Raw genomic sequence first — 56713 nt, 5'->3', positions numbered from 1 at the left:
CCATTGCTCATCTATCTGGTCGGGCTGGGTGATCCCAGCGGATCCGGCGAATCGTTTATCACCCGTAGCCGGTTTCTCGGTTTTCCACTTCATTACTGGCTGATCGCCCAAGGCTGCACTGTAGGCTACGTTCTGCTGTGCAAGCTTTACTGCACGCTATGGGACAAGAGAGTAGCCCGCGGGAATCCCCGGAGGAAATCCCTTTGAACAGAACTTCGTTGATTCTCTGCCTGACCCTGGCCGCGATCTGCGGCTTGGCCGTCAACCTCTTTGCTGCGGCGGGAGAAGAAATCTACCAAGTCGAGCAGGGATTCAAGCTGATTCCGGCGGTCATAATGATCACCATGCTCTGCGTTTACGTCGGCGTCGGTTTTCTTTCAAAAGTGTCCGACACCTCGGGGTACTGGGTTGCCAGCCAAGAGATCGGCAAATTCGGCAACGGCGCCGCCATCGCCTCGGACTGGATGTCCGCCGCCTCGTTCATGGGGGTAGCCGGGCTGCTCTACCTCAAGGGGTGGTTCGGCCTCGGCTACATCATCGGCTGGACCGGCGGCTACGTGCTGCTGCTCTGCCTGATCACCGCCCAGCTGCGGCGTTTCGGCAAATACACCATCCCCGAATTTCTCGGCGACCGTTTCGACTGCCATGTGGTACGGCTCCTCGCCGCCTCGGTCACGGTCATCATCACCATCACCTACGCCGCCGCCCAGTTCAAGGGCATCGGACTGATCTGCGGCTGGATCTTCGGCATGAGCTACACCGCCAGCGTCTTCTTCGCCGCCGGAGTCGTCACCGCCTACATGCTTGTCTCGGGGATGGCCGGGGTCACCCGCAATCAGCAGCTTCAGTACGTGGTGCTGATCTCGGCCTTCATGATCCCCCTCTGGGTGCTCATCAAAAAGGCTGGCGGCGCCGGTATCCTGCCTCAACTGGAATACGGCCCGATCCTTTCCGGACTCATGGAGGGTAGCGTCGCCGGTCCTCCGCTGAGTCCCGAGGAAGCCCTGGAGTTGCGCCGGACCTTTCTCCCTTGGGGGATGGGCAACTTCTACCAGTTTATCGCCCTAGTCTTTACCCTGATGGTCGGCACCGCCGGATTGCCGCACATCATGATCCGCTTCTACACCGTAAAGAACGAGGACATCGCCCGCAAATCCGTGCTCTGGGGGCTATTCTTCATCGGCCTGCTCTACTGGTCGTCGCCGGTCTACGCAGTGCTCGGCAAATTCTGGAATCCGAACGGCGGACCGACCGTCGCCGACGTCATCATCCTTTCCGCTCCGGAGCGGGCCAATCTCGGCATCGCCTACATCGGCTACCTCGCCTCAGGAGCCATGGCCGCTGGCCTTTCCACCCTCGCCGGGCTGCTCATGACCGGCGCCTCAGCCATCGCCCACGACTGGTACGCCACGGTACTGCGTCCCGAATGCACCGACAAGCAGGCGCTGATGGTAGGACGTATCTTCACCGCCATTATCTGCATCATCGTCATCGTCATCGCCCTCAAGCCGCCGGCCCTCATCGCCCAAATCGTCGCCATGGCCTTCGCCATCGCCGGCAACACAATCTTTCCCGTGGTCGTCCTCGGCATCTGGTACTCAAAATCCAATAAATACGGCGCGATGGCCAGCATGATCTGGGGGTTCGGCATGACCCTCATGGCCATGGTCGGTTGGATTCTCGGCATTGAGTTCTTCGGACCCGAGGGGCTGATGCCGGCCACCTCGTCGGCGCTCATCGTTTGCCCGATCGCCTTCTTACTCAACATCATCGTTTCCAACGTCATGGCGGAGAAGGTAACGGAAGAGACGGCGGACAGAAGCGACAACATTCTGCGTAAGCTTCACAATCTCCCGGGAAATGCCGCCGAACCAAGAAATAAAAACGTCGCGTTTTTCCACTAGAGCTTTTCCGCTGCCCGCTCCCGGCGCCCAAAAGCAAGTCCGTCATGTTCAAGTTGCTCAACCGCAAACGTTCGGCCATGCCCTTCGCATGTTGGGCATCACCCTGATGGGGGTCGATCTGATGATGACGCAGAATTTTTTCACCCACATCGGTGAATTGATGGCGGCCAGTTCGTCCTGCTTTTTTCTGGGCCTGGTTTGCGACCGCGACCCGAAGAGCAAGTCCGGCGAAACGAATGATTGACGGTCTTTTTCACGTCGGGCGCCGTCGGAAAACCATTTGCCACGCTAGGCATTCAAGGCTAGGAGTTTTTCGGACTTTCCCGAATTTTAAAAAATCGACATCCACAATTCCTCTGTAACGGGACTTCTTGTTCGGCGAAGGACCCACCGTGTTCATTTTTGACTAATCTGGGCCAAAAACACTTCAAGACCGACAGACTGCTAGGATTAATTGAAGAGTTACCAGCCCAGGCCCGTCCTGACGGCGCCTTCCCGCGGATTGCCGAAACGACTCGGCCATTACCTCTAGGATAGACCGATGCCCCTTATCAAACATCTAAAAGAAACGGAACCGTTCCGCCACCTGCCGGATTCCATCCGCGACGAAATCTGCGCGTCGGCCGTCCTGAAGAAGTTCCCCGGCGGAACCTACATCTTCAAGCAGCACGATCCGTCCACCGGATTTCTTTATGTAATCAAGGAGGGCCTGATCGAAATCACCGTGCTCGCTCCCGGCGGGCAAGAGATGGTGGTCGATTTCCGCAACGAAGGGTCCTTCTTCGGCGGCACCCCGATTTTTACCGAGGAGCCCTATAGCGGCGGAGCGCGCACCGTCAACCCCACGGATTGCTATTTGATCCCCGAAGCCATCCTGAAACGAACCGCGCTCGAGTATCCGCAGATCAGCGACTACTTCACGCGCATTATCCACTCCCGCATCCGCAAACTTTATAAAGATCTTGTCGCGGACCAGACCCAGCAAGCCCTGACCCACGTGGAGGCCTACCCGTTCAAAAAGCGGCTCTCCGAAATAATGACCTCTCCGGTGGAAGCCTGCGCCCCCACAGAAACCGTTCGCGAAGTAGCTAAACACCTAACCAAAAGCCAGATCAGCGCCTTACTGGTGGTCAACCCCAATAACATACCCCTGGGGATCATCACCGAACGCGACTTGGTGGCAAACGCCTTGGCGCTTGATACCGGCAATCCCGACATCCTGACCGCCGCCGATGTCATGAGCCCGCAACCCCTTTCCATGCCCCCTTCGACCTACATGTATGAGGCCATGGCTTACATGCTCAATCACCAGATCCGCCACCTCCCGGTGGTGGACAACGGCAAGGCCGTCGGCATCGTGACCGTGCGTGACCTGATGCGCTTCCGCAGCCAAAAAGCGATGCTGCTGGTCGGCAACATCCGCGAGGAAACCTCGCTGGAAGGACTGGCCGCCATCCGCCGGGAACTCGTAACCGTCGCCCGATCCCTCCTTTCGGAAACCCGCCGGACCCCCGAAGTCATGGAAATCCTCTCCTACCTTCACCACGGCATTATCCGCCGGGGGTATGACATCTGCATGGAGCAGATGCTGGCCGAGGGCTATCTCCCCCCCAATATCCGTTACTGTTTTATGATCATGGGTAGCGGCGGGCGCCGGGAGATGCTGCTCAACCCGGATCAGGACAACGGGTTTATTTACGAGGACTTCCCCGATGACCGATTGCCGGAAGTCGAGGCGTTCTTCATCCCCTTCGCCGAAAAGATCGTCAGTGCACTGCACCGAATCGGCTACCCGCTGTGTCACGGCAAGGTCATGGCCAACAACCCCAGTTGGCGCGGACGGGTGCAAGACTGGGACGCGAGGATCAGCGGCTGGATCAACACCCCGGAGCCGCACAAGGTGCGCTACTCGTCGATCCTCTTCGACTTTGCCCCAATCGCCGGCGATGCTAGCCTGACCAAAAGCCTGCATGATATTATCGATCGGGGAATCAGCGAATTTCAGGTTTTTCTCTACCACATGATGTCTCTCGACCTGCGCTACAAGGTGCCCGTCGGCATGCTTGGCCGTTTTCTACTGGAGAAGAACGGGGATCACAAGGGCGAGTTGTCAATCAAGCAGGGCGGCATTATCTATATCGTCGATTGCATCCGCATGTTCGCTCTCGAAAAGGGGATGCACGAACTGACCACCCTCGACCGCCTCAAGGGCTTGGTCAATCGTAACGTCTTTTCCCCGGAAACCGCCGAGCACATCCAAGCCTCCTTTGAAGCCCTGTCCTTTCTGCGTCTTCGCAATGAAATCGCGTGCATCGACGCGGGCAAGTCGCCGAGTCACTACCTCAACCCGTATCTCCTGTCGAAAAGCGAGCAGGATCTGCTGCGCGAAGCCTTCAACGCCGTGATCAAGCTGCAGGAGGCGACCAAACGCCACTTCGCCCGTACCCCCTTCTGAAAAGCAGGCACCGGCACGGTGCGGACACAAGGTTCGCACGGCGAAAAATCCTTGAACCCCTCCGAGGACCGATGTTAGATTAGTCCGGATAAACTACCGCAAAACACATCCATTCTTGGGAGGAACAATGAAAATCGCCGTACTCGTCTTTACCTTGTTGATGCTGGCCGTGCCTCCGCTTTTCGCCGAGATGGTCACCGTGACCGTCGCCCAGGCCGAACTGCGGGACAAGCCCGCCGTAAGCGGCTCCGAGGTCGTCGCCATCCTGCCCTTCGCCACCCCCCTGGAGGTTCGGAAAACCGAGGACCGTTATCTTGAAGTCCAGGATTTCAAGGGAGCCGTCGGCTGGATTCACAACACCCTGGTCGACAAAACTCCGGCGGTGGTCATCAAAAAGGATAACGTCAACGTCCGCAAGGGTCCGGGGACCGAGCATCCTGTCGCCTTCCGGGGCATGGGCGGCGAAAGTTACCAGGTTCTTGAAGAGCAGGGGGACTGGGTACGAATCGGCGGGCAGGAGGAAGAACGTAGCGGCTGGATCGCCAAGAGCTTGGTCTGGGGGCTCTGATCCCCGATCGCGGGTAAGGAATTTACGGCGGGCCGCTTTCGGTAAAGCGGCCCGCCGACGTTTTGTGCAGTTTCGAATCAGGGGTTCGACGGTTTCCTTCCCGGGCAAACTCTGCTAAAGATAGAAAAATAAAAACCGGCCGCCCGCGAGACCTTCATCGTCGTCTACTCCCTCGCCACAAAGGTTCTTCCATCCATGAAAAAAACCATCGCCCTGATTCTTGTCCTCGGTGCCCTGGCCGGCGCCTTCTGGTGGTGGAAAGCCACTCACAAAAAAGAAGAAATCCGGATCCTGGCCACGGAAAAGGTCGAGCGGGGAACGGTCCGCAAGGTGTTGGAAGAGACCGGCATCATCAAGTCCCAGGTCGGCGGTATCGTCAAAATCGGCGCCCGCGCCACCGGGGTCATCGACCGCATGCTGGTCAAGGTCGGCGACCGGGTCGAAGCCGGGCAACTGGTGGCGAGCATCGACAGCCGCGAACTGGTGGCCCAGGCCGACGAAGCCCGCGCCCGACTCGCCTCTCTGCGCGCCGAGCGGGAGCGTATCGCCCGGGTCTATCCCTTACGCATCGCCGAGGCCGAGGCGGAACTGGAACTGGCCGTTGCCCGCGCCGACTACTCGCAAAACAATTATCGGCGTCAGCAGACTTTGGTCGCGGAGCGAGTCATCTCCCAGGACGAGCTGGAGAGAGCCCGGCAACAGGCGGAGATCGACGCCGGCCAGACGCGCTCGCGGCGAGCGGCCCTCGACCGGGAGCGGCAGGAATTCGACCAGGAGTCGCGCAAGGCGCAGTTGGCGGTAAGCCAGGCCGAAGCGGCGCTGGCGGCGCTGGAGATTCGCATCTCCTACACCGCGGTGGAGAGTTCCCTTTCCGGCGTCGTCAGCCAAGTCACCGCCCAGGAGGGCGAGACTATCGTTGCCGGCTTGCAGGTCGCCAACCTAGTCACGGTCATCGACCCCACCCGTCTGGAGATGTGGGTCTATGTGGATGAAACCGACGTCGGCCAGGCCAAGCCCGGGCAGCGGGTAGAATTCAAGGTCGACGCCTATCCGGACAAAACCTTCGCGGGACAGGTCGCCACCATCTACCCCGAACCGGAAATCCGCGACAATATCGTCTACTACCGGGCGCTGGTGGAAATCGACCGCGAGCAGGCGGAGATGCTGCGTCCGGAGATGACCACCCAGGTACGCATCGTCGTCGAAGAGAAGCAGAACGTACCGCGTCTGCCCAACGCCGCCATCAAGTGGGTGAACGGCGCCCAGGTCGTCTTCATCAAGCAGGCAACGGGCGGAGTGCGCCAGGTCACGCCGAAACTGGGGCTGGCCGGCCTCGGCCACACGGAAATCCTCGAAGGACCCGCCGCTGGGGATGAAGTCGCCACCCGGGTCGAGCTCCCTGATCAAGCGCCAGCCAGAAAGAAAAAACCGTGACCGCCGGGGACACCGTCATCCGCCTCGCGGATATCGGCAAAAGCTTCAGTCAGGGGGGCGCCCCCGTCGAGGTGCTCAAGGGAATCTCTCTGGATATCGCCGTGGGTGAGTTCATCGCCCTGCTCGGCACCTCGGGCTCGGGCAAATCGACCCTCATGCACATCCTCGGCCTGCTCGACCGACCGTCGGCCGGCAGTTACCTGCTCAACGGGCAGGATGTGGCGCAACTGGCCGACGACCACCTGAGCGAACTGCGCAATCGGATGATCGGCTTCATCTTCCAGTCCTTCTATCTCATTCCCTATGTCTCGGCGCGGGAGAATGTCATGCTGCCGGGTCTCTACGGCCACACGGCGGGTCGCAGACTCAGGGCCCGCGCCGAGGAACTGCTGGCCTTGGTCGGCCTCGCCGACCGCATGGATTTCAAACCCAGCCAGCTCTCCGGCGGGCAGCAGCAGCGGGTGGCCATCGCCCGGGCGCTGGTCAACGATCCCCAGGTGCTGCTGGCCGACGAACCGACCGGTCAGCTCGATTCCAAAACCAGCGTCGAGATTCTCGAACTGCTCAGTGACATCAACCGCCAGGGGCGCACGGTGATTCTCGTCACCCACGACCAGCAGACCGCCGCCTACGCCAAACGCCGGATTGTTCTCGATGACGGCCGCATCCGCAATTCTTGATCGCCTGCGCCTAAGCGGGCGCATTCTGCGCATGGCCCTGGTCGCGGTCTGGGCCTATCGGCTGCGCAGCTGTTTCGTTATCCTCGGCGTCGGTCTCGGCATCGCCTCGCTGACCGTCATTGTTGCCGCCATCGACGGCGCCGAGCGCAAAGCCTACGAAATTGTCGACACCTTCGGGCCCGACGCGATCTTCGTCATCGGCGGCGATATCCACAACCGCGCCGTCGGCCAGCGTTTCGACACCCTCACCTACGCCGATGTCGAGGCGCTGCGCCAGTCGCTGCCGGGAGCCTACCTGGTGGTACCGATGCGCTCCGAGCACAACCTGCCGGTCCGTTTCGAACGGAACAAGATCCAGGTTTCCGCCATCGTCGGCGCCACCGAAGGCTACGCCCAGGTCTGGAACTGGCCCCTCGCCGAAGGACGGGACTTCACCGCCGAGGATATCGCCCAGGGGGCCAAGATCTGCCTGATCGGCGACACCCCGGCGCAAGAGCTCTTCGGCGACGACTCCCCCTTGGGACAGACGATCTTCATCGACAAGCTGCCGGTACAGATCGTCGGCCGCCTCATCTATCGCGGCACCCCCACCGGCGGCGGCACTCCCGTCGACGAACGCATCATCCTTCCCCTCTCGACCCTGACCCAGCGTTTCAACCTCGACCGTAAATATTTCCGTGCCCTGCGGGTGAAAGTTTCATCGACGGAGAATATGGCCTTCCAGGTCGAAAACCTGCGTTCCCTGCTGCGCCACCGACATGGCCTCGAAGAGGGAGAACCCGACAATTTCAGCCTGCTGACCGCCGACGAAATCCTCAAGTTTCTCTCCATGTTCAAGGGCGGGCTGCTGGTCTTTCTCGGTCTCACCGCCACCGTCGCCGTCCTGGTCGGCGGCTTCGTCCTCGCCAACCTCTTTTACCTGAGCGTCGACGAACGCAAGGCGGAAATCGGCCTGAAGAAAGCTCTCGGTGCCCGTAACGGCGCGGTGCTGGCGCAGTTTCTGGCCGAAGCGGTGATTCTCACCCTGCTCGGCGCCCTGCTCGGCATGACCCTCGGCATGGGCCTGGCGAAGCTGCTGGAAAAACTGGAAATCCTGGAGATCCTTTTCTCCTGGAAGGTCTTCACCTGGTCGACCCTTTCCGCCGTCGCCATCGGCATCCTCTTCGGCCTGCGCCCGGCCCGCCGGGCGGCGGCGATGGTACCGATCGAGGTGCTGAAAGGATAAATTTTCGTAGGGGCACCCACAAGGGGCCGCCCCTACCGTACCCATAAAAATCCAGGCGAACCCGAGGTTCGCCCCTACACCAATCACTGGTTCCCCATGCCGCTGAGTCTCAAAATCGCCCTCTCTTCCCTGCGCGCCCATCGCCTGCGTACCCTGCTGGCGATGATCGGCGTACTCCTCGGCGCCCTGGCGCTGACCGGTGTGCAGCACGTCTCCAAGGCGATGCTGGAGAAGACCGAGGTAGAAACGGCCAAGCTCGGCAGCAATCTTTTCATCGCCCAGAGCGGCCAGCTCGCCTTTCGTCGGGACGGAACGGCGCGCAGTCGTAACGAGGCCCGCAATTTCACCCTCGCCGACGCCCGGGCGCTGATAGGGGGGATCCCCTCGGTGCGCCGGGGCGTCCCCTTCATCACCCAGACCATGCCGATTCGCCTCGGCGACAACAAGATTCCCTCGCAGGTGGTGGCGACGACCGACACCTATCCCGAGGTGCGCAACTTCCGCCCTGAGCACGGCCGCTTCTTCAGCACCGCCGAACAAGAGGCGCGGGCGCGGGTGGTGGTGCTCGGCGCCAAGATCGCCGAACGCCTCTTCGGCTCGGCGGAGAAGGCCCTCGGCGAGCAGGTCTTCTTCTTCCGCGCCGGCGTCCGGGTGATCGGGGTGATGGAGAGCAAGGGGGCGGACATTTCCGGCACCGACCAGGATGAACAGGTCTTCGTTCCCTTGAGCACCTTCATGCGACGCATGGCCAACCAGAACTGGATCAGCGGTGTCTATCTGCAACTCGACCACCCCGATGCCCATGTCACGGCGCGTCCGGCGGCGGAGGCGATCCTGCGGGCACGCCACAGTATCGGCCCAGGCAAAGAGGACGACTTCTCGCTGCTGACCGCCAAGGACACCATGAAGGTGCAGCAGCAAGCCCTCGATCTGGTCGGCACCCTCGGCCTGATCAGCTCGTCGATCTCCTTCGCCGTCGGCGGCCTCGGTATCCTCTCGATCATGGTCCTGCTGGTGCGCACCCGCCGCCTGGAGATCGGCGTACGCCGGGCGGTCGGGGCGCAGCGGCTCGACATCGTCCGCCAGTTCATGCTGGAAGCGGCGCTGATGTCGGGGAGCGGTGGCGGGGTCGGCGTGCTGCTGGCGCTGGTCTTGGTGGTGGTCGTCTGCCGCCTCGGCAACATGCCCCTGGTGATCGATCCCCTGCTCATCGCCGGCTCCCTCGGCGGCTCAGTGCTGCTGGGGCTGGCCGCTGGCGCCTACCCGGCCTGGCAGGCGGCGCATATCGAAATCCTCGACGTACTGAAAAATCAGGAGTGACCCGGAACGGAACAATCCCCCGAAGAAGGAAGTCGCGAATGAAAAGAGTCCTGACTCTATTGCCGATGCTGTTGCTGCTGACAGTTGTTTCCGTAGCCGCAAGTTCCGACGCAACGGAGGAAATTCCCTTGGTTGCCCTGCTGCGCGAACGGGCACTGCCCCTGGCCACGGAGGCCGATCTCGATCCGCTGCTGGAGCGGGCGAAAGAGGCGCAACTGATCCTTCTCGGCGACGGCACCCACGGCACCTACGACTTCTATCGGGTCCGCACCCACATCAGCCGGCGGCTCATCGCCGAACAAAACATTGACTTCATCGTCGTCGAGGGGGATTGGGCGAGTACGGAGGTCGTCGACCGCTATGTCCGGCATCTGCCGGGGGCCGTCGCCAATGCCGCCGAGGCTCTGCGCGCCTTCCACCGCTGGCCGGACTGGGTCTGGAAGAACAGCGAGTTCGAACAGCTGGTGGAGTGGCTGCACCACTTCAACGGCGTCCGCCCGCCCGAGCGGCGGGTCGCCCTCTATGGCATGGATCTGCTCGGCTTCCCCGACTCCCTGCAACGGCTCATGGACCATCCACCCACAGCCGAAACCGGCCGCGCCTTCCGGCAATGCCTGGCTCCCTATCTGGACAATCCCCTGAATTACCCCGTCGCCCTCTCCCAGGGCGCGACGGACTGCACCCCGGAACTCGCCGCCCTGCATGCCCAGGTAGCCGCGAGCGAGGAGCCCGGCGGCGAGGTCACCGCGCATCTGCATGTGGTGGAAAATGCCGAAGCCTACTACCGGGCCATGGCGACCTCCGCCGCCTCGGCCTGGAACCGGCGGGTGGGCCACTTCGCCGAAACCCTGGAGCGTCTGCTCGATCAACACGGTCCCGCTGCCCGAGGAATCGTCTGGGCGCACAACACCCACGTCGGCGACGCCCGCCTCAGCGCCATGGCCGGACAGGGGATGCAGAGCCTCGGCGAACTGCTACGCACCCGTTTCGACAACGCATCGATACTGCTGGTCGGTTCGACCACCTACTCAGGGAGCGTGCTTTCCGGTCGGGAGTGGGGAGCTCCGGTGGCCATCCTTCCCCTTCCCCCTGCTGTGGAGGGCAGCTTCGAAGAGCTCATGCACCGCACCGGGCATGCCGTCGCCTACTGGCTCTTCACGCCCGGCGACCGTCACGATGGACCCCTCGTCGCCCCTTGCGGCCTGCGCGCCGTCGGCGTCGTCTATCAACCCGAGTTCGACGCCCGGGACAACTATCTGGCCACCATCCTGCCGGGACGCTTCGATGCTTTCATCTTCATCGACCGGACGCAGGCCCTAAAGATGCCGTCCGTTGTAAACAAAAAGGCCTCGCCATGACCGCCAATCCTATGCGAGGTTTCCAGCGCGCCATCACTTACGACGTCCGGGCTGCGGACAATGGGCGTATGACTCTGACCGCCCACCTGAATGATCGCTTCCACGACATCGAGGTCGCTATCGTCGTCGACATCTCCGGCCTCGAAATTCTCGACAGCCGCGTCGAGTTCCGCCGCACCCCCACCCCCCTTTGCTCCGAAGCAGCGGGCAAGTGTGCCCAACTACACGGCTTCGTCATCGGCCGGGGGCTGAGCCGCAAACTGACTGAGGTCTTCGGCGGCCCGGAGGGCTGCGGCAACCTGCGGGTCATGCTCGCCGGACTGCTGCCCCTGGCCATCAACCTGCAGGCCTGCGCCGAACTCGACGACGAAGAGGCCGCTCTCGCCGCCATTCATGACAGACTGCTCGGCTCCTGCGCCGGGTATCCGCGACAGGGCCCGTGAGGCGCCCCAGAAAAATGACCGAACACAACGAAAGGAAGGAGTTCCCATGGCAATCCGGCTGACTATCCTCTGTGAAAATTCCGTCCGTGCCCAGGCCAATCTCATCGGCGAACACGGTTTCTCCTGTCATGTGGAGACCCCCGCCGGTGACTATCTCTTCGACACCGGCCAGGGTTTCGGCATCATCCCGAATGCCCTCACCCTGAAAAAGGATCTCTCCCGACTCAAGGCGATTCTCCTCAGCCACGGCCACTACGACCACACCGGCGGCCTGCCCGAGGTGCTGCGCCGCACCGGGCCCATCGACGTACACGGCCATCCCGACCTTTTCCTGGCCCGTTACCGCCAAGACCGCTTCATCGGCATTCACCACCGCCGGGAGTATCTCGAAGCCCAGGGCGCCCGTTTCATCCTCGACCGGGAGATGCGCGAAGTCGCCCCGGGGCTGTGGCTGACGGGTGAAGTTCCGCGCCATACCGACTTCGAACAGGGAGATCCGCTGATGACGAAGGTCTGCTGCGGCACGACGAGCCACGACGACATTCTCGATGACCTCTCGCTGGTGGTGGAAACAGAGAAGGGGTTGATCCTGGTCCTCGGCTGCGCCCACGCCGGACTGGTCAACATTATGGATCACGTCCTGGGAAAACTCGGCCGCGACGGTTTTTACGCCATTCTCGGCGGCACTCATCTCGGTTTCGCCGACGATGCCCAATTCGAGCGCACCTTGCAGGCGCTGGACAACTACAAGGTGGAAAAACTCGGGGTCTCCCACTGCACCGGTCTGCCACATGCCGCCCGCTTGCAGGCGATTCTGGGGGAACGCTTCTTTTTCGGTTCGGTGGGGAGTGTGCTGGAGGTATAGAGAGCAAGCGCAAACGTTGCCGATGTTCTGCTTATTCCGTCATGGAAGGGTGGAATGCTCAACCGTTTGCCGGGTCACGACACCGCGCCGGCACTGATTCTGCGGATGGTTCTGATGGCCGGATGGCGGGGGGAAAGATGAGTTCCCCTTCCCCCCGCCGGAGGCATCGCTCTGCTGCCGCAGCTTTTCACCGCAAAAGGGGCCGAACGCGCGGAATTGCGGACGCACTAAATCTTACGGCCGCTCAATCCCCATCCCAGACATCCCGCAGATAGGTTGATCCAAGATTGCGCATCTGTCGCTCGATGTGTGCCGTCCGTCGCTGGACATAGGCCGAAGGCGCCGCTGCCTTGTACCGGGTGGGATTGGGCAGCACCGCCGCCAACCGCGCCGCTTCCCGCTGGGACAGCTTAGCCGCCGGTTTTCCGAAATAGCGCCGCGCCGCCGCTTCCACCCCGTAGATGCCGTCGCCGAATTCGGCAATGTTCAGATAGACCTCAAGAATCCGCCGCTTCGGCCAAAAACTCTCGATCAGCACCGTGAAGTACACCTCGATCCCCTTGCGGAAAAAACTTTGGCCCTTCCACAGAAAGAGATTTTTGGCCACCTGCTGACTGATAGTGCTGCCTCCCCGGATTCGCCCCCCCTCTTCCAACCGTTCGAAGGCGTCGGCCAGGGCGTCAAAGTCGAAACCGAAATGGTCGGGAAACTTCTGGTCCTCGGCCGCCACCGCCGCCAGCGGCATCTGCGGCGAAATCTTCTTCCAGTTCACCCAGCGGTAATCGATGGCGGTATAGGCGCGGGAACCGAACACCCCTTCGGCATAGCGCGCCGCCATGAAGGCACTGGCCACCGGCGGCACGAAGCGCAAAAGCAGTACCGCCAGCACCGAGAACACGACCAGACCGACGGCCGTCTTCGCAAAAGCGCTCAATAGCCGGTAGTGTAACGATCTACGTTTGCCTTCCATTGGGGACTGGGGATTCATGGGGAACTCGGGGAGGTGGGGTGGCAGACCGAGGAGCGCCGCTCTCCTTGGCCGTGAAGTCTTTTCGCTTGCGACCGGAAGATTGGAGACGTCGTCAGCTCGCCAGGTGGAGCTTCGGAACGGCTTTTTGCGGGCGATTCAGTGCCAGGTCGTGAGCGACTTGCAGATTGAGCCAGAACTCCGGGGTCGCGTCGAGAGCCTGGGCCACCAGCTAAGCCGTTTCCGAGGAGATGCCCCGCTTGCCGCGCACATTCTCGTTGATGCGCTACACGGGGATCTGGATATGCGCGGCGAACGCCACCTGGCTGACGCCGAGTTCGTCGAGAAAGTCTTCCTTGAGGATGGTGTCGGGATGGGATCAGTCGGGGTCATCTGCGGACTCCTCTTTCTTTAGCGATGCTCGGGAAACGCGTAAGGTGGCGTGCGCCGACCGCCCTAAGGACTTACGGTTCCAAATTGGAACTTCAAGTCCTTAAACTCCTGATTTGTCAACTGGAACATGAAATCGGCAGGAAACCGGTCGAGGTTCCTTCGGACCTGATCATTCAACCGTTTGACCTCGACGCCGTACAAACTTGGCCAACTACCCGGCATGGTTCGCTGCCCAATCCATCATCAAAACATGCTCACCAGCAACCGCGTCCCCATGATCAGCACGAAGATGGCGAAAACTTTTTTCAGGCGGGGGACGGGGAGGCTGTGGGCGAGGCGGGCGCCCAAGGGGGCGGTGCAGATACTGGCGAGGGCGATGCCGACGAGGGCGGGCAGGTAGATGAAGCCAACGGTGCCGGCGGGGAGGCCGTCGGCCGACAGTCCGTTAACCAGATAGCCGGCGGCACCGGCGACGGCGATGGGAAAACCGATGGCGGCCGAGGTGCCGACGGCGTGGTGCATGGGCAGGTTGCACCAGATGAGGAAGGGGACCGAGAGGCTGCCGCCGCCGATGCCGACCAGGCTCGACACCCCACCGATGACGTTGCCGACACCGAACATCCCCGCCGCGCCGGGCATCTGCCGGTGCGGTTTGGGACGGATGTCGAGCAGCAGCTGGATGGCCACATAGTAGAGGAAGACGACAAAAAAGCCCTTGAGAAAGCCGCTGGAAAGCTGGGCCGCGACCCAAGAGCCAAGAAAGGTGCCGACCAGAATGCCGGGAGAAATCCCCTTGACTACCGGCCAGTTGACCGCCCCCCGGCAATGATGGGCACGCAGGCTGGAAATGGATGTGAAGATGATACTGGCCAGGGAGGTCCCGAGGGCCAGGTGGAGGATATAGGCCTCGGGCAGATGCTGGGCGGTGAAGGTGAAGACCAGCAAGGGAACAATAACGACGCCGCCACCAACGCCGAGCAACCCGGCGAGAACACCGACGAAAGCGCCGGTGCCGAGATAGAAAAGCCATTCCATCGTAGAAGAACTCCCATCAGCAGAAATTAAAATGATTGTCGTCAATCCTTTAGTCAGGCGGCCAATGAAGAGCCTCCCGTAAAATCCCCCCCAGCCCCCCCCCTTTTCAGGGAGAGGAGCCAACTTTCTACAATTTGACCAGCACCCGCCCCTTGACCTGGCCTTTGAGAATGGCATGAAACTTGGGTTCCAGAGTTTCGAGGGTGGTTTCCTCGACGACCCTTTCCAGATGCGTCGGCTTCCAGTCGCCGGCGAGTTTTCCCCAGACCTTGAGACGCGGCGCCATGGGGCATTGCACCGAATCGACGCCGAGCAGACTGACGCCGCGCAGGATGAAGGGGAAGACATTCATGGACAGCTCCGGCGAGGCGACCAGGCCGCAGCAGGTCACCACCCCTCCGTAGCGGGTCGATTTGATCGCCGCGACCAGGGTTTCGCCACCGGCCACATCGACCACCCCGGCCCAGCGCTCTTTCATCATCGGCCGATCCGATCCGGCCAGCACCTCGTCCCGGGAGATCACTTCCGCCGACCCCAGGGACAGGAGAAAATCTTTTTCCGACGCTTTGCCCGTGGCCGCCGTCACCCGGTAGCCGGCCCGGGTCAGAATCGCTACCGCCAGGCTGCCGACGCCGCCGGTCGCGCCGGTGACGAGGATATCGCCGGCCTCAGGCCCCACTCCGGCTTCGGCCAACTTCCACACCGACAGGGCGGCGGTGAAGCCGGCGGTGCCGAGGATCATGCTCTCGCGGGCGCTCAGTCCGACGGGAAGGCGCACCGCCCAGTCCGCAGGGGCGCGGATGTACTGACCGTAGCCGCCGGCGGTGTTCATCCCCAGATCAAAGCCGGTGACGATCACCAAATCCCCCGGCGCGAAGGCGCCGCCAGCGCATTCCACCACCTCGCCGACGGCGTCGATCCCCGGGGTATGGGGATAGTGCTTGGTGACGCCGGGCTTGCCCAGGGCCGAGAGGGCATCTTTGTAGTTCAGGGAGGAATAGCGCACCCGCACCAGCAGCTCGCCAGAGGGCAGGTCCGCCAACAAACGGTTGACGATGGAACGGCGGTACTCTTTTTCGCCGGTCTTCTCGACCAGCAGGGCGGTAAAGGTCGTCATGCTCATCGGAGTTCTCCTCTTCATTTTCGTTTCGTTTTATTACTCCCCCCGCGCGCGACCTGTCAACCGTCGCGAAACAACTTTGCCCTGGCCTTTCCCACTCTCCACCGCTATGCTGCGAACCGGCGCCCCACGGAAAGGAAATTTTCTCATCATGGCCCTGCCAGCAACCATCTATCGCGTCGCGATCCAACTCGCGGATGTCGACCGCAATCTCTATCTGAAGCTACAAACCACCGTCGCCCGCCATCCCTCGGAAACCGCCGAGCGACTGCTGACGCGAATCCTGGCCTACGCCGTCGCCTACGAGGAGGATCTGGCCTTCACCAAGGGGATCTGCGCCGGGGACGAGCCGGACCTGTGGATCAAGGGCCCGGATGGCCGGGTGCTGACCTGGATCGAGGTCGGTCAGCCCGATCCCGAACGGCTGCTCAAGGCGAGCCGCCACGCTGAACAGATCGTTGTCTTCGCCTATGGCCCGGCCCGCTATCGCTGGGAGAACCAGCACCTGGCCAAACTCGCCGCCATCCCCAACCTGACCGTATGGGGGATCGACTACGATTTCCTACAACAGCTGGTCGCCCGCCTGCAACGCACCATCGAATGGGATCTGACCATCACCGAAGGCAACCTCTACCTGAGCCTCGAAGGCACCACCATGGAAAGCACCCTGACCCTTTTGACCGGGACAAAGTAGCTTCACCGCCTTTACCCGTGGTTGCGCAACTGCAATTCCAGCGGATGGGGATTGAGGTAGACCTGCTGCTTGAGATAGGGCTGGTCGTATTTGCGGGTGAAATGGTTGATCAGGGTCACGGGAACGATGAGCGGCACCAGCCCCTGGTGGTAATGCTCGATGATCTCCAGCATCTCACGCTTTTCGTCGGCACTGAGCTGGTTTTTGAAATAACCGAGCATGTGCTGCAAGACGTTGACGTTCTTCTTGATGGTCGATTGCAGACGCAAGGCCTTCATCAGCAACGGCAAATAGGCGGCGTAGAGCTCGTCCACAGAGAGATCGGCCCGCGCCACCAGCCGCCCCATCTCGCGGTAAATTTCAGTGCCGTGGGCGAGGATCAGCAATTTGTGGCGGGTGTGGAAGTCGACCAGCGCCCCCCGGGTGCGCTGCCTGTCCGCCGTCTCCCGCCAGCGTTTGAGGGTGAAAAGGCTCTCGATAAAGGTCTCCCGCAGCTTGGGATCGTTGAGCGGCCCGTCTTCCTCCACCGGCAGCAGGGGAAAGTGGTCCATGAAGGCGCGAGCGAAGATCCCCACCCCGGTCTTGTGCGCCACGCCCTTGCTGTCGTAGACCTTGACCCGCTCCATGCCGCTGCTCGGCGAGCGGGATTTGAAGATGAAGCCACAGAGGTTCTCCTTCTCCAGTTCGCGCAGACGCCCCGCCGCCCAGGCTTGCATACGCCCGGTGATCTCCTCGCCGCTCCGGGAAAAAACCAGGCGCGGCGCCTCGGCCTCACCGACCAGGCGCAGCGCCTCGCGGGGCGTCGGCAACCCCACCTCCACCTCCGGACAAACCGGCACATACTCCACATAGCGCCCCAACGTCTCGACCAGAAACGGGTCGCGCTTGTGTCCGCCGTCGAAACGCACCTTTTGTCCCAGCAGACAGGCACTGATGCCGATCCGGATTTTCTCTTCCATGGGTTTATCCTCCCGATTGGTTGATGGCGTCGCAAAAACTCGCCAACTGCTGCGTTGCTACAATCGCCTCGCTGCTTCGACGTACATAAGTACGCCTTATTGCTCGACAATTGTGCGCCTTGCATTTGCCGCTTTTTGCTTAGTCATCCACTTGTGATGTTTTTTGCAAAAGCATCAATTGATTGGCAATAATAACGAAAAGTGTATCATTAATCTTGTCGGTAGGAAGCGGCGCGTCCGCTTCGGCCAAAGAAAATCGCTATCCCCCTGGAAATGAAGCCCTTGCAACGCCGGTACTTGTCCGGTAAAGTCGATTTCCCGTAAAAATTCAGCCGTTAAACGAGGATATCCATGCATCCCAACGACTTGAAGAACCTGCTCCAGGCCATCCGCGACGGCGGGCTTTCCGTCGAAGCGGGGATGGAACGGCTGCGCGCCCTCCCCTTCGAGGATGTGGGCGTCGCGATGATCGACCACCACCGCGAATTGCGCCAAGGCGCGCCGGAAGTGATTTTCGGCGAGGGCAAGAGTGCCGCCCAGATCTTTACCATCGTCGAGAAGATGGCGGAAAAGGGGAGCAACGTCCTCGTCACCCGCATTGCACCGGAAAAAGTCGAATCGTTGCTGGCGCACTTTCCCGACGCGACTTACGACACCGACGCCCGTGCCTTCTGCCTGACCCAACGGCCGCTGGAAATTGCCACCCGCGGCCCGGTGCTGGTGATCTGCGCCGGAACGTCCGACCTTCCCGTCGCCCGGGAAGCGGTCGTCACGGCCCGCATGCTCGGAAATCCGGTAGAAGAACTGGTCGACGTCGGCGTCGCCGGCCTTCACCGTCTCTTCGCCAGCGCCAAAAAGTTGCGAAAAGCGGCGGTGGTCATCGTCGTCGCCGGCATGGAGGGGGCGCTCCCCTCGGTGATCGGCGGCCTGGTTTCCGTGCCGGTCATCGCCGTGCCGACCTCGGTCGGTTACGGAGCCGCCTTCGGCGGCGTTGCCGCCCTCCTCGGCATGCTCAATTCCTGCGCCGGCGGCGTTACCGTGGTCAACATCGACAACGGCTTCGGCGCCGCCTATGCCGCCACCCGCATCAATCGGATCATCTCATGAAAACCCTCTACCTCGACCCCGTCTCCGGCATTTCCGGCGACATGATGCTCGGTCTGCTCGTCGACCTTGGCGTCGACCTGCCGGCCATTGAAATCGAACTGCGTAAACTTCCGGTTTCCGGCTACGCCCTCACCGCACGGCACGAAGCGCGGCGAGGCATCAGCGGCTGCCGGGTGCTGGTCGCCATCGACGAAGGCCATCACCACCGCACCTGGGCCGGCATCGACCGCATGCTGGCCGACTCTACCCTGCCCGAAACGGCCCGGGAACTCGCCCGGCGCATCTTCCGCCGGGTCGGTGAAGCCGAGGCCAAAGTCCACGGCGTACCCTTGGAGACGGTGCATTTCCACGAAGTCGGGGCGGTCGACTCCATCGTCGATATCGTCGGCGCCGCCGTCGGCCTGACCCTGCTCAATGTCGAGCGCGTCGTCTGCGGGCCGTTGCCCATGTCCCAGGGCACGGTCATGTGCGCCCACGGCGCCATCCCCCTGCCGGCCCCGGCGACCCTGGAAATCCTTAAAGGGTTGCCAATCGTCGACGGCCGCTGCGACCAGGAACTGGTCACCCCCACCGGTGCCGCTATCGCCGCCGAAATTGCCGAATTCGGCTCGCTACCGGCCATGACGCTGGAACGAACCGGCTACGGCGTCGGCGGCCGCGACCTCCCCGATCGTCCCAACCTGCTGCGGGGGTTGCTCGGCGAAACGGCGGAGAACGGTGAGATCGACCGGGTCGCCGTACTGGAAACCCACCTCGACGACACCACGCCGGAAGTCCTCGGTTTTCTCATGGAACGCCTGCTCGCCGCCGGCGCCTTCGACGTCGGTTACAGCCCCTTGCAGATGAAGAAGAACCGCCCCGGCCTGCACGTCACGGTTGTCGCCCCGCCCCCCCTGGCGGAGCGCCTCGCCCGACTGTTGCTCAAGGAAAGCAGCGCCATCGGGGTGCGCCGTTACGAAACTGAACGCCTCAAGCTGCGCCGCGACAACGCCACCGTCGCCACCGAACTCGGCGAAGCGGCGGTCAAGCTCATTTACGAGGGCGAAAAACTGCTGCGCGTCAGCGCCGAATACGCCAGCTGCCGCGCCCTCGCCGAAGCCTCGGGCCGTCCCCTACCGGAAGTCTACCGGCTGGTGGAACGGGCGGCGGAAGCGATTTTTGAGCGGCCTACCAATCATCAATAACCAATCACGAATCACAGGCCTTCATGAACCGTTTCATCCTCTTCCTCTCCAGCAACGCCGGGCTCGGCTACGCGCCGGTGGCGTCGGGCACTTTCGGCACCCTGGCGGGAATTCCCGTCTTCTATCTGCTCAGCGGCTTTCCGCCTCTGCTCTATCTGCTGACCTGGCTGGCCCTGCTCTTCCTTTCCTTCTGGGCGGCGGGGGCGGCCGGTAAAATCTACGGGGTAGCGGATGACGGGCGCATCGTCATCGACGAGCTGGTCGGCTATCTGGTCACGGTGGCCTTTCTGTCCTTTTCGTGGAACGCGGCGCTCCTCGGCTTCCTGCTCTTCCGCGTCTTCGACATCCTCAAACCGCCGCCGGCCTCCTGGTTTGACCAAAGGCTGAAAAACGGTTACGGCGTGGTGCTGGACGATGTGGTGGCGGGACTCTATGGCGCCGTCGCTCTACGTCTGCTGCTGCCTCTACTGAACGGATTCTTGGGAGGATGAAATGGGCGTCAGTCTTTCGGTTCTGACCATCGGCGACGAACTGCTTAACGGCGAGATGGCCGACACCAACACCGCCGCCATCGCCCGCATCCTCGCTTCGCGGGGGTTCGCCGTGCGCGATTCGTTGAGCGTGCGGGACGAGATGGACGGTATCGTCGCCGCCCTGCAAGGGCTGGCCGACCGGCGGGCGGTGCTGATCGTCACCGGCGGACTCGGGCCGACGGCGGACGATCTGACCGCCGAGGCGGCGGCCCGGGCCTTCGCCCGCCCCCTGGAGGAGAACCCGGCAGCGTTGGAGGAGATCCGCGCCTATTTTCTGCGCCACAACCTGACCATGCACCCGCGCAACGACAAACAGGCGCTCCTTCCCGCGGGGGTAGAGATTCTCGCCAACAAGCGGGGAACCGCACCGGGCTTTCACCTTGAAACGGGGCACTGCAGCTGCTTCTTTCTGCCCGGGGTACCGGCGGAGATGACCGCCATGCTCGAAGAAGCGGTCCTGCCCCGCCTGGAGCGGGACTACGGCGAAGAGACGCCAACCCGGGAACGGGTGCTCAAGGTCTTCGGTCTTTCCGAGCCGAAATGCGAGGCACTGCTCGCCGCCGCCGGACTTCCGGAAGGCGTGCAAGTAGCTTTCGGAGTTGACTTTCCTTTTGTCCATGTCAAGCTTAGAACTTCGGGTGCAGCGGCCGCACTTCTGCTCGATCGGGCCGAGCCCCTGGCCCGCCGGACACTGGGAGATTTCGTCATCGCCGTCGGCGATGCATCCCTGCCCCAAACCGTGGCGCGGTTACTGACGGAAAAAGGGAAAACCCTGGCTTTAGCCGAGTCCTGCACCGGCGGCTGGATCGCCAAGCAGCTCACCGACCTGCCGGGGGCCTCGGCCTTTCTCGAACGGGGGGCAGTGACTTACGCCAACAGCGCCAAACACGACTGGCTGAAGGTGCCGGAAAGCGTACTCGAAACGCAGGGCGCGGTCAGCGCCGAATGCGCGCGCGCCATGGCAAAAGGCATCCGCGAAGCGGCGCGGGTCGACCTTGCCCTGTCGGTCACCGGCATCGCCGGACCGGACGGCGGCACCCCGGGGAAACCGGTGGGAACCGTTTTCATCGGCCTGGCAAGCGAGTCCGGAGAAGAGGTCAAAGGCTACCGCTTCTCCGGCAACCGCGACACCGTCCGCCGCCTGAGCGCCTGCATGGCCCTCGACCGGCTGCGCCGACATCTGGAGAAAGCCTGACGCGGAGAACCCGCAGACCTGCAATCACGCCATGGCTACAAACAGCAATCACTCTTCCGAGAAATCCACCCCTACGCTGTTGCGGCGCACCTGGCTCCCCACAAAACATCCGGGATTGATGGCGACAGCGCTGGTCGTGCTACTGTTGGCTGTCCTGATGGGACGGGAATTTTTCGCCCCGAGCTTCGCCGAAGGCGCCTTGGTGCTACTGACCGGTCTGGCTTTGCTGATTCCTGGGCTTTCTCTGATCCGCCGCCACGGCCTGCCTGGGCGTGAACGGCAACGCCTCGTGGCTGAGAATACCCAGCTGCGCCATTCGGCAGAAGAGGCGAACCTGCGTTTCCAACATCTCTTCGACAATGCCGGCGACGCCATCTTCTTCATCCATCCCGAAACCGGGACTTTTCTCGACATCAACCGCCGCGGGGAGCAACTTCTTGGCTACCCGGGGCGAACGCTCACCGACCTCCCCCTTGGCGAACTTTTCCCCGGCGAACAGCGCCGCCGCTATCTGCGCCTGGTCAAAAAGGTCCAGCGGAACGGCTACGGCGAGGTGCCGGACCTGCTCATCCGCTGCCGAGACGGCCGACTCATGCATGGCGAACTCCACGCCCGTCTCGGCGATCTCGGCAAACACAAGGTCGTTCACTGCGTACTCCGGGATGTCAGCGAGATGCGCCGTATCGAAGCGGAGCTCCGCCAGAAAAACCGCGACCTCGCCCTGGTCAACGATATCGCCCATCAGGCCGCCGGCAGCCGGGATGCCGAACGCATGCTCGATAGCGTTCTCGGTCGGGTGCTGGAAACCTTTTCCGCCGACGGCGGCGGCATCTTCCTGCTGCGCCATCAGGGGAGCGAACTGCACCTGCTGGTGCATCGGGGAATCGAGGAACCGGCTCTTTCCGACTTGCGGTATCTGGTGGTGGGACAGGGGCTGGCGGGCCGGGTGGCGGCCAATGGCAAGCCCCGCTCTTCCCCGGATTTGCGCCACGACAGCCGGGTTTCCCTGGAGTCGTTGCGGCAGGCGGGCTGGCGCGGCTATCAGGCAGTGCCCCTGGTTTCCGACCAACGCACCGTCGGTGTTCTCTTCTTTTTTACCTTTAAAGAGCGCATCTTCGGCCGGGAAGAGGTCAGGTTGCTGCTGGCTATCGGTAAGCAGCTGGGGGGAGCGGTGGACAGCGTCGAGCTTTACGATGCTTTGCAGTGGCAGCACCGGTTGACTGAAGCGAGTATGCGGGAGCTTGAGCAGTCCCGCCTGCAACTGCGCGACAGCCTGCGCCGGATGGAACTGGCCAACCGGACGCTGGAACAGACCGAGCGCCTGAAGAGCAACTTCATCACTCTCGCTTCCCATGAGCTGCGCACCCCCCTGACCTACATCCTCTCCGGCTCCCAACTCCTCTCCGACACCCTGCGCGGCCGCCTCAACGACGAGGAACGTAACGTCCTGCGCGCCATCCACGATGGCGGTCAACGACTTCACGAAATCGTCCAGGATCTGCTCGACATGGCCCACATCGAGGCCAACGCCTGCCCGATCACCCGGGGCAAAGTCCACCTGCCGACCCTGCTGGCGGAAGTTGAACAGAAATTCCAGGAGTTTTTCCGGCAACGAGGCCTCAGCTTCAGCGTCGCTCCCTTGCCGACCGAGGAGCTTCACGGCGATGCCCGGCAACTGGGCAAAACCTTCCATCGCCTGATAGAGAACGCCGTCAAGTTCACCCCCGCGGGGGGGGCGATCGAAATCAGCGGGAATCTTCTGCATAATCGGGAACTGCGCCTTCGGGAGGAGCAACTGCGGAACTTCTCCACCGTTTTTTTCACCCGGCCCATGCCCCCTCGGTTTTTGCAGCTCAGCGTCCGCGACACCGGCGTCGGTATCGATCCATCAGAGCAGATGCGGATTTTCGACAAATTCTATGAGGTCGGCTCGCCCGAAGGCCACTTCACCTCCCGCACCTCTTTTGGCGGCAAGGGGGTTGGGCTCGGGCTCTCCTTGGTCAAGGGGGTGATCGAGGCCCACGGCGGCATGACCTGGGTCGAGAGCCCCGGCACCGGCGAGGGCGCCGGGGGAAGTGCCTTCCACCTGCTTCTCCCCCTTGAGCCCCTACCCCTGGAAGGAGCCCATGAGCAAATTGCGAGCCTTTCTGGCCATTCCCCTGTCTGAAGATTTTCGCCGGCAAGCCGCGCATCTGCAAAAAGAGCTCGCCCCCAGCCTTCCGGATCTCCGTTGGGTCCGTCCGGAAACCCTTCACCTCACCCTCCGCTTCCTCCCCGACCTGCCGGAAGAAACAGTTGAAAAAATAGGGCAAATCATGCTATCGGTAGGAGCGGTCTTCCCTCCTTTCGACATCGGCATCACGAATCTGGGAACCTTTCCCGGCCCCTCCCGGGCGAGGGTTCTATGGCTCGGTATCGACGTGGGGGAAATCCTGGCAAAGCTCTTTCGTGCCTTAGACAAAGGCCTTGAGACCCTCGGCATTCCCCGCGAAACCCGGCCCTTTACCCCGCACCTGACCCTGGGCCGCTGGCGCCAGCCCGGGGCATTCCCCGAGGATCTCCGGCAGCGCCTCGCGGCGGGATCCATCGGCGGCTTCCGGGCCGAGCAGCTGATTCTCTTCGAAAGCCGCCTGGCGGCAAACGGCGCCACCCACCTTCCCTTGCGTGTCGTGACGCTGGGGCTCCCCCGGGCGGCGACATCCTGACAAACGACTACCAACCCATGCGGAAGGATTGACGATATGGCGGACACTAACCGTGATCGGGCCATCGACCTGGCCATCAGCCAGATAGAAAAGCAGTTCGGCAAGGGGAGCATCATGCGCCTCGGCACGGACCTGGCGTTGCCGGGCGTGCAGGCCATCTCCACCGGCGCCCTCGGCCTGGACATCGCCCTCGGCGTGGGCGGCGTCCCCCGCGGCCGCATCATCGAAATCTTCGGCCCCGAATCCTCGGGCAAGACCACTCTCGCCCTGCACATCGCTGCCGAAGCGCAAAAACTTGGCGGCATGGCCGCCTTCATCGACGCCGAGCACGCCCTCGACATCGGCTACGCCCGCAAACTCGGGGTGAAAACCGACGATCTGCTGGTCTCCCAGCCGGATACCGGCGAGCAGGCGCTGGAAATCACCGAAACCCTGGTGCGTAGCGGCGCCATCGACGTGCTCGTGGTTGACTCGGTGGCGGCCCTGGTCCCCAAAGCCGAGATCGAGGGGGAAATGGGCGACTCGCATATGGGCCTGCAGGCGCGGCTCATGTCCCAGGCGCTGCGCAAACTCACCGCCACCATCAGCAAATCGAACTGCTGTGTGATCTTCATCAACCAGATCCGCATGAAGATCGGCGTCATGTTCGGCAACCCGGAGACGACGACCGGCGGCAACGCCCTCAAATTCTACGCTTCGGTCCGCATGGATATCCGCCGCATCGCCTCGCTGAAGAACGGCCAGGATGTGATCGGCAATCGCACCCGGGTCAAGGTGGTGAAGAACAAGGTCGCCCCCCCCTTCAAGGAGGCCGAGTTCGACATCATGTACAATCAGGGGATTTCCCGGGAGGGAGATATTGTCGATCTCGGCGCCGAGTGCAACGTCATCGACAAGAGCGGCGCCTGGTTTTCCTACGGCAGTGAGCGCATCGGTCAGGGCCGTGAAAATGCAAAACAGTTCCTGCGCGAGCACCCGGAAACGGCCCGGGAAATCGAGGAGAAGATCCTGGTTCATTACGGCCTGACACCGGCGACTCCCCCCGCGGAGGAGAGCTAAGCCATGGAACTGAATGAAATCCTCGCCGTCGCCTTGAAGGCACGGGCCTCGGACGTTCACCTCAAAGCGGGTCTGCCGCCGACCTACCGCATCGACGGCGCCCTGCGCCCACACCCCAAGGCGGCGCGGCTGACTCCCGATGAAATGCGCAAAATGGCCATGTCGATCATGAACGAACGCCAGCGTCAGAACTTCGAGGAACTTCATGAAGCCGACCTTGCCTACGGCGTCCCCGGTCTCGGGCGCTTCCGCGTCAACGTCTTCTCGCAGCGCGGCTCCATTTCCATGGTCTTCCGTTTCATCCCCTTCGAAATCAAGGGGCTGGACGAGTTGACCCTGCCGCCGGTGCTGAAGAAGATCGCCTCGGAAACCCGCGGCCTGATCCTTGTCACCGGCGCCACCGGTTCGGGCAAATCAACAACCCTGGCAGCGATGATCGACTACATCAACAGCAGCCGCACCGCTCACATCGTCACCATCGAAGACCCCATCGAGTACCTGCACAAAGATAAAAGCAGCATCATCAACCAGCGCGAGGTGGGTTTCGACACCACCGGCTTCGGTGTCGCCCTGAAGAGTGCCCTGCGCCAGGATCCGGACGTCATCCTGGTCGGCGAAATGCGCGACTACGAAACCATCGAGACCGCGCTGACCGCCGCCGAGACCGGCCACCTGGTCCTCTCGACCCTGCACACCATCGACGCCACCGAGACCATCAACCGCATCATCTCGGTCTTCCCCCCCTTCCAACAGCGTCAGGTGCGTATCCAACTGGCCGGGGTTTTCAAGGGGATCATCTCCCAACGCCTGGTTCCCCGCGCCGACGGCAAGGGTCGGGTGCCGGCCATTGAGGTCCTCGTCTCCACCGCCCGCACCCGGGAACTGGTCGACGACAAGGACAAGACCAAGCTGCTGCGGGATGCCATCCAGCAAGGGTTCGTCTCCTACGGCATGCAGACCTTCGACCAGTCGCTGATGAGTCTGCTCAAACAAGGTCTCATCACCTTCGATGAAGCCCTGCGCCAGTGCTCCAACCCCGATGATTTCAAGTTGAAATTCTCAGGGATCTCCTCCACTTCGGACCTGTCCTGGGACGACTTCGACAAGGGTGGCAACAAGCCCGCCGAAGACGAGATCCAGATTGAGCGGCACTGATCCCTGGAGCGTCGCCCTGGCCCTGCTTGCCCGTCGCGACCGCAGCGAGGGGGAACTGGCTGAGCGCCTACGGCGCAAGGGCTTCGCGGAAAACGCCATCGCCGCTACCCTGGAACGCTGCCGGGAGCTCGGCTACCTTGACGACGGTCGTTTCGCCCGGTTGCGGGCGCGAAGCCTCATGAGCAACGGCCGGGCCGTGGGCGGACGCCTGCGGGCCGAGCTCAAGCGCCAGGGAATCGATGAAGATCTGGCCCGAGCAGCCGCCGAGGAGGCGGAACATGATATCGACCGCGAGCGCCTGCTGGCCGAACTGCTGGAGCGACGCTTTTCCGGGTTTTCCTATGCCCAAGCGGACGAACGTCAGCGTCGCCGCGTCATCCACTATTTTCTGCGCCGGGGTTTCCCTTTTGAGCAGATTCTCGCCTGCTGCAGAAATTCCGATACCTGAACTTCGCCGCGCCCGGGTTTTCGTTACCGCGCCAAGGATTTTCTTGGCCTTTTCGCGGCGTGGTGCTAATACTTGAAGACTTCATCCAACCCATCCCCCCCTGCAGAGAGGAAGAGAAGACAGACCATGATAACCGGCAAAGAACTCCGCTCCCGTTTCCTGAGTTTTTTCGAGCAACGCGGCCATACGGTGGTCTCCTCCTCGCCGCTGGTTCCCCATAACGACCCGACCCTGCTCTTCACCAACGCCGGCATGAACCAGTTCAAGGACTGCTTTCTCGGCAACGAGAAGCGCGAGTACGTACGCGCCGCCTCCAGCCAGAAGTGCGTGCGCGCCGGCGGCAAGCACAATGACCTGGAAAACGTCGGTCGCACCGCTCGCCACCATACCTTCTTCGAAATGCTCGGCAATTTTTCCTTCGGCGACTACTTCAAGAAGGAAGCCATCGCCTACGCCTGGGAATTTCTCACCGTCGATCTCAAACTCGACAAGAGCCGACTCTACGTGACCGTCTTCACCGACGACGACGAGGCCGCCGACATCTGGCACGAGCAGGAGGGCGTTCCCCGCGAGCGCATCTTCCGCTTCGGCGAAAAGGATAATTTCTGGTCGATGGGGGATACCGGTCCCTGCGGCCCCTGCACGGAAATCTTCTGGGACAACGGTCCCGAGGTCGGCTGCGGCAAGCCCGAGTGTACCGTCGGCTGCGACTGCGACCGCTACATGGAGATCTGGAACAACGTCTTTATGCAGTTCAACCGCGCCGCCGACGGCACCCTGACGCCGCTGCCGAAACCGGCGGTCGACACCGGCATGGGCCTGGAGCGCATCTGCACGGTCATGCAAGGGGTCAAATCCAACTACGACACCGACCTGTTGCGCGGCATTATCGCCTACGTCGAAAAACTTTCCGGCAAGGGCTACGGCGCCGACCCCGACCATGACGTCTCCATGCGGGTCATCGCCGACCACAGCCGGGCCACCGCCTTTCTCATCGCCGACGGCGTCCTCCCCAGCAACGAAGGACGCGGCTACGTGCTGCGGCGGATCATGCGCCGGGCCATGCGCCATGCCAAGATGCTCGGCTTTGAAGACCCGGTCCTGTTTAAAACCGCCGCCTTCGTACTGGAAATGATGGCCGACGCCTACCCCGAGGAAGCCAAACGCAAGGATTTCGTCGCCAAAGTGGTGAAAAACGAGGAGGAGCGCTTCATTCAGACCCTCGGCAACGGCCTGCGCATCCTCGCCGAAGAGATCGCCAAACTCAAGGCGGCCGGCAGTACCCTCATCCCCGGCGAGGTGGTCTTCCGCCTTTACGATACCTTCGGCTTCCCCGTCGATTTGACCGCCGACATCGTCGAGAAGGATGGTTACACCCTCGACGAGGTGGGCTTTGAGGCCTGCATGGACGAGCAGCGCAGAAAAGCCCGTGAAAACTGGAAGGGTTCGGGAGAAGAGGCGGTGGCGGCGGTCTACCGCAAACTCCTCGAAGAGGGGCGGCAATGCGAATTCACCGGTTATCAGACCACACGCGGTCACGGCACGGTAACGGCCATTCTCAAAAATGGACAGCCGGTAAGCCTGGCGGAAAGAGGCGACGAGGTCGAGGTCGTCACCAGCCAGACCCCCTTCTACGGCGAATCAGGCGGCCAGTCCGGGGACCGGGGGCAGATCGTCGCGGACGGCGCCGAACTGGAGGTGCTCGACACCCGCAAACCGCTGCCGGAGTTGCCGGTGCATCTGGTCAAAGTTACCAAGGGCGTGCTGCACACCGGAGATACCGTCGAACTGCTGGTGGACGAAGCGGCGCGTCGGGCTACGGCTCTCAACCATACGGCCACGCACATCCTGCAAGCGGTGCTGGTCGAGGTTCTCGGCGACCATGTCAAGCAGGCCGGTTCGCTCGTTACCCCCGAACGCCTGCGCTTCGACTTCACCCACTTTTCGGCCATGACCGCCGACGAACTGCGCCGGGTCGAGATCAAGGTCAACCGGCGCATCCGCGACAACCAGACGGTCGACACCTGCGAAATGGAAAATGAAGAGGCCATCGCCGCCGGCGCCACAGCCCTCTTCGGCGAAAAATACGGCGACCGGGTGCGGGTGGTTCGCGTTGGCGACTTCAGTATGGAACTCTGCGGCGGCACCCATACCCGGGCCGCCGGCGACATCGGCCTGTTCAAGATCCTTCAGGAAACGGGTATCGCCGCCGGCGTCCGCCGCATTGAGGCGGCCACCGGTGCCCGCGCCCTGGCGCTGGTTCAGGAAGAGGAAAAAACCCTGGGAGAACTGGCCGCGCTCCTGAAAAGCGACCGGCCGCTGGTCCAGATGCGCCTGCAAAAACTGCTGGAACGGCAGAAGGAGCTGGAACGAGAGGTGGAGATGCTGCAAGACCGCATCAACGCCGGCCAGGCGGCAGAGCTGCTCGATCGGGTGCGGGAAATCGACGGCATCAAGCTGCTGGCCGTGCAAATTCCCGGCGCCGACGCCAAGGGCCTGCGGGAGCTGGCCGATCAGCTGCGTGATCGGCTCGGCTCGGGGGTGGTCATCCTCGGCAGCCAGGCAGAGGGCAAGGCCAACCTGCTGGTTGCCGTCACCAAGGATCTCACCGGTCGCCTGCACGCCGGCAATTTGATCCGCATATTGGCCGAGCAGGTCGGCGGCAAAGGGGGCGGCCGCCCCGATCTCGCCCAGGCCGGCGGCAACCAGCCGGAACGGCTCACCCAGACCCTGGAGGGTGCCGGCGAACTGCTGCGCACCGCCATGCGAAGCAACTAGGCAAGCCCGGAAACCATCAACAGGGAGGAGTCCTTGCGATCCACGCTCAGGAACGAACCGCAGCAGCGACAGGAGATGGAAGGACGGACCATCCTCATCGTGGACGATGAGCCGATCATCCGCGATCTCTGCGCCAGAGCACTCAAGGGCTACCGCATTCTCCAGGCCGAGGACGGCGAGCAGGCCTTGCAAATGCTCACCGGTGAAACCGCCGACGTCATCCTCGCCGACGTCATGATGCCGCGCCTCAACGGCCTTGACCTGCTCAAGACGATCAAGGACAAAACGCCCAACCAGGTTGTGGTGATCATGACCGGCTATGCCGACAAGGACGTCATTCTGCGCGCCCTCAAGTCCGACGCCGACGACTTCATCACCAAACCGATCAACCTGCTGCAGCTCAAGACCACCATCGACCGGGTTCTGGAGAAGAAGGCGCTCAAGGAAGAACTGCTCCATCTCAAGCGCCTGGACAAGCTCAAATCAGAGTTTCTCGGCCTCGTCTCGCACAAGCTGAAAACCCCGATCACCGCCATCTCCCTCTTTATCCAGAATCTTTCCCGGGGCTTTGGCGACCCCAAAGACCCCGGTTATCAGCAGACCCTGGCCCTGATTCTCGACGAGTCGAAATATCTCGGCTACCTGATCAAGGATCTGCTGGTCTACAGTGAGGTCATCCTGCGCGAGGGTCCGTCGGAGCTGAGCCCCTGCAACCTGCGGGATATCGCCCAGAGCGTGGCCTGCGACCTGAACTACAGTGCCTTGAACAAGGGGGTCACCCTGAGCACTTCCCTGGAGGGCTATTTCCCCGAGATGATGCTCGACCGCAAACGCATCAGTTTCGCCCTCCGGGCGATTCTGGAGAACGCCATCAAGTTCACCCCCAAGGGGGGGACGATTCATCTCTTCGGCGACCTTTCCGGCAACTCGGCGCGCCTGATCGTCAAGGACAGCGGGCGGGGCATCCCCCAGGACGAACTCCCCAAGGTCTTCGAGAAGTTCTATCAGGTCGATCCGGACCACACCGGACAGGTGCGGGGCTTCGGCCTGGGACTTTTCTACGCCCGTCAATTTCTCAACGATCACGATGGTCGTCTGCTCCTCGAAAACGCTCCCGAGGGGGGGGCCGTCGCCACCCTGGAACTGCCCCTGCGCTAAGGGCTTTTTCGGGTCGCCATGCCCGCTGCCGCCCGCCCCGAAGCCCCGGGGAAGGGCGGCATTTTTCTTTTTCATGACGCCGGGGCTGTGCTATATTAATCGCATTTTTCTTTCTCCGAAAAACCGGCAGGGGGGATATCCCATGTTTCACGGAACGACTATTCTCTGCGTCCGCAAAAACGACGAAATCGCCTTGGCCGGCGACGGTCAGGTAACCCTCGGCAACACCGTGATGAAGCACGGCGCCCGCAAGCTGCGGCGTATGTATGACGACCGGGTCCTGGCCGGGTTCGCCGGCAGCACCGCCGACGCCTTCACCCTGTTCGAGAAGTTCGATGCCAAGCTTCAGGAGTATCGGGGCAACCTTCCCCGGGCGGCGGTCGCCCTCGGCAAGGACTGGCGCACCGACCGCATCCTGCGGCGCCTGGAGGCCCTCTTGATCGTGGCCAACGTTGAGACCACCCTGATCCTCTCCGGCGCCGGCGACATCATTGAACCGGACGACGGCGTCGCCGCCATCGGCTCCGGCGGCCCCTATGCCCTGGCCGCCGCCCGCGCCCTGCTCAATCACTCGGAACTGAGTGCCCGGCAAATCGCCGAGCAGTCGCTGCATATCGCCGCCGGTATCTGCATCTACACCAACGACAGCATTCTCGTGGAGGTTTTGCCGTGAACAACTTCACCCCTCGGGAAATCGTTTCCGAGCTTGACCGCTACATCGTCGGCCAGAGGGGAGCCAAGCGCGCCGTCGCTGTGGCCCTGCGCAACCGCTGGCGGCGACAGCAGGTATCGGCGGAACTTCGCGACGAAATCGCACCGAAAAACATCATCATGATTGGCCCCACCGGAGTCGGTAAGACGGAAATCGCCCGACGCCTGGCCAAACTGGCCCAAGCGCCTTTCGTCAAGGTCGAAGCGAGCAAGTTCACTGAAGTCGGTTACGTCGGCCGCGACGTGGAAAGCATGGTCCGCGATCTGGTGGAACTGGCGATCATCATGGTCAAGCAGGAAGAAGCGCAAGCCGTGCGCTTGAAAGCCGAGGATCAGGCCGAGGAACGGCTGCTTGACTTACTGCTGCCCGGCGAGATCCGGAGCAGCGAGGCCGGCGGTGAAGGCGGAACCCGCGACAAACTGCGCAAGCTGCTGCGCCTGGGGGAGCTCAACGAACGCTTCGTCGAGATCGAAACCCAGGAAATCAAGATGCCGATGATGGAGGTCCTCACCCCACCGGGCTCCGAGGGAATGGGCTTCAACATGAAGGAGATGTTCGGCAATCTCTTCCCGAAAAAGACCAAGCGGCGGCGCATCAAGGTCGCCGAAGCGCGGGAGATTCTCGTCAACGAGGAGGCGGAAAAGCTGGTCGATATGGACAAGGTCCATGCCCTGGCCAAGGAACGCACCGAGCAGAGCGGCATCATCTTCATCGACGAGATCGACAAGATCGCCAGCCGCGAAGGGGGACACGGCCCCGAGATTTCCCGCGAGGGAGTGCAACGGGACATCCTGCCCATTGTCGAAGGGAGCACGGTCAACACCAAGTACGGCCCGGTCAAGACCGATCATGTGCTCTTCATCGCCGCCGGCGCCTTTCATGTCGCCAAGCCCTCGGATCTGATTCCCGAACTTCAGGGGCGCTTTCCCATCCGGGTCGAGTTGGAGAATCTCGGCGAGGAAGAGTTCGTACGCATCCTCACCGAACCGAAAAACGCCCTGATCCGCCAGTACACCGCACTCATGCACACCGAGGGGATCGAGCTCGACTTCAGCAACGACGGCGTCCACGAAATCGCCCGCACCGCCGCGACGGTCAACGAGCGCACCGAAAACATCGGCGCCCGGCGCTTGCACACCATCATGGAAAAGCTGCTGGAGGATCTCTCCTTCGACGCCCCGGAACGCCGCGACAAGCGCGTCCTTATCGACGCCGCCTACATCCGCGAACGCCTCGCCGACATCGTCAAGGACGAGGATCTGTCCCGGTATATTCTGTAATTCAGGAGAAAGGCTAAAGGAAAAAGGAGAAAGGGAAATAAGCCGTTTTCCTTCAGCCTTCAGCCTTCAGCCTTCTTCAGCCTTTGCCCTTTGACCTGTTTTCCGGAGGAAAACGTGCAAGACCTCATCAATAAAGCCAACATCCTGATGGAGGCGCTGCCGTACCTGAAGCGCTTCGCCGGCACCACCATCGTCATCAAATATGGCGGGCACGCCATGGCCGACGAAAAACTCAAGGAATCCTTCGCCCGAGATGTGGTGCTGCTCAAATACATCGGCCTCAATCCGGTCATTGTCCACGGCGGCGGACCGCAGATCAACGAGACCCTGAAAAAGTACGGGATCGTCTCCGAGTTCGTGCGCGGCATGCGCGTCACCGATGCCGCCACCATGGGCGTGGTGGAGATGGTGCTGGTCGGGCAGGTCAACAAGGAGGTCGTCGGCCTCATCAATCAGCACGGCGGCCGTGCCGTCGGCCTCTCCGGCAAGGACGGCGAACTGCTGCTGGCCGAGAAGATGCTGCAGGAAGTGCGGCAGGAAGACGGTTCCATCGACCGGGTCGACATCGGCTTTGTCGGCGACGTGATCCGGGTCAACCAGGCGCTGATCGACACCCTGGAGAACGGCAAGTTCATTCCGGTCATTGCCCCGGTCGGGGTCGGTGCCGGCGGGGAAAGCTACAACATCAACGCCGATGTCGTCGCCGGCCGGGTCGCCGCCGCCCTCAAAGCCGAAAAGCTGATTCTGCTCACCGACGTGCAGGGAGTCAAAAACAAGCAGGGCGACCTGCTCCCCAGTATCTCGGTAACCGAGATGCATCGCTTGATCAGCGACGAATCGATCGTCGGCGGCATGATCCCCAAGGTCGAATGCTGTGCCCAGGCCCTTGACGCCGGCGTCAAAAAGGCCCATATCATTGACGGCCGCGTCGAACACGCTGTGCTGCTGGAAATCTTCACCGACAAGGGGGTGGGGACGGAGATTGTGCAATAAGGGCGAAGGCCGCACAGGGTTATGATGAACCCGGTGATGATGCGAAAATCCAGCAGCGATTATCGCCGAGGAGGAATTGAAAACCGCGCGTCTCCATTTCACCACCGGCCCATACGCTGACGCCGTCAGTATAGGAGAGATTACAACCGCGGCAAAGGGCTTGACCGCCGCGGAAACTCTCTGCTCCACATTGAACGCCTGCCTGATCGATATTGATGACGGCGCAAAAACTTGCCAACGGCTGCGTTGCTGCCATCGTCTCGCTGCTTTGACGTACGTAAGTACGCCTCATTGATCAAACATGGCGCGCCTTGCATTTGGCGCTTTTTGCCTAGTCATCCAACGTGATGCTTTTGTAAAAAACATCAATATTGACGCGCGCTAAACCGCGCGGAAAAGGACATCATGAACACTGAACAATGGGTCGCCCGGAGCGATAAGGTCATCATGAAAACCTACGGCCGCTACTCCATCGTCCCGGTACGGGGCAAGGGTTGCGAGCTGTGGGATGTGGACGGCAAGCGCTATCTCGACTTTCTCGCCGGGGTGGCAGTGAACAATCTCGGCCACTGCCATCCCAACGTGGTCAAGGCCATCCAGGAGCAGGCGGCAACGCTTATCCACTGCTCCAATTACTATCAGATCCCCCAGCAGATCGAACTGGCCGAGCTGCTCTGCGCCCACTGCTTCGCCGACCAGGCCTTCTTCTGCAACAGCGGCGCCGAAGCAAACGAAGCGGCGATCAAGCTGGCACGCAAATATAGCCGGGAAAAATACGGACCGGAGCGCTACCAGATCATTACCGCCGCCGGATCCTTCCACGGCCGAACCCTGGCCACCGTCTCGGCCACCGGCCAAGAGAAGGTACAGCGCTTCTTCGATCCCCTGCTGCACGGCTTTTACCACGTTCCCTTCAACGACATCGCCGCCCTCGAAGCCGCCATCCATCCCCATACCTGCGCAGTAATGCTGGAGCCGATCCAGGGAGAAGGGGGGATCAATGTACCGAGCGCCGCGTACGTGCAGGCGGTGCGGGAACTCTGTGACCGCCGCCAGCTGCTGCTGATCTTCGACGAGGTTCAAACCGGCCTGGGGCGCACCGGCAAACTCTTCGCCCACGAGCATTTCGGCATCGCTCCCGACATCATGACCCTGGCCAAGGCCCTGGCCGGCGGCGCGCCCATCGGCGCCATGCTCGCTCGCGCCGAGATCGCCGCCGATTTCAGCCCCGGCACTCACGGTTCGACCTTCGGCGGCAACCCGCTGATGACCACCGCCGCCCTGGCAACGATGAAAACCCTGCTCGGCGAAGGGGTTCTGGAGAATGCCGTGAAGATGGGCGCCTATCTTACCGGCGAACTGAAGAAGCTGCAAAGCCGCTACAAGATCGTCGAGGAAGTGCGCGGCATCGGCCTGATGATCGGCATGGGTCTGAGCATCCCCGCCGGCGACATCGTCAAGAAGGGGCACGAACGGGGGCTACTGCTCAACGTCACCCACGACACGGTGCTGCGTTTCGTTCCGCCCCTGATTGTGACCAAGGCGGAAATCGACGAGATGATCGTCATTCTCGACGGCATTCTCAACGAAATATGAATTCAGGAAAAAGGGGAAAGGAAAAAGGAGAAAGGAAGGGTGAATACCCCCTTTTCCTTTTAGCCTCGATCCTTGCTCCTGTTTTTCCGGAGTAAAAACAATGCCCAAAGACTTTCTCGCGCTGACCGACTGGAGTCGCGACGACCTGGACAAAATTTTCGCCCTGACCCGCGACCTCAAGGCCAAGCAGAAGCGCGGCGAGGAACATCATCTGCTCAAGGGCAAGACCTTGGCGATGATTTTCGAAAAGAGTTCGACCCGCACCCGCATCTCTTTTGAAGCGGGGATGTTTCAACTCGGCGGCCACGCCCTCTTCCTCTCCTCGGGCAATACCCAGATGGGGCGCGGCGAACCGGTTCAGGATAGCGCCCGGGTCATGGCCCGCTACTGTGACGGGGTCATGATCCGCACCTTTTCCCAGCAACTGGTCGAGGATTTCGCCCGTTACGCCAAGATCCCGGTGGTCAACGGCCTGACCGATCTCTATCACCCCTGCCAGGTGATGGCCGACCTCTTCACCGTCATCGAGCACAAGGGGAGCTACCACGATCAGGTCTACTGCTGGATCGGCGACGGCAACAACATGGCCCACAGCTGGATCAACGCCGCCGCCGTTTTCGGCTTCGAACTGCGCGTCGCCACCCCCAAAGGCTATGAGCCGGATGCCGCGGTTGTGGCTCGCGCCGAAAAAATGGGCGCCCACATCCTCTATACCCACGATCCGGCCGAAGCCGCCCGAGGCGCCATGGTTCTCAACACCGACGTCTGGGCGAGCATGGGCCAAGAGGGGGAGCAAAAAGAACGGGAACAGGCCTTCAAAGACTTTCAGATCAACGGCAACATCGTTGATCTCGCCGACCCGGCCTGCATTGTTCTGCATTGCCTGCCCGCCCACCGCAACGAGGAGATCACCGACGAGGTGATCGAAGGCCCCCACTCAGTGGTCTTCGACCAGGCGGAAAACCGCCTGCACGTGCAAAAGGCCATCCTCGTCACGCTGATGGGCTGACCGCTTCACGCCAATCACTAATCATCTTTCAGCGAGCACTGGTTCTATGAATCTCACCTGCCCCCATTGCGGATTTTCCAAGGAGATCGACCCGGCGCAAATTCCTGCCGGCATGAACCGGGTCATCTGTCCCCGCTGCAAGGAACCCTTTCCACGCCCCGAAGTCCTTGCGGAAAGTGCCCCGGACTTCGGCGAAGCGCCGCCCGTAAGCGCAGTGGCGGAAGCGGACAGCCTGCCGATGGAGTCGCCGCGCGCCATCCCTCCGGGACCACCGATGACCTATGCCGAAAGCCTGCCCAAGGCAGGTTTCTGGATGCGCGCCGTCGCCTCGCTCCTCGACTCCCTGCTCTTGGGTCTGGTCCAGTTCGTCTTCAGCCTGGTTCTCGGGATAACCGCAGGGTCGATGTTTTCCGGTGTGGAGCCGCACGGTGAAGCCTTCGTCGGGCTGATGACCACCCTCTTCGGCATTCTCGTCGGTCTCACCTACGCCATCTTCTTCACCGGCTACTGCGGGCAGACCCCGGGGAAAATGGCTCTGCACATCAAGGTCATTCGCACCACGGGGGAGGAAATCAGCTACGGTCGCGCCTTTGTCCGCGAAGTCCCGGGCAAGTTCCTCTCGGGCATCCTGCTCGGCATCGGCTATCTGATGGTCGCCTTCGACCGCCAGAAGCAGGGCCTGCACGACCGCATCGCCGATACCTACGTGATCAAATTGTAACGCTTACGCGCCGTCCGTCTTCAGGCACCTGAAGGCGGAGTCCCAACCACCCAAGGAGACCAACATGGCCAAGAAAACCAACGTCAAAAAAGTCGTTCTCGCCTATTCCGGGGGGCTGGACACCTCCATCATCCTCAAATGGCTCACCGAAGAGTATGACTGCGAAGTGGTCGCCTACTCCGCCGACCTCGGGCAGGGGGAAGAACTCGACCATATCCCGGCCAAGGCCAAAAAGACCGGTGCCAGCAGCTGTCACATCGTCGACCTCAAAGAAGAATTCGCCCGCGACTTCGTCTTCCCCATGTTCCGCGCCAACGCCATCTACGAAGGGCGCTATTTCCTTGGCACCTCCATCGCCCGGCCGCTGATCGCCAAAGCACAGATGGAGATCGCCCAAAAAGAGGGCGCCGACGCCGTCTCCCACGGCGCCACCGGCAAGGGGAACGACCAGGTGCGCTTCGAGATCGCCTACTATCATTTCGATCCGGCGATCAAGGTCATCGCCCCCTGGCGCGAGTGGGATCTGAAGAGCCGAACCGCCCTTGAGGAGTATGCCCGCAAGCACGACATCCCCATCCCGACCAGCAAGAAGTTTCCCTGGAGCTCGGATCGCAACTTGCTGCACATCTCCTTTGAAGGGGATGTCCTGGAGAATCCCTGGGCCGAAGCCCCGGAAGAAATGTACCAGCTCACCGTCCGCCCCGAAGACGCTCCCGACCAACCGGAATATGTGGAGATCGAATTCGAGAAGGGGGATGCCGTAGCGGTCAACGGCGTGCGCCTCTCGCCGGCCAAGTTGCTGGCCAAACTCAATGAATTCGGCGGCAAGCACGGCATCGGCCGGGTCGACCTGTTGGAGAACCGTTACGTCGGCATGAAGAGCCGCGGCGTCTACGAGACCCCCGGCGGCACCATCCTCGAAGAGGCCCACCGCGCCGTCGAGTCGATCTGCATGGACCGCGAGGTCATGCATCTGCGCGATTCTCTGGTTCCCCGCTATGCCGACATGATCTACAACGGCTACTGGTTCTCTCCCGAGCGCCAGGTTCTCCAGTCGCTGATCGACGCCTCGCAGCAAACCGTCAACGGCAAAGCCCGGATCAAGCTCTACAAAGGCCATGCCCGGGTAGTTGGCCGTGATTCGGCCAGCGACAGCCTGTTCAACGTTGACTTCGCCACCTTCGAGGCGGACGATGTCTACAACCAGGCCGACGCCGAGGGGTTCATCAAGCTTAACGCCCTGCGCATGCGTATCGCCGCCATCCAGCGGCAGAACAGAAAGTAAGGCACCAGGGGTGAGGAGTGAGGCGAAAGGGCCTTACTTCTCACCCCTTACGCCCCACCCCTCACGGATCACCCATGGAATTCGCCAAACAGCTCCGCATCAAGACCTCGGTGGTCGCCTGCATCATCGACGAACGGGATCGCGTTCTGCTCACCCGACGCTGCATCCAGCCCTTCTGCAGCCTGTGGGTCATGCCCGGCGGCAAGATCGATCACGGCGAGACGATTCTCGCCGCACTGCACCGGGAAGTCATGGAAGAGGTCGGCATCACCGTGCGCGCCGAAGGACTCATCGATGTTTATGAGCATGTCGGCGTCGGCGAAAGAAACGATCATTTCATCATCCTTTACTACCGGGCCAGCCCCTTGAGCCTCGACCTCAAGCCCAACGGCGACGAATGTACCGAAGCGGTCTGGGTCGGGAAAAACAATCTGCCCCGCTACCCCATGCCCCCCGGCACCCGCTACATCCTCGGCAAGCTCTTTCCCGAGCTCGGCTGGCATGAAACCGCGCCCCCGGAACGCCGTCCCGACGAGGAACTTCTCGACGAAAACCTGCCCCAGACCCGCCCTGCCGAAAAAGGCTAAGCCATGTTCGAGATCGTCGAAAAGCCGATTCACATCGACTTTCTCCACGGCCATCACCTGCACTGCATGATCTGCCAGATCCCCAGTCGGATGGCCATGCGTGACGCGGCCTGCCGACTGGTCGATCCGGAAGCGGGCTGGCAGCAGCTTCGCTCGATCCTGGAGTTGGTACGCGAGGGGCAGGGCAATCTGAAGAAATGCCATTTTCTGACCTTTCCGGAAGCGGTCATGCCCTTTGCGCGGATCGAGGAGGCACTGGAAATCATCCGTGCCGGTTTTCGCCCCAACTCGGTGGTGATGTTCGGCATTGAGCACATGCGCTTGAGCGAATATCGTGACCTGCTGTGCCGCTACCGGGAGGACAACGGCGAGGCCCTGGCTTCGGTGGAAAAAGATCTTGACTCAGGGGATATTGAACAGCTGCCGACCAACGTCGCCGTCACGGTGATCAAGGAGGCGGACGGGCGCACCCGCATCTTCCTTCTGGCCAAAAGCCATCCCTTCGTCGGTGAGGAGCATCTCGACGCCCAGCACGATCTTTACCGAGGCAAGGTCTTCCCCCTCTTCCGCTGCCAACCGGCCTGTTTCAACTTCATGCCGGTGATCTGCATCGACTATGTCTACCGGGACGTCTACCAGTCGAACATCTCGGTCATCATCGAAAAGGCCAATCAGCTCTTTTTCCAGACCCGTCAGCGCCTCGACCTGCTGGCCGTACTCCAGTTCAATCCCAAGCCCGAGCACCGCGCCTTCCGCGATGTGGTCAACGGCTTTTACGGCGAGTACCTGGCCTACACCCCGGGCGTACGGGACACCATCACCGTCTTCTGTAACACCTCGGACGAATCGAGCGGCATCCTCGGCAACGGCACCTTCAGTTTCGGGCACTCCTCGGTGGTGATCCACAAGAGCCATAAAATCGCCCCGACGGCGGATACCGAGTTCGAAGTCGACGATTTCGGCGGCCTGCCCGTCTGCCGGTTGCGCTTCGGCACGGCAACCCGGCTCTACTATTTCAACCTGCCTCTCTTTCACGAACTCGACCCCCGCACCACCCGCGTGCCGTTGAAGATCCACGGCATTTTCCGCTCCGAAAATGGCCAGTGGCGACGGATCGAAAAAACTGGGGAAACGCAGACGTGACAATCATCTTCGCCCTTGCCTTTCTCTGTGCGCTCTGTGAGCTCAAGCGAATGGAATGAGCGGACGCGAGGACGCTTTTGCTTTTTGGCTTTTCAACCCGACCCGACAACAACATTGACCGACTGAAGATAAACACAGGAGAGACGCATGGCGCAAAACCAGCTCTGGGGCGGCCGCTTTACCCAGCCCACCGACCAGTTCGTTCAGGAATTCACCGCCTCCATCGATTTCGACAAACGCATGTACCGCTACGACATCCAGGGCTCCATCGCCCACTGCCGGATGCTGGCGAAACAGGGGATCATCGCGGCGGCAGAGGCCGACACCATCATTGCCGGACTGGAAGACATCCTTGCCGACATCGAAGCCGGAAACTTCGAATTTTCGGTGGCGCTGGAAGACATCCACATGAACATTGAGGCTCGGCTCATTGAGCGCATCGGTCCGGTCGGCGGTAAGCTGCACACGGCGCGCTCACGCAACGACCAGGTCGCCCTCGACGTGCGCCTCTACCTGCGGGACGAGTTGCAGACGATACTCGCCTATCTCGACCAGTTGCAGGAGGCGCTGCTGGCCCAGGCGGAGCAGAACCTCGCCGTCATCATGCCCGGCTACACCCACTTGCAAACCGCCCAGCCGGTCCTCTTCGCCCACCATATGCTAGCCTACTACGAGATGATGAAGCGCGACGCCGGACGCATGACTGACGTAGCCAAGCGACTCAACGTCCTGCCCCTCGGCGCCGGAGCGTTGGCCGGCACCACCTTCCCCATCGATCGCGAATTCGTCGCCGAACAGCTCGGTTTCGACGGAGTGACCCGCAACAGCCTCGATTCCGTCTCTGACCGCGACTTCGCCATCGAATTCTGCGCCGCCGCGAGCATCCTGATGATGCACCTGTCGCGCCTCTCCGAGGAGCTGATTCTCTGGTCTTCCGCCGACTTCAATTTCATCGAGCTGACCGATGCCTTTTGCACCGGCAGTTCGATCATGCCGCAGAAAAAGAACCCCGATGTACCGGAACTGGTACGGGGCAAAACCGGCCGCGTCTACGGCAACCTCATTTCCCTGCTGACCCTGATGAAATCCCTCCCCCTGGCCTACAACAAGGACATGCAGGAGGACAAGGAACCCCTCTTCGACTCCATCGACACGGTCAAAGGATCACTGAAGATCTTCGCCGACATGATCGCTCTGATGAAGGTCAAGGCCGAGAACATGCGCGTTGCCGCCGCCCGGGGCTTTTCCACCGCTACCGATGTAGCCGACTACTGCGTGCGCAAGGGTCTCCCCTTCCGCCAGGCTCACGAGGTGGTCGGTAAGACGGTGCGCTACTGCGTGGAGACCGGCAAGGACATCCCCGAACTCTCATTGGAGGAGTTCCGCCGCTTCTCGCCGCTGATCGAAGCCGACATCTACGAATTCGTCACCCTTGAAGCTTCGGTCAATGCCCGCCGCGCCACCGGCGGCACCGCGCGCGCGGCGGTGGAACGGGAAATCGCCCGGGCCCGGGCGGAACGCCGGGGATAAACCAGTCACGCACTACGAAGGGAGACCGCCGATGAAGTCCGCCCTGTTCTATCGCCTGCTGCCGCTCTTGGCCTGCCTACTGCTGGTCCTTTCCGGCTGCGGCAAGAAAGGCCCTGTCAAGCCGTTGGAAAAACCCCTCCCCGCCGCCCCCCAGAAGCTGACGGCGGTGCAGCAAGGAGACCGCTTTCAGGTGACCTGGGAGATCCCCAAGATCAACCAAGACGGCTCGCCCCTCACCGACCTGCAAGGCTTCCGGGTTTACAAGATGCGCTACAATCCGGGCGACGACTGCCCCGAATGCCGGGACACTTCGACCTTGCTGCTCCAGGTCGATCTCGACTTCCTGAAGAACGCCGAACGCCGGGGGGACCGTATGACCATCTGGGATAACGTCCTGCAGACGGGTTTCGGCTACCAGTACCGGGTTACCCCCTATACCCAAAAGGAGCGCGAGGGGGAGTCGGCTATCGTTCGCCGCCCCTTCCTTCCGCCCTTGCCCAGCCCCCGCTGGCAAGCAGCCAGCGGTCACGATCGCATGGCCCGCCTGTCCTGGCTGACGCCGGCGATCCCCGCCACCGCCGAACTGATCGGCTACAACCTCTATCGCCTCGCCCCCGGCGAAGAGCCGACCTCCCTGCCGGTGAACAGCCCTCCGCTGACCGAGACCCGGCATGAAGATTTCGGTCTGCAAAACGATGTCACATACAGCTACAGCGTGCGGGTCATTGTCCGCCTCAACCAGACTCTGGTCGAAAGCGAAGCTTCTCAATCCATCGAAGTAACGCCCCGCGCCGGTCAGTAAGACCCTGGCGGTTTTTTGACTTTGCTTGCAGGATGTGCTAGTTATACCCTCCTTACCGGCTCAAGAGATCGATCTAGTTCAGCCGAAACGCGACGGAGATAATCCCGTTTTATAAATTTGTACCGACACCCATCTCTTGCTAAGAACAACTTACTTTCCGGAGGAAATCATGTTCAAAGGTTCGATGGTCGCCATCATCACTCCCTTCACACCCGACGGCCGGGTGGATGAAGAAAAATACCGCAAGCTCATCGAGTTTCAGATCGAAAACGGCACCGACGTCATCGTCCCCTGCGGAACCACCGGCGAATCGGCCACTCTCGACTACGAGGAACACGACCGGGTCATCCAGATCTGCATTGAGCAGGTCAACAAACGGGTTCCGGTCATCGCCGGCACCGGTTCGAACAGCACCGCCGAAGCCATCGAACTCTCCCAGCACGCCAAAAAGATGGGGGCCGACGCCGTGCTGCTGGTTTCGCCCTACTACAACAAGCCCTCCCAGGAAGGCCTCTACCAGCATTACAAGAAGATCGCGGAAAGCGTGGCGCTACCGCAGATCCTCTACAACGTGCCCGGCCGCACCGGCATGAACATGGAAGCCAAAACCACCATCCGCCTGGCGGAATTCGCCAACATCGTGGCGATCAAGGAGGCTTCGGGGAACATCACCCAGTCCGGCGAAATCCTCGCCGCCGCCGGCGATAAGATCGACATCCTCTCCGGCGACGACTTCCTGACCCTGCCGCTCATGGCGATCGGCGCCAAGGGGATCATTTCGGTCACCGCCAACATCATGCCCAAGGAAGTCAAAACCATGGTCGTCGCCATCCAGGAAGGCCGCTGGGAAGACGCCCGCAAACTACACCTCAAGCTGCTTGAGATCCACAACACCATGTTCATCGAATCGAACCCCGTGCCGGTAAAGACCGCCGCCAGCCTCATGGGCCTGTGCGGGGCCGACGTGCGCCTGCCCCTGGTCGGCATGCAGCCGCACACCCTGGAAAAACTTAAGAGCGTGATGAAGGGCTACGGGCTGATTTAATCAAACGTAGGGGCGAGGCGCTGCCTCGCCCTGGGCGACCCAACGGGTCGCCCCTACATCCATTATCAAGGGATTGTTTATGATCAAAATTGCCGTCACCGGCGCCGCCGGGCGGATGGGCGGGCGCATCATCGCCGCCATCAAGGAAGCGCAAGGGATGGAACTGGCTGGGGCCTGCGAACGCCCCGGGCACGAAATGATCGGCCAGGACGCCGGACTCATCGCCGGCTGTGGGGAAAGCGGCGTGGCGATTCGCGGCAGCCTGGAAGAAGCCCTGCAGGGCGCCGACGTGCTCATCGACTTCACCTTCCCCGAAGTCACTCTCGCCAACCTGAAGGTCTGCGCGGATCTGGGCAAGACCATCGTCATCGGCTCCACCGGCTTCACCCCCGAGCAGCGCAAGGAAGCCGAGAGATATGCCGCGAAGATCCCCGTCGTTCTCGCTCCGAACATGAGCGTCGGCGTCAACGCCTGCTTCAAGCTGCTCAAGGAAGCGGCACAGATCCTTGGCGACGGCTTCGACGTGGAAATCGTCGAGCTGCACCACAACAAGAAAAAGGACTCCCCCTCGGGCACGGCGGTGCGCATGGGCGAGGTGGTGGCCGAGGCCCTCGGCCGCGACTACAACCATGTCGCCAATTACCACCGCGAGGGGATGTGCGGCGAACGCACCAAAGAAGAGATCGGCATGCAGACGGTGCGCGGCGGCGACATCGTCGGCGAGCACACGGTCTACTTCATCGGCATGGGCGAGCGCATTGAAATCAGTCACCGGGCCATGAGCCGCGACATGTTCGCCCGCGGCGCGGTGCGCGCCGCCGGTTGGCTGGCCGGAAAACCGGCGGGGATGTACGACATGCAGGACGTGCTCGGACTTAAATAAGCGGAGGTGACATCATGACCCGAATGATGATGATGATGATGATGCTGCTGCTGACGACGGTCCTCTTCCTCGGCGGCTGCGAAACGACCAAAGGCGTCGGCAAGGATATGCAGAAAGCCGGCAACTGGATCGAAGAAAAAGCCAGTAAATAAAAAAAATCTCACGCCCGTTCGCTTCGCTCACTCAAGACGCAAAGCCGCGAAATAGACCCCAAAATAGACCCCAATTTATGCACTTGATCGTTTTGTGACTTCGCGTCTTTGCGTGAGATCTGGTTTTATTTTCAAGTTATTACCGGAGGAATTTTAATGGCTCGTATCAATGACAACTACCTGAAACTCAAAGCCGGCTATCTCTTTCCCGAGATCGGTCGCCGGGTGCGCGAATTCAGCGCCGCCAACCCGTCCGCTAAGGTCATCCGCCTCGGCATCGGCGACGTCACCCGGCCCCTGGCGCCGGCGGTACTGAAAGCCTTCCACGACGCCGTCGATGATCTCGGCACCACCGACCAGTTCGCCGGCTATGGCCCCGAACAGGGCTACGACTGGCTGATCAACGCCATCATCGAGAAATCCTATAAACCCCTGGGCGTCTCCTTGAAGACTGGGGAGATGTTCATCTCCGACGGCTCCAAGTGCGACTGCGCCAACATCCTCGACATTTTCGCCCTCGACAACGTCGTCGCCATCGGCGATCCGGTCTACCCGGTCTACAACGACACCAACGTCATGATCGGCCGCACCGGCGAAGCGGACGAAAAAGGCTACTACAAGGGAATCGTCTACCTCCCCTGCACGGAAGCCAACAACTTCATTCCTGAACTGCCGAAGCAGAAGGTCGATATCATCTACCTCTGTTTCCCCAACAACCCCACTGGCACGGTGGCGAGCAAAGCCGAACTCAAAAAGTGGGTCGACTACGCCAACGCCAATGACGCCGTCATCTTTTTCGATGCCGCCTACGAGGCCTTCATCACCAATCCCGACATCCCCCACTCCATTTACGAGATCGAAGGGGCGAAGAAGTGCGCCATCGAGTTCCGCAGCTTCTCCAAGACCGCCGGTTTCACCGGTGTGCGCTGCGGCCTGGTGGTGGTGCCGGAAGAGGTGATGGGAACGACGGAGAAGGGGGAGAAATACTCCTTCAACAAGCTCTGGCTGCGCCGCACCACCACCAAGTTCAATGGCGCCTCCTACCCGGTGCAGAAGGCCGCCGCCGCCGTCTATTCGGATGAAGGCTGGCAGCAGACCAAGGAAATCATCGACTATTACATGGATAACGCCCGCATTATCCGCGAGGGGCTCAAGGCCGCCGGCATCACCTGCTACGGCGGCGTCGACGCCCCCTACATCTGGCTGAAAACGCCGGGCGGACTTTCCAGTTGGGACTTCTTCGACAAACTGCTGAACGAATGCCACGTCGTCGGCACGCCGGGAAGCGGGTTCGGCCCCAGCGGCGAAGGCTACTTCCGCCTCAGCGCCTTCGGTCACAAGGAAAATGTGATCGAGGCGGTGGAACGGATCAAGAAAAAGTGGGGCAAGTAAGAGGATAAAAAGGGCGGCCGAGAGGCCGCCCTTTGTCACGATACGAGACGACAAGCTAGACCAGCCTTAAGTCAAATCCCCGACCATGACTATCGCTCCCTATTTCACCTACCGTCCCATCGGGCTTCTGCGCTCCCCCTATGCGCGCCGCATCGACGCTCCCCATCAGGGGACGGTGACGCAAGGAACGGAAACGGGGGAAGCGGCGACGGCGACGTTGGAGTTGGCGGAGTGGCTGGATGGGAAGGTTCTTCAGGATCTGGAGGGCTTCGAGAGGTTATGGCTGATCTATGCCTTGCATCGCAGTGACGGCTGGAGACCGACCGTCAAGCCGCCCCGGGGCGGGCCGAAGCGGGGCGTTCTTGCCACCCGCTCGCCCCATCGCCCCAACGCCATCGGCCTGTCGGCGGTGGAACTGGTCAAAGTGGAAGGAAGAACCTTGCATCTGCGTGGGGTCGATCTGCTCGACGGCACGCCGGTCTTGGACATCAAACCCTACGTCCCCTACGCCGACGCCTTTCCGGACGCCAAGGCCGGCTGGATCGACGAGCTGGACGACCAACTTGGGCGCCATTCCGCGCCGGGACCGCGCAAGCCACGGTAACGCCCCCCCGCCGAGGAAAAATGGAACGACTTTAAAAAAACGAAGGACGGCCAAAATGGCCGTCCTTTTGTGTCGATTGGGGAGAACGAGCGATTATGGGTGGGCGTTTTTTTCCGCCAGCACGCCGACGGTGCGGGAAAGTTTGGCCTGTTCGATCTTTTCGGAAAGGACGATGGTACAGACGATGAGGAAAATGATCATGATGAGCATGGGCAGGGCGTCGCGCAGCAGAAAGGCGAGGAGGCAACGCCTCGGGCCTTCTTTCACGGCAACCCGTTCTTGGATCTCTCGGTGGTCAGGTCGCGTTGTCATGGAATGTTCCTTTCCCTCAATAAACAACCCCATCGAAAAAGAAGGAAAAACCTCGTAGCAGATTGAAAAGCAAAGACCCTGCCAACGCAAAAAATCCGGACAACCTACCGAAATCCGTGGAAATCAGCTCCGGCCAGCTCGCCGCTTACGCCCCCCAACTGTCGGTTTTTTTGACACTTGTGTTAAAAAAACCATACACCCCCACCGCTACTCCATCCGCCTCTTGAACAGCCAAGTCGCCAGCGACAGGGTGACGCAGGCGATGATCGCCATCGGCCAGGTCTGTGCCCAGACCACCGCCGCCGACACATCCTTGAGAAAAATCCCCCGGGAAATGGTCATAAAGTAGCGCAGGGGATTGGCAAAAGAGAAGATTTGCAGCCAGTGTGGCATGTTTTCGATGGGGCTGGCGAAGCCGGAAAGAATGGTCGCCGGCACCAAGAAGAGGAAAGCACCCAGAACAGCCTGCTGCTGGGTCATGGACAGGGAAGAGACGAACAGGCCGACGCCGATGATCGCCAGCAGAAAGATCGCCATGCTGGCGAAGAGCAGCGGCAACGAGCCGTTCAGCGGGACGCCCAGAACATTGACGCCAACCAGGACGATGAAGGCTCCTTCGACTATGGCGATGAGCAGCGCCGGCAGGGCCTTGCCGATGAGGATTTCCAGCGGCTGCAGAGGGGAAACGAGCAGCTGCTCGAAGGTGCCCATCTCCCGCTCCCGAGCGACGGACAGGGAGGTGACCAGGAGGCCGACAACCGTGGTCAGGATGCAGACCAGGCTCGGCACCGTGTACCAGCGGAAATCGAGATTGGGGTTGAACCAGTTACGCGGCTCCAGACGCACGCCTCCCGCCCGCCCCTGGGCGGACCATTCGTCCCGGTAGGCGTCGAGGATACGCATGGCGTAGCCCTGGACGATCTGCGCCGCGTTGGTCTTGCGTCCGTCCAGGATGAAGCTGGCCTGGGCCGTGCCGCCGCGCTCCAGCTCGCGCGAGAAGTCCTCGGGAATCCACAGCACGGCGATGGCCTGTTGCCGGTCGATGACCTCGGCGATCTCCTCGGCCCGTTGCAGATGCCGCACCGCGCCGAAGGTGGCCGCGGCCGCGAAATCCCGCTCCAGGGTCAGCGCCGGCCGGCCGTGATCGAGGTTGAGGATGGCCAGGGTCTGGTTCTTCACCTCTTGGGTGGCGGCGAAGGAAAAGATAAAAAGCTGGAGCAGCGGCGGCACGATCAGCACCAGGCGGCTGCGTTTGTCGCGCAGATTGGCGAGTAGTTCCTTGACGAGCAGGGCGATGATACGGTTGACCATGGCTCACCTCAGACGCTTGGCGGTTTTTCCCGCAGTGAGAAAAAACAGCCCCGCCGCCAGCAGCAGCAGAATGCCGACATTGGGGAGCAGCAGCGACCAGACATCCCCGACCAGAAAGACAGTCTGCAGATTGGTCACCAGATAGCGCGCCGGGATGATATGGGTCAGAGCGCGAACCGCAGGCGGCATTGAAGCGATTTCGAAGATGAAGCCGGAAAGGAGAAAGGCCGGGAGAAACCCGGTGATGAGGGCGGCCATCGCGGCGAGGAACTGATTTTTGGCAGCGGAGGAGATCAGCAGGCCCTGTCCCAGCGCCGCCAGAAGAAAGGCGCCGGAACTAAGCAACAGCGCCGCGAGGGAGCCGCGAAAAGGCAGCGCGAAGAGGGTTACGGAAATCCCCACGCTGATGAGCATGGCGAGCATTCCCAGCACAAAATAGGGGAAGATTTTGCCAACGATCAATTCCGTGATGGCTACCGGTGTCACCATCAGCGCCTCCATGGTGCCCCGTTCCCATTCCCGCGCCACGACCAGGGCGGTGAGCAGGGTGCCGATGATCGCCATGATGATCGCAAGCGCCCCGGGCAACAGGGAATTGCGGCTCTCCAACTCCGGGTTGAACCAGATGCGGGCCACCAGTTCCGGCCCGCCAAGGTCTTGACCGGTTTTCCGAAGGCGTTGGTTCCACCAGGTGCGAGCCACCCCCTGGGCGTAATTCTGCACATAGTTGGCGGTGTTGGTTTCACTGCCGTCGGCGACGACTTGCAAGTTGGCGGGATCGATGCCCTTCCCTATCCGCCGGGAGAAATCCTGAGGGATCACCACCAGCCCCCGCAACCGTCCGGCCAGCAGTTCCGCTTCCAGCGGCCGGGTGTCGCGGGCGACCTCGGTCCGGAAATAAGGGCTGGCGCGAAAAGCCGCGAGCAGGCCAGCGGCCTCCTCGCCCGAATCGCGAACCGCCACGCCCAGCCTGATCTCCCGGGCATCAAGGGAAACCCCGAAACCGTAGAGAAAAAGCAGGATCACCGGCAGGACAAAAGCGATCAGCAGGCTGCTGGGATCACGCAGGATCTGGACAAATTCCTTGCCGATGAGCGCGGCCATCCGCCGCCGGCACCCATTCATGACGGCTCTCCGCGCTCGGTGTCCCATTGCCGCAGCAACGCGATGAAGGTTTCTTCCAGGGTCGGATCGGGAAGCGCCGCGCTCGCGACCTGCTCCTTAAGGTCGTCGGGCACCCCATGGGCGATCATCCGCCCCCGGTAGATCAGGCCGATGCGATCACAATATTCCGCCTCGTCCATGAAGTGGGTGGTGACCAGCACCGTCACGCCGCGCTCCACCAGGCCATTGATGTGGGTCCAGAATTCCCGCCGGGTCAGGGGATCGACGCCGGAGGTCGGCTCGTCGAGAAAGAGCACCGCCGGCTCGTGCATCACCGCGCAGGCCAGGGCCAGGCGTTGCTTGAAACCGAGAGGCAGATCCCGGGCCGAGGCCCTGACGTGGGGATACAGACCGAAAATCTCGATCATACGCGTCACGGTCTCTTTTCGCCGCCACCCGGCAAGGCCGTACACCCCGGCGAAGAATTCCAGGTTCTGCCGGGTCGACAGATCGCCGTACAGGGAAAACTTCTGCGCCATGTAGCCGAGGCGGGAGCGGGCCTGCCCCGGCGAGACACGCAGGTCGAAACCGCTGACCCGGCCGCTGCCCGCGCTCGGGCGCAACAGGCCGCACATCATCTTGAAGATGGTCGATTTTCCGGCACCGTTGGGGCCCAGCAGGCCGAAAATCTCCCCCCGGCGGATGCTGAAACCAACCTCGCTCACGGCCGTGAAGTCGCCGAAGCGCTTACTCAATCCGACGGCCTCAACCGTCACTTCCCGCTCCCCGGACAAGGGAGAAATGGACTCGGCCAGAGCCGAAACGCCGCCGGGACCGCCGCCGAGAACATCGATGTAGGCATCCTCAAAACGGGGTGGCACCGGGATCAAACGACTCCCGGCGCCGGCCTCCAGCAGGGCGGGCGCTGGGGGTTTCTGACCGGGACGGAGAACGATCCTGACGTTACGGCCTTGGACGATGCCGTCCTGAACCTCCGGCCGTTGCAATGCATGGGACAGCACCCGGCGACGGTTGCCATCGATCGTTTGCACTTGGAAGCAACGGCCGGCGACCCGCTCCGTCAGTGCGCCGGGCGGACCGGAAAAAAGCAGGCGCCCGCCGTCGAGCAGCAACACCTCGCGACACTTCTCGGCTTCATCCAGATAGGCGGTGGACCAGATCACCGCCGTTTCGGCATCCACCAGTTCCCCGACCATGCGCCACAACTCACGGCGGCTGACCGGATCGACGCCGACGCTCGGCTCGTCGAGCAGCAACAGGCGCGGCTTGCGGATCAGGGCGCAGGCCAGCCCGAGCTTCTGCTTCATCCCCCCGGAGAGACGCCCGGCCAGACGGTCCTGAAAAGGCTCCAGGCCGGTGAAGACGAGCAACCGTGCGAACGCCCGTTGCCGTTCCGCACCGGTCACGTCGTGCAGGTCGGCGTACAGGCGAAGATTCTGCCTGACCGACAGATCCTCGTAGAGGCCAAACTTTTGCGGCATGTAGCCGATGAAGCGATGGACCTTTTCCGCTTCGTCGCGGGTATCCAGGCCGAAAACCCGAAGACTCCCCGTCGTCGGCAGCAACAGTCCGGTCAGCAACCGCAGCAGGGTGGTCTTGCCGGCGCCGTCCGGGCCAACCAGACCGGTGACGATGCCGGGGCGGATGACGGCGGAGAGGCCGTCAAGGGCAAGGGGGAAATCCTTGTCGTACCGGTAGGAGAGGTTTTCGATGACCAGCGACGAGTCGTCCACGGGTTTCATTGGGGGCGGGATGACGGCTCGTCCGGTACAATCGTCACCGTGACCGGCATCCCCTGGCGCAGGCCGTGGTCGGGATCGTCGGCGATGACCCGCAACTGATAGACCAATTTGGTGCGCAATTCCTCGGTCTGCACAGTTTTCGGGGTGAATTCCGCCTCGGGAGAAATGTAGCCGATGTGTCCGCCGTAAGGCTCCGGCCGGGAATCGGTTTGAATTTCCGCCGCCATGCCGGGACGGATGCGCCCCAGGTCCGGTTCCTCGACGTAGGCGCGAATCCATACCGGGGTATCGAGGGCGAGGGTCAGCACCGTCTGCCCGGCAGCGACGATGGCCCCCGGCTCTTCTACCCGGGTGAGAATCACCCCTCCGTCCGGCGCTCGGCACTCGCTGTCGGAAAGGCGGTTGCGGGCGACGGCGACCCGGGCCTGGGCGGCGCGCAGGTCGGCGCGGGCGGCGGCGATATCCTCGCCGCGAAAACCTTCGCGGGCCAACTTCAGCCCTTCGCGGGCGGTAGCCAAGCGCGCCCGGGCCTCGGCCAGATTCGCGCGGGCGTCGTCGGCCAGTTGCCGGGCGACGGCGCCCTCAGCCAGCAGGGCGGCGAGCCGACCGTATTCCACGTCCAGATTGTCCGCCCGTACCTGCCGTTCCCGCACCAGCGCCTCGGCCTGGGCGATTTCCGGGGGACGGCTGCCGGCTTCGAGCTTGGCCAGTTGCGCCGCCGCCTGTGCCTCCTGGGCAAGAGCCAGATCCAGCTCGATCCGATAGGGGATCTCGTCCAGACGCGCCAGCAGGTCGCCGGCGGCCACGCGCGCCCCCTCCTGAAAAGGCATCTCGGCGATCCGGCCCGTGACCCGGAAACCGAGATCGACCTTGCGGATATCAACATTGCCGAACAGGGTCAGCGTCCCGTCCAAGCCGGGCTTTCCCGCCCAGGGCCGCCGGTAGGCGATGCCGGCGACAAGAACGGTCAGCAGAACCAAAAGCAGCGGAAATTTTCTCCTCATGACCGACCTTCTTTATCCATGGATTGAACCTGGGCGAGGCGCAATTCCGTTTTGGCGAACAACTCCGTCAGGGCCGCCTCGTCCAGGGATTCTTCCGTAAGCAACCGTTCGGCCAGTCCCTCCAGCACCGGCCGATTCCATTCCAGCAGGTTTTCGGCCCGGCGCTCGGCTTGCCGCGACAACGCCTCGATCTCCTTGTCGATCAGCCGGGCGGTCTCTTCGCTGAAGGTCTTTTCCGTCGCCAATTTGCGCCCAAGAAAGGGATGCTCCACGCCCCTCTCCAGGCTGACCGGCCCGAGACGTTCGCTCATCCCCCACTGGCAGACCATCTTCTCGGCCAGGTCCGTCGCCTGCTTCAGATCGTTCTGCGCCCCGGTGGAATATTCGCCGAAGATGAGCTTTTCGGCGGCGCGGCCCCCGAGGCTGATGGCCAGCCGCGCCGTCAAATAACTGTACCGGTAGTGATAACGGTCGTCGGCGGGGAGTTGCAGTGTCACGCCGAGAGCCTGTCCCCGGGGGATGATGGTGACTTTGTGGATCGGGTCGCTCCCCGGCAGGCATTTGGCCACCAAGGTGTGGCCGGCTTCGTGGATAGCGGTAATGCGCTTCTCCTCGTCGGAAAGGTAGAGCTTACGCTCCATCCCCAACAGGTGACGCTCCTTGGCTTTTTCCAGATGGTCGTTGGTGATGGCCTCAGCCTCCTCTTCGCGACCGGCGATGAGCGCCGCCTCGTTCATCACCGCCTCCAGATCAGCGCCAACCATCCCCGGTGTCCCCTTAGCGAGAGGGGTCAAGTCCACCTCCTCTGCGAGCTTGACCTTGCGGGCATGAACCTTGAGGATTTCCAGACGATCGCGCCAATCTGGGCGCTCCACCACCACTTGGCGGTCGAAACGTCCCGGCCGAAGTAGCGCCGTATCGAGCACATCCGGGCGGTTGGTAGCGGCCAGAACGATCACTTCCTGATGGGCTTCAAAGCCGTCCAGTTCGGATAAAAGCTGGTTGAGAGTCTGCTCGCGCTCGTCGTTGCCTCCCCCCAGTCCCGTCCCCCGGGAGCGGCCGACGGCATCCAACTCGTCGATGAAGATGATAGAGGGAGCATTCTTCTTGGCGTTCTCGAAGAGATCGCGCACCCGGCTGGCGCCGACGCCGACGAACATCTCGATGAACTGGGAGGCGGAAATGGTGAAGAAGGGCACCTCGGCCTCGCCGGCCACGGCCCGGGCCAGTAGCGTTTTGCCGGTTCCCGGCGGGCCGACCAGCAGAATGCCCCTCGGCACCTTGCCGCCAAGGCGAGTGAAGTGCCGGGGATCGCGCAAATAGGCGATGATCTCTGCCAGTTCCTGCTTGGCCTCGGCGAGCCCGGCGACATCGTTGAAGGTCACGCGGGAGAGCTGTTGACTGTAGAGTTTCGCCCCGGAGCGGCGGAACTGACCGAAGAGTCCGCCGCCCGGGCCGTTCGACTCGCGCATGCGCTTGAGGATGAAAACCCAGACGCCGATGATCAACACCCAGGGGAGCAGCGAAATCAGCAGCGAGCTCCAGAAGGTCGGCTTTCCGCTCGCCTGGGCCTCGATTTCCACGCCGTTTTTTTCCAGCAGCGGCAACAGTTCGGGATCGGCCACCGGTGGCAGCACCGTTTTGAAGCGCAGATAGGCGACGGAGGCCGTATTCTCTTTACCGGGAAGCTCAACCGCCTCGCGGAAACTCCCCGTCACCTGTTCGCCACTCATCCGCACGTTCGCCACCCGGTCGCGAGCGAGTTCCGCCTTGAAGCGACTGTAAGACAAATCAGCAACCGGCTCCTGCTGGGGAGCAAAGAGCAGCAGATAGGCGAAATTCACCGCCAGCATCAGAACCATCAAGAGCAGCAGGCGTTGCCAGGGATCGTTGAGTTTCGCATTCGCCATGATGAATCGCTCCTTTCCAACCGGGGTTCCCGAACAAGATTAACAGGCCTCGGAGAAAAGTCGTCCCGGCAGCAAAAAAGGGGGCCGAAACGACCCCCCTTTTTGCTGAATCCATCCTATTGCCTCAACCGACCGCCAGCAATCCAGGATGCAGCCCGGTCAGGCAGTGGCCGCCATCCGGGGTGACGACGAAGGTATTTTCGCTGCCGACCATGCCGATGCCGGCGATCCCCTTTTTCGGCTCGACGGCCAGGACCATGTTTTCCTGCAGCGGCTCGTCGAAGCCCTTGGCCAGCACCGGCCATTCGTCGATGTGCAGGCCGATGCCGTGGCCGAGAAAGCGCGCCTGGCGCGTGCCGAAGCCCATGAATCCGTCGAGAAAATCCGGTTCCAGCGCGCCGGTGATCTGCGCGTAGATTTCCGAGGGAATCGCGCCGGGCTTGAGCAGCGCGGCAACAGCGGTTTCGATCTCGAGGCAGCGCCGGTGGATGCGTGCCGCCTCCGCCGGGAGTTGGCCACGATAGACATAGGTCAGGGTTTTGTCGGTGTGATAGCCGTCGACCCCGCAACCGATGTCGACGAAAACCAGGTCGCCGGGGCGCAACAGTCGCTTGCGGCTGCCGAGCAGGGGGACTGCCGGGCTCATGCCGTAGTTGCCTCCGGGGCCGTCGAAGGAGGTGGGATAGATCGAGCTTTCGCCAAAGCAGATATGGCCGAGGAGGATTTCCGTCTCGTACATGCCGAAGCGGGCCAAGCCGTGATGGCCCTCGCGGATCATCGCCCCGTAAAGATCCCCGGCGAATTCGGCTTCGCTGATCCCTTCCCGCAACAGTTCGGGGACGCGCTCTTCAAGGATACGCTGGTGGATGCGCCCCGACTCTTCCATGCGGTCCAGCTCATAGGCGCTTTTCACCGCCCGCGCCGCCGAGAGAGAGAAATCGGCGGAAGCCACGCGGGCAAAGCCGAAGTGTTTGTTGAAGCGCTCGTAAACCGCCAGCGGCACGCGCTCGGTTTCGAGATGGACGGTGTCGGGAAGCGGGCCCATGGCGGCGGCCGCGTCGCGGAAGCTGGTCATCGGCCGGATGTCGCCGAACTCCGACTCGTTCAGGGCGCGCTCCAGGCTGCGCCGAACCCAGTAGACGGCGGCGCCGTCGCGGGGGACGAGAAGTACGGCATCCTGCATGGTACCGGTCAGATAAAACTGGTTGATCTTGCCGAAGACCGCCAGCATCCGCCACTCGGGGCTATCGTGGTCGAGGCGGGCACGCAACGCCGCCAGGCGCCGTTCCAGTTCGGCGCGGGGGACTTTCTGAAACATAGGCATTCACTCCTTCATCAAAATATCGCTGCGGAACCTTCCCCTCACCTATACTGCCGTCATCCTACACCAGAAGGCGGCATTCGCCTAGCCGGAGCGTGGCGAAAAAAGGGGAAATCCCTTGTTGATCCAAACCGTTTACACTATCTTCGCGACATTGGATTTTTTTAGCGTGAGATGGGAGAGGTGAGGAAGGGCGTAATGCAAAAGATCAGCGCCGACGAAGAACAAGACGCCGCGCCGGGATCCAGGCCCCGGCACGGCGTTTGGCGTTATGTGTGAAGAAAACAAGATAACCGAAGTGGCTTCGAACCGCCGGAGCCGGGGGGGATTTTTTAATTGGTCTGGAGTTAAACAAACTGCCCCCGGAAGTATTTCCCCTCTTCCGAGGTCGAGCCTAGCTCCTGAATCGACGCCAGCCCACAAGACCAGCCAGCCCGACACCTAGAAGGAGCAAAGTTGATGGTTCGGGAACAGGCTGGTTAACGTCGATGCCGCCACCTGTGGCGGTGACGGACTGAAGGTTGCCGATGAACACGCCACTGTCCCAAACGTCATCATTGGTATCGGCGATAGCGATCAACATGTTGTGCATGGTCAATGTAGAATCCAGTAGGCCAGTCACCATCAAGTTGGTGGTGAAGCCGTTGTACTCGTTGGGGTAACGGTTGCCGCCAACCGGGTTGTCCTGGAAGTTGGCCTGGGGCACATTGGACACCAGTGCGCCACCAGGGAAGAAAGCGTAGTTCTCACCGTCGACGAAGAAGCCAAAGATGTCGGTCACGGTCTGCGTCGGGTACTCGTCAGAGGCGAACACGAAGTTGGCGCTGACGGCGTTGCCAGCATCTAGGGTAAAGTTGAAAGAAATGAAGTTCTGATTGTTTGTGTTGGTGCCGGACAGGGCGCTCAACGCGGCGTTGGAACCGGTGTTGGGCTGTAACAACCCGTTCGAGAAGTTGTCAACCGTATTGGTGGTAGGCATGTTGGCATTGCCGGTGGTCAGCAGAATTCCATCGGGGTTAGTGATGGTGGCGCCGATGCCATCGCTGGGCACCATGTTCATGCCAGTGTAAGTGGCGGATTGTTCCACACCCACGGTGGTTTTGCCTACATGAGTCAGGGTAGACATGTCAACATTGATGCCACTGGCGGGCGCCAGCAACGCGGTAAGCAAGGTATTGGCAGCATTGGTGTTTACTGGAGTAATTGTCAACGCCATGGCGGGTAGGGCGAGCGTAAAGACGAAGAAGAGCGATAGCGCCAAGGTTTTCAGGTTCATTTTCTTTGGAATCCTTTCGGTTTAGTATGAATTCAAACATCACACGCTATACCATTCACTTGATTATTTTGTTAGCCAAAAGCACGGTTTTTCATTTTGTCCTCCATTTATTGATGCAATCGCGAAAAAAGCTCACGCGGCTTGAGGCATGAGCCAACCAATTCGGTTGTTGCCGGGCCGAAAGGCCTCGGCAAAATGTCGTAGATATCCCCGCAGCGGTCTTAATGGCTCTTTGA

At 61.7% G+C, this 56713-nt stretch carries 54 protein-coding genes (1 of these 54 cut by a window edge); 40 read left to right on the top strand and 14 right to left on the bottom strand.

Features of this window, described 5'->3' with window-relative positions; translation table 11 throughout:
* The 12 genes from RBR25_RS09695 to RBR25_RS09640 form a co-directional block, all read left to right on the top strand.
* Positions 1–207, top strand: the 3' portion of a protein-coding gene (locus RBR25_RS09695) for a DUF4212 domain-containing protein (protein WP_432819354.1). 120 nt of this gene lie to the left of the window's left edge; 207 of the gene's 327 nt are visible here — the last part of the coding sequence; its start codon lies beyond the left edge, outside the window; it ends in the stop codon at positions 205–207.
* The gene (locus RBR25_RS09690) at positions 204–1904 is read left to right on the top strand and encodes a VC_2705 family sodium/solute symporter (protein WP_432819353.1); all 1701 of its coding nucleotides are present in this window, start codon (positions 204–206) and stop codon (positions 1902–1904) included. Before RBR25_RS09695 ends, RBR25_RS09690 begins: the two co-directional genes overlap by 4 nt.
* A complete protein-coding gene (locus RBR25_RS09685; RefSeq protein WP_432819352.1) occupies positions 1861–2148 on the top strand; it encodes a hypothetical protein in 288 nt (95 codons plus the stop codon). The genes RBR25_RS09690 and RBR25_RS09685 overlap by 44 nt, the downstream gene beginning before the upstream one ends.
* A gap of 297 nt (positions 2149–2445) precedes the next feature.
* A complete protein-coding gene (locus RBR25_RS09680) occupies positions 2446–4359 on the top strand; it encodes a putative nucleotidyltransferase substrate binding domain-containing protein (protein ID WP_432819351.1) in 1914 nt (637 codons plus the stop codon).
* A gap of 127 nt (positions 4360–4486) precedes the next feature.
* Positions 4487–4927 carry an SH3 domain-containing protein gene (locus RBR25_RS09675; protein WP_432819350.1) on the top strand — a complete coding sequence of 147 codons (441 nt, stop codon included), beginning with the start codon at positions 4487–4489 and terminating at the stop codon, positions 4925–4927.
* Between the two features lie 195 nt (positions 4928–5122).
* Complete coding sequence (locus RBR25_RS09670) at positions 5123–6361, top strand: efflux RND transporter periplasmic adaptor subunit (RefSeq protein ID WP_432819349.1); 1239 nt, start codon at positions 5123–5125, stop codon at positions 6359–6361.
* A complete protein-coding gene (locus RBR25_RS09665; protein ID WP_432819348.1) occupies positions 6358–7041 on the top strand; it encodes an ABC transporter ATP-binding protein in 684 nt (227 codons plus the stop codon). Before RBR25_RS09670 ends, RBR25_RS09665 begins: the two co-directional genes overlap by 4 nt.
* Positions 7016–8266, top strand: a complete 1251-nt coding sequence (locus RBR25_RS09660) for an ABC transporter permease (RefSeq protein WP_432819347.1) — start codon at positions 7016–7018, stop codon at positions 8264–8266. Before RBR25_RS09665 ends, RBR25_RS09660 begins: the two co-directional genes overlap by 26 nt.
* A 96-nt stretch (positions 8267–8362) precedes the next feature.
* Entirely contained in the window at positions 8363–9586 is a 1224-nt protein-coding gene (locus RBR25_RS09655) for an ABC transporter permease (RefSeq protein WP_432819346.1), read from the top strand.
* 38 nt (positions 9587–9624) lie between these two features.
* The gene (locus RBR25_RS09650) at positions 9625–10944 is read left to right on the top strand and encodes an erythromycin esterase family protein (protein ID WP_432819345.1); all 1320 of its coding nucleotides are present in this window, start codon (positions 9625–9627) and stop codon (positions 10942–10944) included.
* Positions 10941–11387: a DUF2889 domain-containing protein gene (locus RBR25_RS09645; protein WP_432819344.1), complete on the top strand. Its 447-nt coding sequence runs from the start codon at positions 10941–10943 to the stop codon at positions 11385–11387. Before RBR25_RS09650 ends, RBR25_RS09645 begins: the two co-directional genes overlap by 4 nt.
* A 46-nt stretch (positions 11388–11433) precedes the next feature.
* On the top strand, positions 11434–12252 hold the full coding sequence (locus tag RBR25_RS09640) for an MBL fold metallo-hydrolase (protein WP_432819343.1): 819 nt from the start codon (positions 11434–11436) through the stop codon (positions 12250–12252).
* Positions 12253–12496: 244 nt separating this feature from the next.
* Here RBR25_RS09640 and mtgA read toward each other — a convergent pair whose 3' ends face one another.
* The 4 genes from mtgA to RBR25_RS09620 form a co-directional block, all read right to left on the bottom strand.
* Entirely contained in the window at positions 12497–13240 is a 744-nt protein-coding gene (mtgA, locus tag RBR25_RS09635; protein ID WP_432819342.1) for a monofunctional biosynthetic peptidoglycan transglycosylase, read from the bottom strand.
* A 435-nt stretch (positions 13241–13675) separates the two neighbouring features.
* A complete protein-coding gene (locus tag RBR25_RS09630) occupies positions 13676–13834 on the bottom strand; it encodes an ORF6N domain-containing protein (protein ID WP_432819341.1) in 159 nt (52 codons plus the stop codon).
* 21 nt (positions 13835–13855) lie between these two features.
* Positions 13856–14647, bottom strand: a complete 792-nt coding sequence (locus RBR25_RS09625) for a sulfite exporter TauE/SafE family protein (RefSeq protein WP_432819340.1) — start codon at positions 14645–14647, stop codon at positions 13856–13858.
* A 127-nt stretch (positions 14648–14774) separates the two neighbouring features.
* The gene (locus tag RBR25_RS09620; RefSeq protein ID WP_432819339.1) at positions 14775–15770 is read right to left on the bottom strand and encodes a YhdH/YhfP family quinone oxidoreductase; all 996 of its coding nucleotides are present in this window, start codon (positions 15768–15770) and stop codon (positions 14775–14777) included.
* A gap of 148 nt (positions 15771–15918) precedes the next feature.
* Here RBR25_RS09620 and RBR25_RS09615 point away from each other — a divergent pair, with 148 nt between their 5' ends.
* Positions 15919–16461 carry a YaeQ family protein gene (locus RBR25_RS09615; protein WP_432819338.1) on the top strand — a complete coding sequence of 181 codons (543 nt, stop codon included), beginning with the start codon at positions 15919–15921 and terminating at the stop codon, positions 16459–16461.
* A gap of 11 nt (positions 16462–16472) precedes the next feature.
* Here RBR25_RS09615 and RBR25_RS09610 read toward each other — a convergent pair whose 3' ends face one another.
* Entirely contained in the window at positions 16473–17420 is a 948-nt protein-coding gene (locus RBR25_RS09610; RefSeq protein WP_432819337.1) for a YbgA family protein, read from the bottom strand.
* A 351-nt stretch (positions 17421–17771) separates the two neighbouring features.
* Between RBR25_RS09610 and larB the strand changes: the two genes are divergently transcribed.
* The 14 genes from larB to argB all read left to right on the top strand — a co-directional run bounded on the left by larB (position 17772) and on the right by argB (position 33727).
* The gene (larB, locus tag RBR25_RS09605; protein WP_432819336.1) at positions 17772–18527 is read left to right on the top strand and encodes a nickel pincer cofactor biosynthesis protein LarB; all 756 of its coding nucleotides are present in this window, start codon (positions 17772–17774) and stop codon (positions 18525–18527) included.
* Positions 18524–19711, top strand: coding sequence for a nickel pincer cofactor biosynthesis protein LarC (gene larC, locus RBR25_RS09600; RefSeq protein ID WP_432819335.1), 1188 nt, complete (start codon positions 18524–18526; stop codon positions 19709–19711). Before larB ends, larC begins: the two co-directional genes overlap by 4 nt.
* Before the next feature lie 23 nt (positions 19712–19734).
* Positions 19735–20202 (top strand): phosphatidylglycerophosphatase A family protein, encoded by a 468-nt coding sequence (locus tag RBR25_RS09595; protein WP_432819334.1) that lies wholly within the window; start codon positions 19735–19737, stop codon positions 20200–20202.
* A 1-nt stretch (position 20203) separates the two neighbouring features.
* Positions 20204–21439, top strand: coding sequence for a CinA family nicotinamide mononucleotide deamidase-related protein (locus RBR25_RS09590; protein ID WP_432819333.1), 1236 nt, complete (start codon positions 20204–20206; stop codon positions 21437–21439).
* Between the two features lie 118 nt (positions 21440–21557).
* A complete protein-coding gene (locus tag RBR25_RS09585) occupies positions 21558–23606 on the top strand; it encodes an ATP-binding protein (RefSeq protein WP_432819332.1) in 2049 nt (682 codons plus the stop codon).
* Positions 23566–24144 carry an RNA 2',3'-cyclic phosphodiesterase gene (gene thpR / locus RBR25_RS09580; protein WP_432819331.1) on the top strand — a complete coding sequence of 193 codons (579 nt, stop codon included), beginning with the start codon at positions 23566–23568 and terminating at the stop codon, positions 24142–24144. The genes RBR25_RS09585 and thpR overlap by 41 nt, the downstream gene beginning before the upstream one ends.
* A gap of 36 nt (positions 24145–24180) precedes the next feature.
* Positions 24181–25203 (top strand): recombinase RecA, encoded by a 1023-nt coding sequence (gene recA, locus RBR25_RS09575; RefSeq protein ID WP_432819330.1) that lies wholly within the window; start codon positions 24181–24183, stop codon positions 25201–25203.
* Positions 25204–25206: 3 nt separating this feature from the next.
* Positions 25207–26358: a type IV pilus twitching motility protein PilT gene (locus tag RBR25_RS09570; RefSeq protein WP_432819329.1), complete on the top strand. Its 1152-nt coding sequence runs from the start codon at positions 25207–25209 to the stop codon at positions 26356–26358.
* Positions 26345–26806 carry a regulatory protein RecX gene (locus tag RBR25_RS09565; RefSeq protein WP_432819328.1) on the top strand — a complete coding sequence of 154 codons (462 nt, stop codon included), beginning with the start codon at positions 26345–26347 and terminating at the stop codon, positions 26804–26806. Before RBR25_RS09570 ends, RBR25_RS09565 begins: the two co-directional genes overlap by 14 nt.
* A 129-nt stretch (positions 26807–26935) precedes the next feature.
* Positions 26936–29584 carry an alanine--tRNA ligase gene (gene alaS, locus RBR25_RS09560; protein WP_432819356.1) on the top strand — a complete coding sequence of 883 codons (2649 nt, stop codon included), beginning with the start codon at positions 26936–26938 and terminating at the stop codon, positions 29582–29584.
* Between the two features lie 33 nt (positions 29585–29617).
* Positions 29618–30742 (top strand): response regulator, encoded by a 1125-nt coding sequence (locus RBR25_RS09555; protein WP_432819327.1) that lies wholly within the window; start codon positions 29618–29620, stop codon positions 30740–30742.
* Positions 30743–30884: 142 nt separating this feature from the next.
* Positions 30885–31415, top strand: coding sequence for an ATP-dependent protease subunit HslV (gene hslV / locus RBR25_RS09550; protein WP_432819326.1), 531 nt, complete (start codon positions 30885–30887; stop codon positions 31413–31415).
* Positions 31412–32734 carry an ATP-dependent protease ATPase subunit HslU gene (gene hslU / locus RBR25_RS09545; protein WP_432819325.1) on the top strand — a complete coding sequence of 441 codons (1323 nt, stop codon included), beginning with the start codon at positions 31412–31414 and terminating at the stop codon, positions 32732–32734. Before hslV ends, hslU begins: the two co-directional genes overlap by 4 nt.
* A 114-nt stretch (positions 32735–32848) precedes the next feature.
* Positions 32849–33727, top strand: coding sequence for an acetylglutamate kinase (gene argB, locus RBR25_RS09540; protein ID WP_432819324.1), 879 nt, complete (start codon positions 32849–32851; stop codon positions 33725–33727).
* A 19-nt stretch (positions 33728–33746) separates the two neighbouring features.
* On the opposite strand, the gene RBR25_RS09535 is transcribed toward argB, so the two are convergent.
* On the bottom strand, positions 33747–33983 hold the full coding sequence (locus RBR25_RS09535; RefSeq protein WP_432819323.1) for a hypothetical protein: 237 nt from the start codon (positions 33981–33983) through the stop codon (positions 33747–33749).
* Positions 33984–34132: 149 nt separating this feature from the next.
* Between RBR25_RS09535 and RBR25_RS09530 the strand changes: the two genes are divergently transcribed.
* The 13 genes from RBR25_RS09530 to tsaA all read left to right on the top strand — a co-directional run bounded on the left by RBR25_RS09530 (position 34133) and on the right by tsaA (position 46476).
* Positions 34133–35323, top strand: coding sequence for an acetylornithine transaminase (locus tag RBR25_RS09530; RefSeq protein WP_432819322.1), 1191 nt, complete (start codon positions 34133–34135; stop codon positions 35321–35323).
* Between the two features lie 100 nt (positions 35324–35423).
* Positions 35424–36332 (top strand): ornithine carbamoyltransferase, encoded by a 909-nt coding sequence (argF, locus tag RBR25_RS09525; protein ID WP_432819321.1) that lies wholly within the window; start codon positions 35424–35426, stop codon positions 36330–36332.
* Positions 36333–36378: 46 nt separating this feature from the next.
* Positions 36379–37053 carry an RDD family protein gene (locus RBR25_RS09520; protein ID WP_432819320.1) on the top strand — a complete coding sequence of 225 codons (675 nt, stop codon included), beginning with the start codon at positions 36379–36381 and terminating at the stop codon, positions 37051–37053.
* A 64-nt stretch (positions 37054–37117) separates the two neighbouring features.
* Positions 37118–38338 carry an argininosuccinate synthase gene (locus tag RBR25_RS09515; RefSeq protein WP_432819319.1) on the top strand — a complete coding sequence of 407 codons (1221 nt, stop codon included), beginning with the start codon at positions 37118–37120 and terminating at the stop codon, positions 38336–38338.
* Between the two features lie 74 nt (positions 38339–38412).
* Entirely contained in the window at positions 38413–38925 is a 513-nt protein-coding gene (locus tag RBR25_RS09510; protein WP_432819318.1) for an NUDIX domain-containing protein, read from the top strand.
* Positions 38926–38928: 3 nt separating this feature from the next.
* Positions 38929–40068: a hypothetical protein gene (locus tag RBR25_RS09505; RefSeq protein WP_432819317.1), complete on the top strand. Its 1140-nt coding sequence runs from the start codon at positions 38929–38931 to the stop codon at positions 40066–40068.
* A gap of 147 nt (positions 40069–40215) precedes the next feature.
* A complete protein-coding gene (gene argH, locus RBR25_RS09500) occupies positions 40216–41598 on the top strand; it encodes an argininosuccinate lyase (protein WP_432819316.1) in 1383 nt (460 codons plus the stop codon).
* Positions 41599–41629: 31 nt separating this feature from the next.
* Positions 41630–42400 (top strand): hypothetical protein, encoded by a 771-nt coding sequence (locus tag RBR25_RS09495; protein ID WP_432819315.1) that lies wholly within the window; start codon positions 41630–41632, stop codon positions 42398–42400.
* A 169-nt stretch (positions 42401–42569) separates the two neighbouring features.
* On the top strand, positions 42570–43445 hold the full coding sequence (gene dapA / locus RBR25_RS09490) for a 4-hydroxy-tetrahydrodipicolinate synthase (RefSeq protein ID WP_432819314.1): 876 nt from the start codon (positions 42570–42572) through the stop codon (positions 43443–43445).
* A gap of 79 nt (positions 43446–43524) precedes the next feature.
* Positions 43525–44328, top strand: coding sequence for a 4-hydroxy-tetrahydrodipicolinate reductase (dapB, locus tag RBR25_RS09485; protein WP_432819313.1), 804 nt, complete (start codon positions 43525–43527; stop codon positions 44326–44328).
* Between the two features lie 14 nt (positions 44329–44342).
* Positions 44343–44480 carry an entericidin A/B family lipoprotein gene (locus tag RBR25_RS09480; protein WP_432819312.1) on the top strand — a complete coding sequence of 46 codons (138 nt, stop codon included), beginning with the start codon at positions 44343–44345 and terminating at the stop codon, positions 44478–44480.
* A 156-nt stretch (positions 44481–44636) separates the two neighbouring features.
* Positions 44637–45872, top strand: coding sequence for an LL-diaminopimelate aminotransferase (locus RBR25_RS09475; protein WP_432819311.1), 1236 nt, complete (start codon positions 44637–44639; stop codon positions 45870–45872).
* An 85-nt stretch (positions 45873–45957) separates the two neighbouring features.
* Positions 45958–46476, top strand: coding sequence for a tRNA (N6-threonylcarbamoyladenosine(37)-N6)-methyltransferase TrmO (gene tsaA, locus RBR25_RS09470; RefSeq protein ID WP_432819310.1), 519 nt, complete (start codon positions 45958–45960; stop codon positions 46474–46476).
* A 93-nt stretch (positions 46477–46569) separates the two neighbouring features.
* Here tsaA and RBR25_RS09465 read toward each other — a convergent pair whose 3' ends face one another.
* The 8 genes from RBR25_RS09465 to RBR25_RS09430 form a co-directional block, all read right to left on the bottom strand.
* Positions 46570–46788: a hypothetical protein gene (locus RBR25_RS09465; RefSeq protein ID WP_432819309.1), complete on the bottom strand. Its 219-nt coding sequence runs from the start codon at positions 46786–46788 to the stop codon at positions 46570–46572.
* 207 nt (positions 46789–46995) lie between these two features.
* Positions 46996–48099, bottom strand: a complete 1104-nt coding sequence (locus RBR25_RS09460) for an ABC transporter permease (protein WP_432819308.1) — start codon at positions 48097–48099, stop codon at positions 46996–46998.
* 3 nt (positions 48100–48102) lie between these two features.
* Entirely contained in the window at positions 48103–49224 is a 1122-nt protein-coding gene (locus RBR25_RS09455; protein ID WP_432819307.1) for an ABC transporter permease, read from the bottom strand.
* Positions 49221–50966, bottom strand: a complete 1746-nt coding sequence (locus RBR25_RS09450) for an ATP-binding cassette domain-containing protein (protein ID WP_432819306.1) — start codon at positions 50964–50966, stop codon at positions 49221–49223. The genes RBR25_RS09455 and RBR25_RS09450 overlap by 4 nt, the downstream gene beginning before the upstream one ends.
* The gene (locus RBR25_RS09445) at positions 50963–51970 is read right to left on the bottom strand and encodes an HlyD family efflux transporter periplasmic adaptor subunit (RefSeq protein ID WP_432819305.1); all 1008 of its coding nucleotides are present in this window, start codon (positions 51968–51970) and stop codon (positions 50963–50965) included. The genes RBR25_RS09450 and RBR25_RS09445 overlap by 4 nt, the downstream gene beginning before the upstream one ends.
* Positions 51967–53880 (bottom strand): ATP-dependent zinc metalloprotease FtsH, encoded by a 1914-nt coding sequence (gene ftsH, locus RBR25_RS09440; RefSeq protein WP_432819304.1) that lies wholly within the window; start codon positions 53878–53880, stop codon positions 51967–51969. The genes RBR25_RS09445 and ftsH overlap by 4 nt, the downstream gene beginning before the upstream one ends.
* 124 nt (positions 53881–54004) lie before the next feature.
* Positions 54005–55198 carry a M24 family metallopeptidase gene (locus RBR25_RS09435; protein ID WP_432819303.1) on the bottom strand — a complete coding sequence of 398 codons (1194 nt, stop codon included), beginning with the start codon at positions 55196–55198 and terminating at the stop codon, positions 54005–54007.
* A 397-nt stretch (positions 55199–55595) separates the two neighbouring features.
* Positions 55596–56477, bottom strand: coding sequence for a choice-of-anchor L domain-containing protein (locus RBR25_RS09430; RefSeq protein WP_432819302.1), 882 nt, complete (start codon positions 56475–56477; stop codon positions 55596–55598).
* Positions 56478–56713 lie beyond the last annotated feature (236 nt).

The organism is Trichloromonas sp., assembly GCF_034006665.1.
GTDB lineage: Bacteria > Desulfobacterota > Desulfuromonadia > Desulfuromonadales > Trichloromonadaceae > Trichloromonas.
This window is presented reverse-complemented; position numbering and strand designations above follow the sequence as displayed.

What these genes read in the sequence shown, in the direction of transcription:
- RBR25_RS09685 (WP_432819352.1), top strand. Translation starts at nt 1,861, where the DNA reads ATGCCGCCGAACCAAGAAATAAAAACGTCGCGTTTTTCCACTAGAGCT.
- RBR25_RS09680 (WP_432819351.1), top strand. Translation starts at nt 2,446, where the DNA reads ATGCCCCTTATCAAACATCTAAAAGAAACGGAACCGTTCCGCCACCTG.
- RBR25_RS09675 (WP_432819350.1), top strand. Translation starts at nt 4,487, where the DNA reads ATGAAAATCGCCGTACTCGTCTTTACCTTGTTGATGCTGGCCGTGCCT.
- RBR25_RS09670 (WP_432819349.1), top strand. Translation starts at nt 5,123, where the DNA reads ATGAAAAAAACCATCGCCCTGATTCTTGTCCTCGGTGCCCTGGCCGGC.
- RBR25_RS09660 (WP_432819347.1), top strand. Translation starts at nt 7,016, where the DNA reads ATGACGGCCGCATCCGCAATTCTTGATCGCCTGCGCCTAAGCGGGCGC.
- RBR25_RS09655 (WP_432819346.1), top strand. Translation starts at nt 8,363, where the DNA reads ATGCCGCTGAGTCTCAAAATCGCCCTCTCTTCCCTGCGCGCCCATCGC.
- RBR25_RS09650 (WP_432819345.1), top strand. Translation starts at nt 9,625, where the DNA reads ATGAAAAGAGTCCTGACTCTATTGCCGATGCTGTTGCTGCTGACAGTT.
- RBR25_RS09645 (WP_432819344.1), top strand. Translation starts at nt 10,941, where the DNA reads ATGACCGCCAATCCTATGCGAGGTTTCCAGCGCGCCATCACTTACGAC.
- RBR25_RS09640 (WP_432819343.1), top strand. Translation starts at nt 11,434, where the DNA reads ATGGCAATCCGGCTGACTATCCTCTGTGAAAATTCCGTCCGTGCCCAG.
- mtgA (WP_432819342.1), bottom strand. Translation starts at nt 13,240, where the DNA reads ATGAATCCCCAGTCCCCAATGGAAGGCAAACGTAGATCGTTACACTAC.
- RBR25_RS09630 (WP_432819341.1), bottom strand. Translation starts at nt 13,834, where the DNA reads ATGCCGGGTAGTTGGCCAAGTTTGTACGGCGTCGAGGTCAAACGGTTG.
- RBR25_RS09625 (WP_432819340.1), bottom strand. Translation starts at nt 14,647, where the DNA reads ATGGAATGGCTTTTCTATCTCGGCACCGGCGCTTTCGTCGGTGTTCTC.
- RBR25_RS09620 (WP_432819339.1), bottom strand. Translation starts at nt 15,770, where the DNA reads ATGAGCATGACGACCTTTACCGCCCTGCTGGTCGAGAAGACCGGCGAA.
- RBR25_RS09615 (WP_432819338.1), top strand. Translation starts at nt 15,919, where the DNA reads ATGGCCCTGCCAGCAACCATCTATCGCGTCGCGATCCAACTCGCGGAT.
- RBR25_RS09610 (WP_432819337.1), bottom strand. Translation starts at nt 17,420, where the DNA reads ATGGAAGAGAAAATCCGGATCGGCATCAGTGCCTGTCTGCTGGGACAA.
- larB (WP_432819336.1), top strand. Translation starts at nt 17,772, where the DNA reads ATGCATCCCAACGACTTGAAGAACCTGCTCCAGGCCATCCGCGACGGC.
- larC (WP_432819335.1), top strand. Translation starts at nt 18,524, where the DNA reads ATGAAAACCCTCTACCTCGACCCCGTCTCCGGCATTTCCGGCGACATG.
- RBR25_RS09595 (WP_432819334.1), top strand. Translation starts at nt 19,735, where the DNA reads ATGAACCGTTTCATCCTCTTCCTCTCCAGCAACGCCGGGCTCGGCTAC.
- RBR25_RS09590 (WP_432819333.1), top strand. Translation starts at nt 20,204, where the DNA reads ATGGGCGTCAGTCTTTCGGTTCTGACCATCGGCGACGAACTGCTTAAC.
- RBR25_RS09585 (WP_432819332.1), top strand. Translation starts at nt 21,558, where the DNA reads ATGGCGACAGCGCTGGTCGTGCTACTGTTGGCTGTCCTGATGGGACGG.
- thpR (WP_432819331.1), top strand. Translation starts at nt 23,566, where the DNA reads ATGAGCAAATTGCGAGCCTTTCTGGCCATTCCCCTGTCTGAAGATTTT.
- recA (WP_432819330.1), top strand. Translation starts at nt 24,181, where the DNA reads ATGGCGGACACTAACCGTGATCGGGCCATCGACCTGGCCATCAGCCAG.
- RBR25_RS09570 (WP_432819329.1), top strand. Translation starts at nt 25,207, where the DNA reads ATGGAACTGAATGAAATCCTCGCCGTCGCCTTGAAGGCACGGGCCTCG.
- hslV (WP_432819326.1), top strand. Translation starts at nt 30,885, where the DNA reads ATGTTTCACGGAACGACTATTCTCTGCGTCCGCAAAAACGACGAAATC.
- RBR25_RS09535 (WP_432819323.1), bottom strand. Translation starts at nt 33,983, where the DNA reads ATGGCAGCAACGCAGCCGTTGGCAAGTTTTTGCGCCGTCATCAATATC.
- RBR25_RS09530 (WP_432819322.1), top strand. Translation starts at nt 34,133, where the DNA reads ATGAACACTGAACAATGGGTCGCCCGGAGCGATAAGGTCATCATGAAA.
- argF (WP_432819321.1), top strand. Translation starts at nt 35,424, where the DNA reads ATGCCCAAAGACTTTCTCGCGCTGACCGACTGGAGTCGCGACGACCTG.
- RBR25_RS09520 (WP_432819320.1), top strand. Translation starts at nt 36,379, where the DNA reads ATGAATCTCACCTGCCCCCATTGCGGATTTTCCAAGGAGATCGACCCG.
- RBR25_RS09515 (WP_432819319.1), top strand. Translation starts at nt 37,118, where the DNA reads ATGGCCAAGAAAACCAACGTCAAAAAAGTCGTTCTCGCCTATTCCGGG.
- RBR25_RS09510 (WP_432819318.1), top strand. Translation starts at nt 38,413, where the DNA reads ATGGAATTCGCCAAACAGCTCCGCATCAAGACCTCGGTGGTCGCCTGC.
- RBR25_RS09505 (WP_432819317.1), top strand. Translation starts at nt 38,929, where the DNA reads ATGTTCGAGATCGTCGAAAAGCCGATTCACATCGACTTTCTCCACGGC.
- argH (WP_432819316.1), top strand. Translation starts at nt 40,216, where the DNA reads ATGGCGCAAAACCAGCTCTGGGGCGGCCGCTTTACCCAGCCCACCGAC.
- RBR25_RS09495 (WP_432819315.1), top strand. Translation starts at nt 41,630, where the DNA reads ATGAAGTCCGCCCTGTTCTATCGCCTGCTGCCGCTCTTGGCCTGCCTA.
- dapA (WP_432819314.1), top strand. Translation starts at nt 42,570, where the DNA reads ATGTTCAAAGGTTCGATGGTCGCCATCATCACTCCCTTCACACCCGAC.
- dapB (WP_432819313.1), top strand. Translation starts at nt 43,525, where the DNA reads ATGATCAAAATTGCCGTCACCGGCGCCGCCGGGCGGATGGGCGGGCGC.
- RBR25_RS09480 (WP_432819312.1), top strand. Translation starts at nt 44,343, where the DNA reads ATGACCCGAATGATGATGATGATGATGATGCTGCTGCTGACGACGGTC.
- RBR25_RS09475 (WP_432819311.1), top strand. Translation starts at nt 44,637, where the DNA reads ATGGCTCGTATCAATGACAACTACCTGAAACTCAAAGCCGGCTATCTC.
- tsaA (WP_432819310.1), top strand. Translation starts at nt 45,958, where the DNA reads ATGACTATCGCTCCCTATTTCACCTACCGTCCCATCGGGCTTCTGCGC.
- RBR25_RS09465 (WP_432819309.1), bottom strand. Translation starts at nt 46,788, where the DNA reads ATGACAACGCGACCTGACCACCGAGAGATCCAAGAACGGGTTGCCGTG.
- RBR25_RS09460 (WP_432819308.1), bottom strand. Translation starts at nt 48,099, where the DNA reads ATGGTCAACCGTATCATCGCCCTGCTCGTCAAGGAACTACTCGCCAAT.
- RBR25_RS09455 (WP_432819307.1), bottom strand. Translation starts at nt 49,224, where the DNA reads ATGAATGGGTGCCGGCGGCGGATGGCCGCGCTCATCGGCAAGGAATTT.
- RBR25_RS09450 (WP_432819306.1), bottom strand. Translation starts at nt 50,966, where the DNA reads ATGAAACCCGTGGACGACTCGTCGCTGGTCATCGAAAACCTCTCCTAC.
- RBR25_RS09445 (WP_432819305.1), bottom strand. Translation starts at nt 51,970, where the DNA reads ATGAGGAGAAAATTTCCGCTGCTTTTGGTTCTGCTGACCGTTCTTGTC.
- ftsH (WP_432819304.1), bottom strand. Translation starts at nt 53,880, where the DNA reads ATGGCGAATGCGAAACTCAACGATCCCTGGCAACGCCTGCTGCTCTTG.
- RBR25_RS09435 (WP_432819303.1), bottom strand. Translation starts at nt 55,198, where the DNA reads ATGTTTCAGAAAGTCCCCCGCGCCGAACTGGAACGGCGCCTGGCGGCG.
- RBR25_RS09430 (WP_432819302.1), bottom strand. Translation starts at nt 56,477, where the DNA reads ATGAACCTGAAAACCTTGGCGCTATCGCTCTTCTTCGTCTTTACGCTC.